This is a genomic window from Flavobacterium sp. (assembly GCF_044339515.1).
In the GTDB taxonomy this organism is placed as follows: domain Bacteria; phylum Bacteroidota; class Bacteroidia; order Flavobacteriales; family Flavobacteriaceae; genus Flavobacterium.
Window position 1 is genome coordinate 1 of sequence record NZ_JBIIVK010000018.1, and the last position, 57671, is coordinate 57671.

General features: G+C 33.5%; 56 protein-coding genes. 47 read left to right on the top strand and 9 right to left on the bottom strand.

What is annotated here, in order from left to right; translation table 11 throughout:
* The first annotated feature begins 490 nt into the window (after positions 1-490).
* The gene (locus ACIQ0M_RS06660; protein WP_396150990.1) at positions 491-1000 is read left to right on the top strand and encodes a helix-turn-helix domain-containing protein; all 510 of its coding nucleotides are present in this window, start codon (positions 491-493) and stop codon (positions 998-1000) included.
* 132 nt (positions 1001-1132) lie between these two features.
* A complete protein-coding gene (locus tag ACIQ0M_RS06665; RefSeq protein WP_026711064.1) occupies positions 1133-1540 on the top strand; it encodes a hypothetical protein in 408 nt (135 codons plus the stop codon).
* Positions 1541-1582: 42 nt separating this feature from the next.
* Here the strand turns inward: ACIQ0M_RS06665 and ACIQ0M_RS06670 are convergent, their stop codons facing one another.
* Positions 1583-2821 carry an NAD(P)/FAD-dependent oxidoreductase gene (locus tag ACIQ0M_RS06670; RefSeq protein WP_396150992.1) on the bottom strand — a complete coding sequence of 413 codons (1239 nt, stop codon included), beginning with the start codon at positions 2819-2821 and terminating at the stop codon, positions 1583-1585.
* A 112-nt stretch (positions 2822-2933) separates the two neighbouring features.
* Between ACIQ0M_RS06670 and hutH the strand changes: the two genes are divergently transcribed.
* The 33 genes from hutH to ACIQ0M_RS06835 all read left to right on the top strand — a co-directional run bounded on the left by hutH (position 2934) and on the right by ACIQ0M_RS06835 (position 34944).
* On the top strand, positions 2934-4454 hold the full coding sequence (gene hutH, locus ACIQ0M_RS06675) for a histidine ammonia-lyase (protein WP_396150994.1): 1521 nt from the start codon (positions 2934-2936) through the stop codon (positions 4452-4454).
* A 28-nt stretch (positions 4455-4482) separates the two neighbouring features.
* Positions 4483-5592 (top strand): WG repeat-containing protein, encoded by a 1110-nt coding sequence (locus ACIQ0M_RS06680; RefSeq protein WP_396150996.1) that lies wholly within the window; start codon positions 4483-4485, stop codon positions 5590-5592.
* A 27-nt stretch (positions 5593-5619) separates the two neighbouring features.
* Entirely contained in the window at positions 5620-6351 is a 732-nt protein-coding gene (gene fabG / locus ACIQ0M_RS06685; protein WP_396150998.1) for a 3-oxoacyl-ACP reductase FabG, read from the top strand.
* Between the two features lie 15 nt (positions 6352-6366).
* Positions 6367-7587 (top strand): beta-ketoacyl-[acyl-carrier-protein] synthase family protein, encoded by a 1221-nt coding sequence (locus tag ACIQ0M_RS06690; RefSeq protein ID WP_396151000.1) that lies wholly within the window; start codon positions 6367-6369, stop codon positions 7585-7587.
* A gap of 9 nt (positions 7588-7596) precedes the next feature.
* Entirely contained in the window at positions 7597-7854 is a 258-nt protein-coding gene (locus ACIQ0M_RS06695) for an acyl carrier protein (protein ID WP_396151002.1), read from the top strand.
* 5 nt (positions 7855-7859) lie between these two features.
* The gene (locus ACIQ0M_RS06700; protein WP_396151004.1) at positions 7860-8744 is read left to right on the top strand and encodes a lipid A biosynthesis acyltransferase; all 885 of its coding nucleotides are present in this window, start codon (positions 7860-7862) and stop codon (positions 8742-8744) included.
* A gap of 48 nt (positions 8745-8792) precedes the next feature.
* Positions 8793-10442, top strand: a complete 1650-nt coding sequence (locus ACIQ0M_RS06705; RefSeq protein WP_396151006.1) for a phytoene desaturase family protein — start codon at positions 8793-8795, stop codon at positions 10440-10442.
* A 58-nt stretch (positions 10443-10500) separates the two neighbouring features.
* A complete protein-coding gene (locus ACIQ0M_RS06710; RefSeq protein ID WP_396151008.1) occupies positions 10501-11403 on the top strand; it encodes a dialkylrecorsinol condensing enzyme DarA in 903 nt (300 codons plus the stop codon).
* Positions 11404-11421: 18 nt separating this feature from the next.
* The gene (locus tag ACIQ0M_RS06715) at positions 11422-12555 is read left to right on the top strand and encodes a beta-ketoacyl-ACP synthase III (RefSeq protein ID WP_396151010.1); all 1134 of its coding nucleotides are present in this window, start codon (positions 11422-11424) and stop codon (positions 12553-12555) included.
* Positions 12556-12993, top strand: a complete 438-nt coding sequence (locus ACIQ0M_RS06720; protein WP_396151012.1) for a hypothetical protein — start codon at positions 12556-12558, stop codon at positions 12991-12993.
* A gap of 3 nt (positions 12994-12996) precedes the next feature.
* A complete protein-coding gene (locus ACIQ0M_RS06725; protein ID WP_396151014.1) occupies positions 12997-13458 on the top strand; it encodes an ABC transporter permease in 462 nt (153 codons plus the stop codon).
* On the top strand, positions 13458-13862 hold the full coding sequence (locus ACIQ0M_RS06730; protein WP_396151016.1) for a hypothetical protein: 405 nt from the start codon (positions 13458-13460) through the stop codon (positions 13860-13862). The genes ACIQ0M_RS06725 and ACIQ0M_RS06730 overlap by 1 nt, the downstream gene beginning before the upstream one ends.
* Positions 13862-14857, top strand: coding sequence for a BtrH N-terminal domain-containing protein (locus ACIQ0M_RS06735; protein WP_396151018.1), 996 nt, complete (start codon positions 13862-13864; stop codon positions 14855-14857). Before ACIQ0M_RS06730 ends, ACIQ0M_RS06735 begins: the two co-directional genes overlap by 1 nt.
* A 6-nt stretch (positions 14858-14863) precedes the next feature.
* Positions 14864-15619, top strand: a complete 756-nt coding sequence (locus tag ACIQ0M_RS06740) for an ABC transporter ATP-binding protein (protein ID WP_396151020.1) — start codon at positions 14864-14866, stop codon at positions 15617-15619.
* Positions 15609-16895, top strand: coding sequence for an ABC transporter permease (locus ACIQ0M_RS06745; protein ID WP_396151022.1), 1287 nt, complete (start codon positions 15609-15611; stop codon positions 16893-16895). The genes ACIQ0M_RS06740 and ACIQ0M_RS06745 overlap by 11 nt, the downstream gene beginning before the upstream one ends.
* Positions 16870-17319, top strand: coding sequence for an acyl-CoA thioesterase (locus tag ACIQ0M_RS06750; protein WP_396151024.1), 450 nt, complete (start codon positions 16870-16872; stop codon positions 17317-17319). Before ACIQ0M_RS06745 ends, ACIQ0M_RS06750 begins: the two co-directional genes overlap by 26 nt.
* Before the next feature lie 9 nt (positions 17320-17328).
* Positions 17329-18480, top strand: a complete 1152-nt coding sequence (locus tag ACIQ0M_RS06755; protein WP_396151092.1) for a beta-ketoacyl synthase N-terminal-like domain-containing protein — start codon at positions 17329-17331, stop codon at positions 18478-18480.
* Position 18481: 1 nt separating this feature from the next.
* Entirely contained in the window at positions 18482-19042 is a 561-nt protein-coding gene (locus ACIQ0M_RS06760) for a 3-oxoacyl-ACP synthase (RefSeq protein ID WP_396151026.1), read from the top strand.
* Between the two features lie 22 nt (positions 19043-19064).
* Entirely contained in the window at positions 19065-19322 is a 258-nt protein-coding gene (locus ACIQ0M_RS06765) for a phosphopantetheine-binding protein (RefSeq protein ID WP_396151028.1), read from the top strand.
* 10 nt (positions 19323-19332) lie between these two features.
* The gene (locus ACIQ0M_RS06770) at positions 19333-20532 is read left to right on the top strand and encodes a beta-ketoacyl-[acyl-carrier-protein] synthase family protein (protein WP_396151030.1); all 1200 of its coding nucleotides are present in this window, start codon (positions 19333-19335) and stop codon (positions 20530-20532) included.
* Positions 20529-21590: a beta-ketoacyl synthase N-terminal-like domain-containing protein gene (locus tag ACIQ0M_RS06775; protein WP_396151032.1), complete on the top strand. Its 1062-nt coding sequence runs from the start codon at positions 20529-20531 to the stop codon at positions 21588-21590. Before ACIQ0M_RS06770 ends, ACIQ0M_RS06775 begins: the two co-directional genes overlap by 4 nt.
* A complete protein-coding gene (locus tag ACIQ0M_RS06780; protein ID WP_396151033.1) occupies positions 21584-22360 on the top strand; it encodes a polysaccharide deacetylase family protein in 777 nt (258 codons plus the stop codon). Before ACIQ0M_RS06775 ends, ACIQ0M_RS06780 begins: the two co-directional genes overlap by 7 nt.
* A complete protein-coding gene (locus ACIQ0M_RS06785) occupies positions 22350-22976 on the top strand; it encodes an outer membrane lipoprotein carrier protein LolA (protein WP_396151035.1) in 627 nt (208 codons plus the stop codon). The genes ACIQ0M_RS06780 and ACIQ0M_RS06785 overlap by 11 nt, the downstream gene beginning before the upstream one ends.
* On the top strand, positions 22942-23574 hold the full coding sequence (locus ACIQ0M_RS06790; protein ID WP_396151037.1) for a hypothetical protein: 633 nt from the start codon (positions 22942-22944) through the stop codon (positions 23572-23574). The genes ACIQ0M_RS06785 and ACIQ0M_RS06790 overlap by 35 nt, the downstream gene beginning before the upstream one ends.
* Before the next feature lie 8 nt (positions 23575-23582).
* On the top strand, positions 23583-24182 hold the full coding sequence (locus ACIQ0M_RS06795; protein WP_396151040.1) for an outer membrane beta-barrel protein: 600 nt from the start codon (positions 23583-23585) through the stop codon (positions 24180-24182).
* Between the two features lie 31 nt (positions 24183-24213).
* Positions 24214-24585 carry a 3-hydroxyacyl-ACP dehydratase gene (locus tag ACIQ0M_RS06800; protein ID WP_396151042.1) on the top strand — a complete coding sequence of 124 codons (372 nt, stop codon included), beginning with the start codon at positions 24214-24216 and terminating at the stop codon, positions 24583-24585.
* 1 nt (position 24586) lies between these two features.
* Positions 24587-25072 carry a hypothetical protein gene (locus tag ACIQ0M_RS06805; protein WP_396151044.1) on the top strand — a complete coding sequence of 162 codons (486 nt, stop codon included), beginning with the start codon at positions 24587-24589 and terminating at the stop codon, positions 25070-25072.
* Between the two features lie 10 nt (positions 25073-25082).
* Complete coding sequence (locus tag ACIQ0M_RS06810; RefSeq protein WP_396151046.1) at positions 25083-26255, top strand: DUF2062 domain-containing protein; 1173 nt, start codon at positions 25083-25085, stop codon at positions 26253-26255.
* Positions 26256-26262: 7 nt separating this feature from the next.
* Positions 26263-29934: a 1-acyl-sn-glycerol-3-phosphate acyltransferase gene (locus tag ACIQ0M_RS06815; RefSeq protein WP_396151047.1), complete on the top strand. Its 3672-nt coding sequence runs from the start codon at positions 26263-26265 to the stop codon at positions 29932-29934.
* Positions 29935-29936: 2 nt separating this feature from the next.
* Entirely contained in the window at positions 29937-31463 is a 1527-nt protein-coding gene (locus tag ACIQ0M_RS06820; RefSeq protein ID WP_396151095.1) for a phytoene desaturase family protein, read from the top strand.
* Positions 31460-33124 carry a C45 family autoproteolytic acyltransferase/hydolase gene (locus ACIQ0M_RS06825; RefSeq protein ID WP_396151049.1) on the top strand — a complete coding sequence of 555 codons (1665 nt, stop codon included), beginning with the start codon at positions 31460-31462 and terminating at the stop codon, positions 33122-33124. The genes ACIQ0M_RS06820 and ACIQ0M_RS06825 overlap by 4 nt, the downstream gene beginning before the upstream one ends.
* A complete protein-coding gene (locus ACIQ0M_RS06830) occupies positions 33121-34407 on the top strand; it encodes a phenylacetate--CoA ligase family protein (protein WP_396151051.1) in 1287 nt (428 codons plus the stop codon). Before ACIQ0M_RS06825 ends, ACIQ0M_RS06830 begins: the two co-directional genes overlap by 4 nt.
* Before the next feature lie 117 nt (positions 34408-34524).
* Complete coding sequence (locus ACIQ0M_RS06835) at positions 34525-34944, top strand: CBS domain-containing protein (protein ID WP_396151053.1); 420 nt, start codon at positions 34525-34527, stop codon at positions 34942-34944.
* Here the strand turns inward: ACIQ0M_RS06835 and rpe are convergent.
* The 6 genes from rpe to ACIQ0M_RS06865 all read right to left on the bottom strand — a co-directional run bounded on the left by rpe (position 34941) and on the right by ACIQ0M_RS06865 (position 42507).
* A complete protein-coding gene (gene rpe, locus ACIQ0M_RS06840) occupies positions 34941-35603 on the bottom strand; it encodes a ribulose-phosphate 3-epimerase (RefSeq protein WP_396151055.1) in 663 nt (220 codons plus the stop codon). The two genes, ACIQ0M_RS06835 and rpe, sit on opposite strands and share 4 nt — an antisense overlap.
* A gap of 284 nt (positions 35604-35887) precedes the next feature.
* Positions 35888-36751 (bottom strand): RNA polymerase sigma factor RpoD/SigA, encoded by an 864-nt coding sequence (locus ACIQ0M_RS06845; RefSeq protein ID WP_026711939.1) that lies wholly within the window; start codon positions 36749-36751, stop codon positions 35888-35890.
* A gap of 77 nt (positions 36752-36828) precedes the next feature.
* Entirely contained in the window at positions 36829-39246 is a 2418-nt protein-coding gene (locus ACIQ0M_RS06850) for a TonB-dependent receptor domain-containing protein (protein ID WP_396151057.1), read from the bottom strand.
* A gap of 138 nt (positions 39247-39384) precedes the next feature.
* Positions 39385-41547, bottom strand: a complete 2163-nt coding sequence (locus tag ACIQ0M_RS06855) for a polyribonucleotide nucleotidyltransferase (RefSeq protein ID WP_396151059.1) — start codon at positions 41545-41547, stop codon at positions 39385-39387.
* 142 nt (positions 41548-41689) lie between these two features.
* Positions 41690-41959 carry a 30S ribosomal protein S15 gene (gene rpsO / locus ACIQ0M_RS06860; RefSeq protein WP_026711936.1) on the bottom strand — a complete coding sequence of 90 codons (270 nt, stop codon included), beginning with the start codon at positions 41957-41959 and terminating at the stop codon, positions 41690-41692.
* Positions 41960-42051: 92 nt separating this feature from the next.
* Positions 42052-42507: a GAF domain-containing protein gene (locus ACIQ0M_RS06865; protein WP_396151061.1), complete on the bottom strand. Its 456-nt coding sequence runs from the start codon at positions 42505-42507 to the stop codon at positions 42052-42054.
* Between the two features lie 71 nt (positions 42508-42578).
* Between ACIQ0M_RS06865 and xrtF the strand changes: the two genes are divergently transcribed.
* From xrtF to ACIQ0M_RS06925, 12 genes are all read left to right on the top strand, one after another.
* Positions 42579-43133: an exosortase family protein XrtF gene (gene xrtF, locus ACIQ0M_RS06870; RefSeq protein ID WP_396151063.1), complete on the top strand. Its 555-nt coding sequence runs from the start codon at positions 42579-42581 to the stop codon at positions 43131-43133.
* The gene (locus ACIQ0M_RS06875; protein WP_396151066.1) at positions 43111-43554 is read left to right on the top strand and encodes an exosortase F system-associated membrane protein; all 444 of its coding nucleotides are present in this window, start codon (positions 43111-43113) and stop codon (positions 43552-43554) included. The genes xrtF and ACIQ0M_RS06875 overlap by 23 nt, the downstream gene beginning before the upstream one ends.
* Before the next feature lie 39 nt (positions 43555-43593).
* On the top strand, positions 43594-44427 hold the full coding sequence (locus tag ACIQ0M_RS06880) for a restriction endonuclease (RefSeq protein WP_396151068.1): 834 nt from the start codon (positions 43594-43596) through the stop codon (positions 44425-44427).
* Between the two features lie 4 nt (positions 44428-44431).
* Positions 44432-45787, top strand: a complete 1356-nt coding sequence (locus tag ACIQ0M_RS06885) for an MBL fold metallo-hydrolase RNA specificity domain-containing protein (protein ID WP_396151070.1) — start codon at positions 44432-44434, stop codon at positions 45785-45787.
* A 54-nt stretch (positions 45788-45841) separates the two neighbouring features.
* Entirely contained in the window at positions 45842-46258 is a 417-nt protein-coding gene (locus tag ACIQ0M_RS06890; RefSeq protein WP_396151072.1) for an HYC_CC_PP family protein, read from the top strand.
* Positions 46259-46321: 63 nt separating this feature from the next.
* Positions 46322-48556 carry a TonB-dependent receptor domain-containing protein gene (locus tag ACIQ0M_RS06895; RefSeq protein ID WP_396151074.1) on the top strand — a complete coding sequence of 745 codons (2235 nt, stop codon included), beginning with the start codon at positions 46322-46324 and terminating at the stop codon, positions 48554-48556.
* Positions 48557-48592: 36 nt separating this feature from the next.
* On the top strand, positions 48593-48937 hold the full coding sequence (locus tag ACIQ0M_RS06900) for a heavy-metal-associated domain-containing protein (RefSeq protein WP_396151076.1): 345 nt from the start codon (positions 48593-48595) through the stop codon (positions 48935-48937).
* 95 nt (positions 48938-49032) lie between these two features.
* Positions 49033-49416: a hypothetical protein gene (locus tag ACIQ0M_RS06905; protein ID WP_396151078.1), complete on the top strand. Its 384-nt coding sequence runs from the start codon at positions 49033-49035 to the stop codon at positions 49414-49416.
* 76 nt (positions 49417-49492) lie between these two features.
* Positions 49493-51985: a YbcC family protein gene (locus ACIQ0M_RS06910; RefSeq protein ID WP_396151080.1), complete on the top strand. Its 2493-nt coding sequence runs from the start codon at positions 49493-49495 to the stop codon at positions 51983-51985.
* 4 nt (positions 51986-51989) lie between these two features.
* Positions 51990-53858, top strand: a complete 1869-nt coding sequence (locus tag ACIQ0M_RS06915; RefSeq protein WP_396151082.1) for a proton-conducting transporter membrane subunit — start codon at positions 51990-51992, stop codon at positions 53856-53858.
* A gap of 13 nt (positions 53859-53871) precedes the next feature.
* Positions 53872-55494, top strand: a complete 1623-nt coding sequence (locus tag ACIQ0M_RS06920) for a SulP family inorganic anion transporter (RefSeq protein ID WP_396151084.1) — start codon at positions 53872-53874, stop codon at positions 55492-55494.
* Positions 55478-56242, top strand: coding sequence for a DUF2490 domain-containing protein (locus tag ACIQ0M_RS06925; RefSeq protein WP_396151086.1), 765 nt, complete (start codon positions 55478-55480; stop codon positions 56240-56242). Before ACIQ0M_RS06920 ends, ACIQ0M_RS06925 begins: the two co-directional genes overlap by 17 nt.
* A 56-nt stretch (positions 56243-56298) precedes the next feature.
* Here ACIQ0M_RS06925 and ACIQ0M_RS06930 read toward each other — a convergent pair whose 3' ends face one another.
* Both ACIQ0M_RS06930 and ACIQ0M_RS06935 read right to left on the bottom strand, forming a co-directional pair.
* Positions 56299-56583: a hypothetical protein gene (locus ACIQ0M_RS06930; RefSeq protein WP_396151088.1), complete on the bottom strand. Its 285-nt coding sequence runs from the start codon at positions 56581-56583 to the stop codon at positions 56299-56301.
* Positions 56580-57500, bottom strand: coding sequence for a hypothetical protein (locus tag ACIQ0M_RS06935; RefSeq protein ID WP_396151090.1), 921 nt, complete (start codon positions 57498-57500; stop codon positions 56580-56582). Before ACIQ0M_RS06935 ends, ACIQ0M_RS06930 begins: the two co-directional genes overlap by 4 nt.
* Between the last annotated feature and the right edge of the window lie 171 nt (positions 57501-57671).

Here is a 57671-nt window from a genome sequence, read left to right on the forward strand (position 1 = left end):
CGAAAGTGAGTATAATGCGTGATACCGAAGTATTTTCTTTTTGTAAATTTTCTTACGAATTTTAATAATGTTGCAATTTTAAAATAAAAAACGACATCAAACAATACCCATTTATAGTGATTTTTTTGTCCTCACTAGATTTGGTGATATTTTGTTGAGGGTTTTTAGATTTTTGGTAAACATTTGTATTATGCATGGAGTTGTTTTGATAAAAATTTGCAATAATAAATGATGAAAACTATTTTAGCTATACAAATGTTATAAACAGTATGTATAAAGTTATAAGCGGTATTATTCGTTTATTTAGTTTTAAATATTATTTTAATTTAGTATATTCATAATCTAAAACTAACTCGACAAGCGTAGCAAAAATTTCAATTATAAATAAATGCGTCAACTATTGACGCATTTTTTTCACTCTTAAAAATTTGCTACAAAAAGTGTAGCGTAATGATTTTTTTTGCAAATTTGCTACAAACTTACTTTTAAAATGGAAAGGCAACTAACCATCAGAGAACAACTGGGTTTAAAGCAAGAAGAATTGGCACTATTGCTACAAGTTACCCGGAGTCAACTCTCGTTGTATGAAATTGGTAAACGTAAACTACCCACTCATGCCACTGAAAAATTGGCTACACTCTTATCTTTTGCAAAAAGCGAATCTGAAACAGAAAATCTTGAAGCTAAAAACGAGCCAACAGAGCGAGGTCTTTTGCATCGTCTTTTAGTAAAAAACCAACACCAGCAACTATTGGTTGATAAGAAACTACAAGCCATGCAAAAAAAAGAATATGCTGCTAAGGCGTCTAATAAAATTGTAAACCACTTGAAAGAACAAGCCAAATCAAAAAAAGAAATTAAATTATACGAGTCGCTTGCCTACAAAAAGCAAAATGAAAAAAATGCAGAGGGTTTAGTTCTACTTCAAATTAAAAAAGAAGTGCTGGCTTTTGAAGAAAAATTGCTCAAAAAAAGTTTAGAAATAGCGGTGAAAACGTAATCCATTTTGTGTTTAGTATATTTTTAAAATAAGATTAACGCTACACGTTAATGTTTTTATAAACTTCTGATTTATAATATTTTAAGGTATAATGCTTGCGTTTATGTAAGTATAATTTTAAAACTTTTAATTATGTACTCAGTAAGTAATTTAACAACAGTTGCCGATTGCGATGTGTTGTTGGGCATGGCCCAAAAGGAAAAATCTGATTTAAACTTTAAAAAGTTATCAGAAGAACGACTTGTGACCAACTACAGCAATACCGCTGTAGAGATTGATGCCATCCTGCAAGGTGTAAATGCAGAAATAGCTGCCGTTGACACGGTTCTTGCGATTTTGCCGGAAGGTCCTACCAAAGAGGCCGAAGAAAAACGCAAAGTACGGTTAGAATACCGCAAATTCTTGTTGGAAAACCGCAAAGAAAGTTACGGAGCAGTAGCTCTGCTTGAAAAAGAATTAGACCTTGAACGCGTAAACAAACAACTTGCCGAAGTTGATGTGTTTATTGCGGAAGTTACCGCCCATCGGGATACGTTGTAAAAGTAATTGTAATGTAATGACCGCCTTGATGGGCGGTTTTTTTTATACTTCCTTCTCCATATTAATCATGTGAGCCATATTCTTAATCACATTATCATGTTTTTTAACAAACGGATTGGTATCGTCCCAAACATATCCCGCCAAAACTGCACAAATTTTTCTTTTTACATCCGGGTTTTCCGGTTGGTGAAAGAACAAAGTTTGTAAATTTCCGGTGTACCATTCTTTTACATAAGTGGTAAACACACCAATTCCACTTTTCATATAACCGGTGAATTCAGTTTCCCAATCTACGGTTGCTCCTTTCAATTCTTTGTGAATTAATTTGGCTGCCAGAATTCCAGATTCGGTTGCAAAAGCAACGCCGGAAGAAAAAACCGGATCTAAAAATTCTGAACTGTTGCCGGTTAATGCAAAACCATCTCCGTACATTTTTTTTACCGAACGGGAATAATTTTCCAATTTCACCGGCTCAAAAAGAAAATCGACATTACCAAAACGCTTGATGTAATAATCAGACAATTGAATGGCATTACGCAATGCATCTGCATTACTTTTATCGGAGAGGGAATTGATGAAAGTGGTTGGACCAACTACACCAAGACTCGTATTTCCATTCGAAAACGGAATTACCCACAACCACACTTCGGTTTCTAAAATATCAAAAGAAATCAAAGTGCCTTCTTCACCTTCCGGACGATTTACATCTTTCACATGGGTGAAAATAGAAGAATGAGGATCTAATTTTGATGGAGTATCCAAGTCTAACAATCGAGGCAAAACCCTTCCGTAACCACTGGAATCAATAATGAATTTTGCTTTTATTTCTTTTAAATTTCCGTCTTTATCTTTAATCACGGTAGTTGAATTTTTTCCTTCAAAAGACACAGAAATTACTTCACTTTCAAACTCTAAATCAACCCCTTTTTTGATGACTTCTTGAGCCAATGTGTTGTCAAAATCGGCTCTCGGCACTTGCCATGTCCAATCCCAACCTTCGGAGTACTTATCACTAAAATCAAACACACAAATTTCTTCACCACGAATAAATCGAGCTCCTAATTTCTTCTCAAAATTCATGGCATCGAGTGCAGGAAACAATCCAACTTCAGCAAAATGATCCATCACTCTGGGAATCAAACTCTCTCCGACAACTAATCGCGGAAATTTTGTCTTTTCAACAACTTTTACCGAAACACCATTATTATATAGATAAGATGCTGAAACACATCCCGATGGTCCGGCACCAATCACCAAAACATCTACTGATTCTGTTGTCATTATTTCTTTTTTTTGTATTTTAGAATATAGTATCTTTGCCGTTCAAATGTAATTACATTCCCATTAAATTAAAAATAAATTCTTAAAAAATTTATAAATTAAAATAACTATAATGAGCGTTATTGGAGAATATTTAGACTTGGAACAATTTGTGTCCATCGTTTTTAAAAATGATAAAGCGGAGATAAGTGAAAAAGTTTTAGAAAGAGTAAAAGAAAGTTATAGTTTTTTAAAAGAGTTTGCCCAAAACAAAGTAATTTATGGCGTTAATACCGGATTTGGTCCAATGGCTCAATACCGAATTAAAAAAGAAGACCAAATTCAGTTGCAATACAATTTGATTAGAAGTCATTCTTCGGGAACCGGTAAGCCATTAAATCCTTATTTTGTAAAATCAGCCATTTTAGCAAGATTAAATACGCTTTCATTAGGAAATTCAGGGGTACATCCTTCTGTTATTCATTTAATGAAAGAATTCATCAACCGCGATATTACACCTTTAATTTTTGAACATGGCGGAGTAGGTGCCAGCGGAGATTTAGTTCAATTAGCTCATTTAGCATTGGTTTTAATTGGAGAAGGAGAAGTGTTTTATAAGGGCGAACGAAGGTCAACCCAAGAGGTTTTTAAAATAGAAAATCTTCAACCCATTCAAGTTGAAATTCGTGAAGGTTTAGCCTTGATGAACGGTACTTCGGTGATGACAGGAATTGGCGTTGTAAATGTTTTTCACGCTCAAAAATTAATCGATTGGGCTGTGAAATGTTCCTGTGCCATTAATGAAATTGTTTCTGCATATGACGACCATTTGTCTGCTGAATTAAATGAAACAAAACTTCATTTTGGACAACAGGAAATCGCTAAAATAATGCGAACAAATTTAAATGACAGTCAACTCATTCGAAAAAGAGAAGATCATCTGTATTCCGGCGAAAATACGGAGGATGTTTTTAAAGAAAAAGTGCAAGAATATTATTCGTTACGCTGTGTGCCACAAATTTTAGGTCCGGTGTTAGATACAGTGAAATCGGTTGCTTCTGTGTTGGAAAAAGAAATAAATTCAGCCAACGACAATCCGATTGTTGATGTAAAAAACAAACACGTTTATCATGGTGGGAATTTCCATGGCGATTATATTTCACTTGAAATGGACAAGCTAAAGTTAGTAATCACAAAATTAACGATGCTGTCTGAAAGACAATTAAATTATCTTTTAAATTCAAAATTGAACGAAATCTTGCCTCCTTTTGTTAATTTAGGTACTTTAGGGTTTAATTTTGGTATGCAAGGAGTTCAATTTACAGCCACATCAACAACGGCTGAAAACCAGATGTTGTCTAATCCAATGTATGTGCACAGTATTCCAAACAATAATGATAATCAAGATATTGTGAGTATGGGAACCAATGCGGCGGTAATTACCGGTAAAGTAATTGAAAATGCTTTTGAAGTGTTGGCGATTGAAACGATAACGATTGTTCAGGCGATAGATGCTTTGGGTTATGATGGAAAAGTTTCATCGGTTACCAAAAAATTATATGACGATGTGCGTGCAATCGTTCCAAAATTTAAGGAAGATCAAGTGATGTATCCCTATGTTCAAAAGGTGAAAGAACACTTGATGTCAATATAAATTAGTACTAACCATAACAATTATAAACATGAAAAAGCTTACTCTTTTAATGGTGTTGTTTGTACAGTTCATTTCAGCACAAGAGCTTGCACTTGTAAAGCAAGGTGACAAATTCGGCTACATTACCAAAGCCGGAGAATATGCAATTTTGCCCAAATTTAAAGATGCCAAAAATTTTTCAGAAGGTATGGCGGCCGCTTTAGATAATGGAAACTGGGGGTTTATTAATTCAAAAGGAGACTGGGCTATTCCGGCTACTTTTACTAAAGTGAAATATTTTAACAGTGGCATTTGTTTGGTTGAAAAAGAAAAAAGATGGTTTTATATCGACAAAACAGGGAAAGAACTTCAAATGCCTGCTTCCGAAAAATTGTATGATTTTGAAAATGGAGTGGCTTTCATTCGTCAAGGGGACAAAGTTGGTTTGATTAATCCAAAAGGCGAAGTAGTTTTACAACCAAAATACCAAGTTATTAAAGGATTTGAAGGTAATTATGCCCGGGTAAAAAACAACGACAAATGGGGAATTATTGATAAGTCCGGAAAAGAAGTGGTCAATACTGAATATGATGAAATAGGTAATTATTATAAAAGTACCACTTGGGCCAGAAAAGGAGAAGCATTTGGTTTAGTAAAAGCAAATGTTTTTAAACAAGTGGAAGGTGCCGATAAAATATGGGATTTTCATTCAGAAGATTTGACTTATGCCCGGAAAAATAAAAAAATTGGTTTTATCGATATGAATGGCAATTGGGTTATCGAACCAAAGTTTGATAAAGTAAGGGCTTTTTCAAAATCATTGGCCCCGGCTTTTGATGGAAAAAAATGGGGTTTTATCAACACAAAAGGCGAGTATGTTGTTCAGCCCATGTATGATGATGTAGAGATTTTTTCTGCAGATGGATTGGCTCCTGTGAAATCAAATGATTGGGGATTTATCGATGTAAACGGGAAATTAGTCATTCCTACAAATTATCAAATCACTGCCGTTGGATTCGGTGTTTTTAGAGACGAAGACAAAGGATTTGTAAATGGTTTAGCCAGAGTAAAAGCTAATAAAAAATGGTGTTTTCTAAAACCGGATGGAACAATCCTTGGTAATCAATATTTTGATAACGCCGAACTTTTTCAAAAATAAAATAAGAATAAAATTTATAACGATACTATGAAGTGTGCATTAGTAACCGGTGGTTCAAGAGGAATTGGAAGTGCTATTTGTCAAAAATTAGCAGAAGAAAGTAGTTACCACATCCTCATCAATTACCAAAGCAATAAAGAAGCTGCCGAAAAAACGCTTCAAGAAGTTATTAGTAAAGGAGCAACAGGAGAAATTATTCAATTTAATGTTTCCAATGCAGAGGAAGTAACAATTGCTTTGTCAGCTTGGCAAGAAAAAAACCCGGAGGCTGTTGTTGAAGTTATCGTAAACAATGCCGGCATCACCAAAGATGGTCTTTTTATGTGGATGACACACGACGATTGGAGCAATGTGGTAAACACCAGTTTGAATGGGTTTTTTAACGTCACCAATTTTTTCATACAAAAAATGCTTCGCAATAAATATGGTCGGATTGTAAATATGGCTTCGGTTTCCGGTGTAAAAGGAACAGCCGGACAAACCAATTATTCTGCGGCAAAAGGTGCAATTGTGGCTGCCACCAAAGCATTGGCTCAAGAAGTAGCCAAGCGAAACATTACCGTGAATGCTGTGGCTCCGGGATTTATTCGTACTGATATGACCAGTTCACTTGATGAAAGTGAATTAGTAAAACTAGTTCCGGCAAACCGATTTGGTGAAGCCGAAGAGGTGGCGGATTTGGTAAGTTTTTTGGTTTCAAAAAAGGCAGGATATATTACAGGAGAAGTGATTAATATTAACGGAGGAATATATTCTTAAAAAATAGGAATACGCATGGATAAAAGAGTAGTTATTACCGGAATGGGAATTTATTCCTGCATTGGAACTTCATTAGACGAAGTGAAACAATCACTCTACGAAGGTAAATCAGGAATAGTTTATGACCAAGAAAGGAAAGATTTCGGATTTCGTTCTGCCTTAACCGGAAAAGTGCCAAGACCCGATTTGAAAGCATTACTCAGCCGCAGACAGCGAATCAGTATTGGCGAAGAAACGGAATATGCCTACATGGCTACCATCGAAGCCTTGCGAAATGCTAACATTGATGACAGCTTTTTTGACACAAACGAAGTTGGAATTCTTTATGGAAACGATAGTGTTTCAATGGCAATCATTGAGGCCACCGATATTATTCGTGAAAAGAAAGATACTACATTAATAGGCTCAGGTGCTATTTTTAAGTCGATGAATTCTACCGTAACCATGAATTTATCTACTATTTTCAGATTGCGAGGAATTAATTTAACGGTTAGTGCTGCTTGTGCAAGTGGTTCACATTCAATTGGTTTAGGGTATCATCTGATAAAAAGTGGTTTGCAAGACATCATTATTTGTGGTGGTGCACAGGAAATTAATAAATATGCCATGTCTAGTTTTGACGGATTAGGTGTTTTTTCTCTTGATGAAGCAAATCCGAGCAAAGCTTCACGACCATTTGATGCTAAACGAGATGGTTTAGTGCCTAGCGGTGGTGGTGCAACGTTAATATTGGAAAGTTATGAATCTGCAGTAAAAAGAGGAGCACCAATAATAGCCGAAGTAATTGGTTATGGATTTTCATCCAACGGAGGTCATATTTCCACACCAAACGTAGATGGCCCTTCCACAGCTATGAAGCGTGCGATGGCTCAGGCAAATGTTACTCCAGATCAAATTGATTATATCAATGCACACGCTACTTCAACACCCGTTGGTGATGGTAATGAAGCCAAAGCAATTTATGAAATTTTTGGAGAAAATAATACGCCTGTAAGCTCTACTAAATCAATGACTGGACACGAATGCTGGATGGCTGGAGCCAGTGAAGTAATTTATTCTATCCTCATGATGCAACATTCTTTTATTGCTCCAAATATCAATTTTGAAAATCCCGATGAAGATTCTGCTAAATTAAATATTGTTAAAAGTACAATAAATACAAAAATTAATATATTTTTGTCTAATTCCTTTGGTTTCGGAGGAACAAATTCAGCACTTGTAGTTAAAAAAGTATAATTTTAAAAAATGAATAAAGCAGATATTATTGAAACTATTAATGGTTTCTTAGTAGAGGAGTTTGAGGTGGATGGAGATACAATTTCTCCCGAAGCTAATTTAAAAGACACACTTGGATTAGATAGTTTGGATTATGTTGATTTGGTTGTAACAATAGAAGCTAACTTTGGTGTGAAACTAGGGGAAGCAGATTTTGTTGGGATTGCCACTTTTCAAAACTTTTATGATTTAATTGAAAATAAGATTAAAGTAAAAGAAAACGCTTAACCGCCATGAGCAAGTGGGACGGAAAATCAAGAGGAACACTACTGGGTTATAAAATTTTTGTTTTTTGTATAAAGAAGTTAGGAATTAAAGCATCCTATTTTGTGCTTTATTTCGTAGCTTCTTACTATTTTTTATTTCTAAAGAAAAGCAATCAGGCCATTGGCTATTACTTTAAAAGCAGATTAGGTTATTCAAATCTTAAAACAAGAGCAGCTGTTTTTAAAAGTTATTTCACCTTCGGGCAAACCATTATTGATAAAACAGCCATTTCTTTCGGACTTAGAAATCGATTTACGTATGAATTTGATGGTATAGATGTACTCAAGAACCTTTTAGCTCAAAAAAAAGGCGGTGTGCTTATTAGTGCTCACATTGGAAATTTTGAAATTGCAGAACATTTTTTTGCGGATATCGACTTGGAGTGTCAAATTAACTTAGTTACCACTGACTTAGAACATACCGTTATCAAAGATTATTTAGAGAGTATAGCCCAAAAATCTTCTATAAAATTTATTTTTGTTAAAGAGGATATGTCGCATATCTTTGATATTAATAATGCATTAGCCAACAATGAGTTGATTTGTTTCACAGGAGATCGTTATTTTCAGGGGACCAAATGCTTGACAGAAGAAATTCTGGGGAAAGAGGCAAATTTTCCGGCAGGACCATTTTTAATTGCATCCAGATTGAAAGTGCCGGTAGTTTTTGTTTATGTCATGAAAGAAAATAACCTGCATTATCACCTTTATGCCAGAGAAGCACACACAAAATACCGTGATGAAAAAGGGCTGTTAAAGGCCTATATAGAAAGTGTAGAATCAATGCTAAAAAAATACCCATTGCAATGGTTCAATTATTTTGATTTTTGGGACGATATAAAAACTAACTAAATAATGATAGCTAATCAAATTCTAGTTAGCTAACCAACAAAATAAACTATGGAGGAATTTGACTCAATCATTATAGGATCAGGGGCAGGCGGTTTAACCACAGCACTTTGTTTGGCAAGAGCCGGACAAAAGGTTTTGGTTTTAGAACAACATGATGTTCCGGGTGGATGGTGCCATAGTTTTACCTTAAATGGACAGCGTTTTAGTCCAGGAGTTCATTACATCGGATTGCTAGCAGAAGATCAATCTACTAATCAGCTCTATAAAAGTTTAGGCATTGCCAATGATCTGATTTTTTTTAGGATGAACAAAAATGGGTATGATCATTGTCAAATAGGCGATTATCAATTTGATTATCCGGCCGGAATTGAAAATTTAAAAAACAAACTGGCTACTGAATTTCCGCACGAAGCTAAAAACATCAGAGAATATCTTTCTTTAATTGAAAAAGTAAATTACGAACTTCAATTAATCCCAAAATTAAAAGGACTTTGGCAAAAAATCACAGTTCCTTTTCGCACGAAACATTTTGGAAAATTTGCTTTATTTTCTTTAAAACGAGTGATTGGTTGGCACATCAAAGATCCTCTTGTCAAAGCAATTTTAAATGCTCAATGTGGTGATCACGGACTTCCACCCAATCGAGCAAGTTTTCCGGTTCATTGTTCTGTAATGAATCATTATTTTGAAGGAGGCTATTACCCAATGGGCGGCGGCGGTGGAATAGTTAAAGCAATGACCACCAAAATTAAAAGTTTTGGAGGCGTGGTCAGAACACAACAAAAAGTGAATAAAATTTTACTGTCAGATAAAAAAGCAATTGGCGTTCAAATGCATGACGGAAAACAACTATTTGCAAAAAACATCATTTCAAATGCAGATCCATCTACAACGTTTCTAAAGCTTATCGGCGGAGAGAATTGCAGTAAAAAATTACTCAAAAGACTCGATAAAACGAGGTATTCCGTTACTTCTTTAATTTTATTTTTAACGGTTGATTTGGATGTAACTCAATTCGGTATTGATTCCGGAAATATTTGGAAATTCAAAGATGATAATATAGACGGACATTTTGATGAGCTTACAAAAGGCAATATTACAGAGGGTAATGAGTTTCCGGCTCTGTTCATGAGTTGCACCACACTCAAAGATCCGGTAAGTTTTAATGGAAGATATCATAATTTTGAAATTGTGACGTATGTTGATTTTGATAGTTTCAAGCAATTTAATCAGGATGAATATCATACACCGGAATACGAATTATTTAAGAACAAAATCATAGAAAAATTACTGAATACGGTTGAAAAATTAATTCCAACTGTTAGAGAACATATTGTGCAAGCTGAATTGGGAACACCCAAAACAAACCAATTTTACATCAACAGCACCAGAGGTAATGTATACGGAACTGAAAAAACACTTCGACAAATTGGTCCTTTTGCCTATAAAAACCAAACAGAGTTTGATAGTCTTTATTTATGTGGGGCTAGCACACTATCACACGGCGTAACAGGAGCCAGTTATTCCGGCTTGGAAGCGGCTGCCAAAATATTAAATTGCAAATCAACCGATTTTCTCATAGAAGATGAATCGCAAAAAATAACGATTTTTGATGCCGATGATTCTTCTACTTGGAATGAGTATGTTTTGGCAAAACGCGAAGATAAAATCAGAACTTTTAAAGAAGTAAAAATTTAATTTTATTGATTTAATTTTTTTAATATCTTTAAAAACCAACGAAAGGAACTATGAAGTAATGAAAAATGTTATTGTAATCTATTACACACAATCCGGACAATTAGAAAAAATTGCTCAAAATATAGCCAAACCACTCTTGAATGACGAAGAGATTTCGGTTACTTTTTATAACATTGAAATGGAAAAACCTTTTCCTTTTCCTTGGACTAAAGCTGACTTTTTTGATGCTTTTCCGGAATCATTTTTGCAAATTCCGGCACCTATTCATAACCCTTCACAAGACATTTTAAATAAAAAATATGATTTGGTTATTTTGGCCTACCAAGTTTGGTATTTAACGCCTTCTATTCCAATTAATTCATTTTTAAAAAGCGACTTGGGTCAGCAAATTATTAAAAATACACCTGTTGTAACCGTGATTGGAGCAAGGAACATGTGGATAATGGCTCAGGAAAAAATGAAAAATTCTCTAGTAGCAGCTAATGCTAAATTAGTTGGAAACATTGCTTTAGTTGACAGACATATCAATCATATCAGCGTGATTACAATCGTGCACTGGATGTTTACCGGAAAACAAACCAACTATTTAGGATTTTTTCCAAAGCCGGGAGTTGCCGATGAAGAGATTTTAAATTCATCTAAATTTGGAGAAATTATCTTAAAACATTTAAAAACAAATCAATTCGATTCTCTTCAAAAAGAACTTGTAGCCAAAGATGCAGTTGAAATTAGATCGTTTTTAATTGAAATGGATAAAAAAGCCAACAAAATGTTTGCTAAATGGGCTAATTTTATCATTAAAAAATCAAATTCTAGACCAACTTGGTTAAAATTCTTTAACCTATATTTGTTCGTAGCAATATGGATTATTTCCCCAATTGTCTATATATTGCACCTTTTTTCAATTCCTTTTAAAACTAACCAAATTAAGAAAGAAAAAACTTACTTTAAAGGAGTTTGATCTGACAACTGAATACATATGTTTGACGTTTACATAACAAAATCCGGAAAATTTTTACCTAACAAAGCTGTTTCCAATGACGAAATGGAATCTTTTTTGGGTTTAATTAATAATTCCGCTTCAAAAGCAAGAAAAATAATTCTTCGTAAAAACGGTATTGTTTCCAGATATTATGCTTTAGATGAGAATAGTATTCCTACCCATACCAATGCAGAGTTAACGAATTTAGCCATTGAAACCTTATATGATGAATCATTTAAGTCAACAGATGTTGAAGTGCTTTCTTGTGGTACATCTACTCCGGATAACTTGTTGCCATCCCATGCGGCAATGGTACACGGTTTGATGAAAAATAAATCGTTAGAATTAAATTCATCTTCAGGTGTTTGCAATGCCGGAATGAATTCATTAAAATTTGGTTACCTATCTGTTAAATCAGGAAATTCTAAAAATGCAATTTGCACAGGTTCGGAAAGAGTTTCAACTTGGTTGCTTGCAGATAAATATGAAGCAGAAATTGTGCATGAACATAGCATTGAAGAGCATCCTATTTTAGCTTTCAAAAAAGATTTTCTTCGTTGGATGTTGTCCGACGGTGCCGCAGCATTTTTATTAGAAAACAAACCAAAAGGAGAAAATCCATTAAAAATTGAATGGATGGAAGCCTTTTCTTATGCTCATGAACTAGAAGCTTGTATGTACGCCGGTGGCGATAAATTAGAAAATGGCGAAATCAGACCTTGGAGCGACTTTCATTCCAACGAATGGTTAGAACAATCGATTTTTGCCATCAAACAGGATGTGAAATTATTAGACAAGTATATTTTAGAAAAAGGAGCAGAGAGTATGAAAGCTGCTTTGGACAAAAATAATATTAATCCAAATGATATAACCTATTTTCTCCCACATGTTTCTTCGCATTATTTTGTAGATAAATTGGCAAAATCATTAGCTGAAAGAGGAATTGTAATTCCGATGGAAAAATGGTTTATGAATTTAAAAGATGTTGGAAATGTTGGTTCTGCATCCATCTATCTTATGGTAGAAGAAATTATGAATTCCGGAAAATTGAAAAAAGGAGATAAATTATTGCTTTCAGTACCAGAAAGTGGTCGTTTTTCGTATGCTTATGCTTATTTAACAGTTTGCTAAATGGAAAATGTGCTCTTACCTATTTTAGATAAAAACTTTGTGGAAAATTTAATTCCGCAAAAATTTCCTTTCGTAATGGTAGATAAACTGATTGATTTTAAAGAAAATGAAATTGTGGTGGGTTTGACTGTCCCTGAAAACAACATCTTCGTGAAAGATTCAGTTTTTCAAGAAGCTGGATTAATTGAACATATGGCTCAATCAGTAGCTTTATACACAGGTTATCAATTTTATTTGAAACAACAGCCTGCTCCGGTGGGTTATATTGGTTCTATAAAAAGCATTGAAATCAATCAATTACCACAATTAAATGACGAAATCGAAACAATGGTATCGGTTCTTCATGAATTTATGGGGGTTACTTTGGTTGATATTTCGTCCAAATTAAATGGTGTTGAAATTGCCAAAGGACAAATGAAAACAGTTTTAGCAAATTAAATCATGCAACCGCAGGAAAATTTAATCGAAATACAAAATTATTTGCCTCATCGTCAACCAATGTTGATGGTAGATCATATAGTGGAGTTCGATGAAAATGAAGTTGTTACTGTATTTACTATTGAAAAAAATAACTTGTTTGTTGAAAATTCATTTTTTTCAGAAATCGGATTAATTGAAAATGCCGCTCAAACTTGTTCTTCAATAGTTGCCAAGTCTTATTTTATTGATGACGAACACAATGAAAAGGAAGGTGTAAAAGTAGTTGGATTTATTAGCGGCATAAAAAAATTACAAGTTCATTCGCTACCAAAACAAGGAGATACAATCCAAACAAAAGCGGCCTTAATTTCCAGATTTGATGCCGATGAATACAAAATATGTAGTATGAAATGCACTACGTATTTTGAAAGTGAATTACTTTTTGAAGCCGAGTTGAACCTTTTTATCCAGAAAACGAATTAATGAAAAAGGAAGAAGTACCTCAGGATAAGGGCAATTTGTCCAAAAATAACATCAAAGAGTTGTGTTATGCAACCGATGAAAATGGCAACTATACTACAGCATTAAGTACGGGTTGGGAACCAAAAACCATCGCTTTGCAAAATTCTATTGAAGATATTAATGAACGAATTGAAAACGCAAGTGCTGATGTAAAGAACGGTAAAGTAAGTCCAATTGTTTACTTCATGGAAGTACATAAAATGGATTGGGTTGTCTTATCCTCTTATGTTGGAATGTGGATTTGGCGAGTAAAAAGGCACCGAAAACCATCTGTTTTTAAACGATTAAGCAATAAAGTCTTATCTAAATATGCTGAAGCTTTTGAGATTTCAATCGAAGAGCTAAAAAATTTTAAGGGAGAATAATGGAAACAAATTTTATCCATCATCAATCCGCTCACTGCGAAAATGGTGTTGCTTCCAATCTCTTGAAGCATCGTGGAATCAACATTAGCGAACCAATGGTTTTTGGTATTGGTTCAGGAATCTTGTTTTTCTACCTTCCACTTTTAAAAGTGAATCATGCTCCGGCAATCAGTTACCGACCGATGCCCGGTTTTATTTTTAACAGAGCCGCAAAAAGACTCGGAATAAAAGTAAAACGTATCAAATTTTCAAATGAAAAAAGTGCTCAAATTGCATTAGAAGAAAACTTGAAAAATAATATTCCTACCGGACTTCAAGTTGGGGTTTACCATTTAACTTATTTTCCGGACGAATATCGTTTTCATTTTAATGCTCATAATTTAGTGGTTTACGGCAAAAAAGACAATCACTTTTTAATTAGTGATCCTGTCATGGAGACCGTAACCACATTAACAGAAGCAGAACTCGAGAAAGTACGTTTTGCAAAAGGTGCGTTAGCTCCAAAAGGGCAAATGTATTTCCCGATTCATATACCTACCGACATTGATTGGGAAGGAGCCATCAAAAAAGGAATCAAAAACACATGTCGTGAGATGCTCGCACCGGTTCCAATTGTGGGCGTAAAGGGAATTAGAACAGTAGCTAAAAATATTCCGAAATGGGCAAATAAAAAAGGAAATAAAATTGCTAACCATTACCTTGCACAAATGGTTCGGATGCAAGAAGAAATTGGTACTGGTGGAGGAGGTTTCCGTTTTATATATGCTGCTTTTTTACAAGAAGCGGCTCCAATTCTGAAGAATGAACAATTATATGAACTCTCCAAAGAAATGACCCGAATTGGCGATTTATGGAGAGATTTTGCCGTTAACGCTTCCCGAGTTTATAAAAACAGAAGTAGCCAGACTGATGTTTACAACAGTCTTTCGAAAGAACTACTGCATATTGCCGATTTAGAAGAGAATTTCTTTAAAATGCTAAAAAAAGCAATATAAGTTGTCATGAAAAAGCCCATAATTCATATCGAACAACTTTTTAAAAAGTATAAAGATGCAGATGATTTTTCGATAAATGATCTAAGTTTGATTATCGAAGAAAAGGAAATCTTTGGATTATTGGGACCAAATGGAGCCGGAAAAACAACGTTACTTTCCATACTTTGCGGATTAATTAAACCCACTTCGGGTAAATTTTCTATCAATGAATTATCCTATCAAAATAATGCAACCGAAATTAAAAAATTGATGGGCGTTGTTCCGCAGGAATATGCGTTGTATCCCACCTTAACAGCAAGAGAAAATTTGTTGTATTTTGGAAGTATGTATGGTTTGAAGGGAAAAGAATTAAAATTAAAAGTTGAACAGTCGCTGGAACATTTAGGTTTATTGAAGTTTGCCGACAAAAAAGTAGAAACTTTCTCCGGCGGAATGAAAAGACGTGTCAACTTGATTGCCGGAATTTTACACAATCCGTTGATATTATTTTTAGATGAACCAACCGTTGGAGTAGATGTTCAATCGAAAAATGTAATTATTGATTATTTGAAAGAACTCAATTCCAAAGGAACAACCATCATTTATACTTCTCATCATTTGGTGGAAGCTCAGGATTTTTGTACGCAAATTGCCATTATTGATAGAGGTAAAATTTTTGCTCAAGGAACGCCAAAGCAATTGATTGCTGAAACAGAAAATGCATCGAATTTAGAAGATGTTTTTATTTCATTAACAGGAAAAGAACTTCGCGATGTTATATAAGTTTTTCATGTCGGTTTATAAAGAAACGTTACTGCTCAAAAGAGATTTTGGTGGTTTGGTAATACTTTTTGTAATGCCGTTGATACTTATAATTACCATCACACTCATTCAAGATGGCACCTATAAATCGATGTCAGATGTAAAAATTCCGATTTTGTTAGTGGACAACGATAATGATACAATTTCAAAAACCGTTCGAAAGAATTTGAATGAAAGTGGTTCATTTGAAGTGCTTACGCAATTAAATGGAAAAAATATTACTGAAGAAGTAGCTCAAGAAGCTGTTTTTAAAGGTAAATATCAGTTAGCAATTATCATCCCGGAAAAATTAAGTTCCGATTTGCAATTGAAAGTAAATCAAAATGTCGATCGAATCGTAAGTTCATTCGGTTTAACGGACTCTCTTTCTACGGAAGTTCAAAATCAGAAATTAGAACCCAAAGAAATTAAACTATATTTTGACCCAGCGACCCAGTTATCATTTAAAAATGGAGTTAAAAATGCAATTGATCGAATGATTTCGCAAATTGAAACGAGTTCTATTTATACCACTTTTCAAGAACAATTAGGTGAAGGTGATGAACCCGTTTTTGAGCAGGAAAGTTTTATTTCCTTCAAAGAAATTGTGCCAACTATCGATAACAAAGAAATTTTACCCAACTCAGTTCAGCATAATGTGCCGGCTTGGACACTATTTGCGATTTTTTTCATTGTAGTGCCACTTTCCATCAATATTGTAAAAGAAAAAAGCCAAGGAACCCTCGTTCGATTAATCACGAATCCTGTTCCTTACGCTGTAGTTATAGCCGGAAAAACAGCGACTTATTTGATAATTTGTATGATTCAATTCTATTTGATGGTAGCCGTTGGAATTTATCTTTTTCCACACATAGGTTTACCCGCTTTAGACGTGAGCGGAAAATTATTTTTGATGAGTATCGTAGCCATTTTTGCCGGATTGGCAGCGGTTGGTTTCGGAATTTTGTTGGGAACATTAGCCAAAACCCAAGAACAATCGGCACCGTTTGGAGCAACTTCGGTGGTGATTTTAGCAGCGATGGGCGGCGTTTGGATTCCGGTTTTTGCCATGCCAAAAGTGATGCAATTCATCGCACACATTTCACCAATGAACTGGGGATTGAATGCTTTTTATGATGTTTTGCTTCGAAATGGCGGGATTTTAGAAATTTTGCCTGAAATAAGTTTATTACTTTTGTTTTTTATAATCACAGTAACTATTGCAATCGTATATGATAAAAAGAAAAGAGCAGTATGATGAAGTTTCGCAGCTAACAATTTCCAAAGATATCAGGGTTCGATTTAATGAAACCGATCCACTTGGAATTGTTTGGCATGGCTATTACATCACTTATTTTGAAGACGGTCGTGAGGCATTTGGTCGTGAACATGGAATTTCCTATCTCGATGTACATAAATATGGTTTTACAACTCCGATTGTAAAATCGGTTTGCGAACATAAATTGTCGTTACGTTACGGAGATGTAGCCCGTATTGAAACTACTATTGTTGACACTCCTGCCGCAAAAATGATTTTTCGATATAAAATTTTTGACGCTAATGATGAAGTTGCCTGCACAGGTGAAACAGTTCAGGTATTTGTAGATGTAAACGGAAATTTATCCCTCAATAACCCACCATTTTATGAAGAATGGAAACGAAAAGTGGGACTTTTAAAATAAATTTTAATGATCAATAAAAGTGTCTATATCACCCAAACCAATTGCATCACTCCGTTAGGTTTTGATGTCAATTCCAATTGGGATGCACTTCAACAAGGTAAAAGCGGAATTCAATTGCACAAAAATGTTGGAAATTTAGAGCAGTTTTATGCTTCTATTGTTTCTACTGCTCAGTTGGATGAGGTTTTTAATAAAACTGTTTTTCCTTTTTCTGTTTCGGATAGAAAGTTTACTAAATTAGAAAAGATGTTGCTTTTGGCTTTGCTGCCTTTGGTAGAAAAAAATAATATTTCAAACCGAACAGCTTTTGTTTTTTCTACTACCAAAGGAAATATAAGCTCCTTAGAATTAGAGTCTAACCCGGTAAAAGAAGCTGAATTGGCTTTCTTAGCCAAAAAAATAAGCTCATTATTTGGTTTTACGACAGAACCAATCGTGCTTTCAAATGCTTGCGTTTCGGGCGTTTTGGCAATTGCTGTGGCTAAACGGATGATTCAAGTTGGTGTTTATGACGATGCTTTTATTTTAGCCGGAGATGAAGTTACTGAATTTGTGTTGTCTGGATTTAATTCATTCCAAGCCATGAGTGAAATGCCATGCAAACCGTATGATTCAGACAGAAATGGAGTGACTTTAGGCGAAGCAACTGCGGCGGTTTATCTAACTTCCGATAAAAATAAAGTTGAAGCAAACGCCATAAAAATTTGTGGTGACGGTGCGATTAACGATGCCAATCACATTTCCGGCCCATCCAGAACTGGAGAAGGATTGTTCAGAAGTATAGAAAGTGCTTTAATGGAAGCGAATATTACGGTCAAAGAAATCGACTATATTTCAGCTCACGGAACAGCAACTTTATACAATGATGAGATGGAAGCAATTGCATTCAATAGATTACATTTGCAAAACGTTCCTGTCAACAGCCTCAAAGGATTTTACGGTCACACGTTAGGAGCTTCCGGTTTGTTGGAAACAGTTATTGCGATAGAAAGTGCTAAACGAAACCAATTGATTTTATCAAAAGGATTTCAGAATGATGGAACAACCCAATCTATTGCTGTGATTAAAGAAAATATAACGGCTGAAATCAACTATTTTTTAAAAACGGCTTCCGGTTTTGGCGGATGCAATACAGCAGTAATTTTTGAAAAAATAAACTAATTTGAAAAGTCAATTTACTATAACAAATTCGTGTAGAATTGAGTCAAATGTAATTTTTGTCAATGATGAAAAAAAATTTGAATCAAATTTAGATTCATTTGCAGAATTTGCCAAGTCTGCCTATAAAAAATTCGGAATTAATTATCCAAAATTTTTTAAAATGGACAATTTGAGTAAATTAGCGTTTTTAGCATCTGAAGTTTTGCTGAGTGAACAAATAATTGCCGATGCCGAAAACAATGTTGCATTGGTTTTTGCCAACCGTTCATCTAGTTTAGATACAGACGTAAAGTTTCAGCAGTCTATTGATAACAAAGAAAATTATTATCCGAGTCCAGCTGTTTTTGTTTATACTTTACCAAACATTTGTGTAGGAGAAATAAGTATTAAACATCAATTAAAATCGGAGAATGCATTTTTTGTGTTTGAAGAAAATAATGAAGTATTTTTGACCCAATATGCAACGTCGCTTTTGCAAAATAAAAAAGCAGTAAAAGTACTCTGTGGATGGGTAGAATATTTTGACGAAAGCTATTTAGCGAAGCTATTCATAGTAGAATAATAAATAAAGAACAAATAATTATATGGAAGCATTAAAGCAAGAATTAAAAACAAAAATTATAGCAGCATTAAATTTAGAACACATTTCTGTAGAAGAATTTGATGATAACGAAACATTGTTTGGAGACGGAATTGGTTTAGATTCAATCGATGCTCTGGAATTAATTGTTTTGTTAGACAAAGATTACGGCATTAAATTAACCGACCCGAAAGAAGGAAAAACCATTTTTCAATCGGTGGAAACAATGGCCAATTACATCGCTGCAAATCGCACAAAATAAATAACTGTTAATGAATAAAAGAGTTGCAATAACCGGGATGGGAATCATTTCTTCAATAGGAAACTCTGTTGAACAAAACTTCCAGTCGTTAATAAACGGTAAAACCGGAATTTCTACTATCGAAAATTTAGAAACAATTCATAAAGAGGTAATTAAAGTGGGTGAGATTAAATTATCCAACCAACAATTAGCTCAACAACTCAATTTATCTGAAGACAATAATTTTTCAAGAACAACTTTATTAGGAGCGATTGCTGTTAGTGAAGCTCTTGAAAATGCCAATATTAACAACATAAACGACTGTCGAAGTGGATTTATTTCTGCCACAAGTGTTGGTGGCATGGATTTAAATGAAAAGTATTTTTACGACTATTATAAAGATGAATCGCTTCACAAATACATCGACAGTCACGATGCAGGCGATTCTTCTCATCAAATTGCCGATTATATTGGTCTAAAAGGAATGGTGACAACCGTAAGCACTGCTTGTTCGTCAGCAGCCAATGCCATTATGTTGGGATGCAGGTTGATTCAATCCGGACAATTAGACCGCGTAATTGTAGGCGGAACAGATGCGTTGGCAAAATTCACCATCAACGGATTTAAAACGTTAATGATTTTATCAGATACCTATAACACACCTTTTGATAACGACAGAAAAGGTTTAAATCTTGGAGAAGCAGCCGCTTTTTTAGTGTTGGAATCAGATGAAATTGTTCAAAAAAAAAATAAAAAAATATTGGCTTATGTAAGCGGTTTTGGCAATGCCAATGATGCTTTTCATCAAACGGCTTCCTCAGAAAATGGTGAAGGAGCGTTTTTAGCCATGCAAAAAGCATTCAAATTGGCCAATCTTCAACCCAATGACATTGACTATATCAATGCACACGGGACTGCAACACCCAACAACGATTTATCGGAAGGTAGAGCTATTTTAAGAATATTTAATGATAATGTGCCCGATTTTAGTTCCACAAAAGCATTTACAGGTCACACGTTAGCAGCCGCAGCAGCCATTGAGGCAGTGTATAGCGTTTTGGCTCTGCAACACAACTTGGTTTTCCCAAATATGAATTTTAAAAAACCAATGGAAGAATTTAATTTGATTCCGCAAACCGCATTGAAAGAGAAGAATATTAATCATGTGTTGTCGAATTCGTTTGGTTTTGGTGGTAATTGTTCAACGGTTATATTTTCTAAAAGCGAATGAAAAAGAGTTACATCAATGGGATAGGTTGCATTTCAGTTCAAAAAACAGTAGATTCAGAATTTTTAGCTGAGGTTGAACTTACTACAAATGAAACTGTCGTATACGCAAAGCAACCTTCCTATGCAGAGGTTATTTCGCCATCATTCATCAGAAGAATGGCGAAAGGAGTTAAGATGGGAATTTTTACTTCCACGCAAGCTTTAAAAGAGGCCAATCTTGTTGTTCCCGATGCCATTATTACCGGAACAGGTTTGGGTTGTTTGGAAGATTCTGAAAAATTTCTCAAAGCCATTTTAGATAATAATGAACAGTTTTTAACGCCAACTTCATTTATACAATCTACACATAACACCGTTGCAGGACAAATCGCTCTTGGATTACAATGCAAAGGCTATAATTTCACGTATGTAAATGGTGCTATTTCTTTTGAAACAGCCTTGTTAGATGCCAAACTTCAAATTCAAACAGAGGAAGCCAATTCCGTTTTAGTAGGTGGAATAGATGAAACCGCTCAGCATTACATCGATGTGCAACGTATGGTTGGAAATATCAAAAAGGAAGAAGATTTGCCATGTTCAATTTTAGAACCTACCTCAAAAGGAATGATTTTGGGAGAAGGTGCCAGTTTTTTTGTATTGGAAAATGAAAAAAAGGAAAGTTCGTATGCAACATTGGAAGCTATTTCAATACGAAATTCATTAGTAGTTGATGAAGTTCAGGATTATGTAAAAACTTTTTTGAACAACAATAAAATCAGTCTAAACGATATAGATTTAGTTGTGCTTGGTAATAATGGTGATGTAGAATTTGATGTTTATTTTAATCAAGTTAGTAATTTATTAAAAGAGACACCTCAAGCTTATTTTAAACACTTGAGTGGTGAATTTTATACAGCCAATGGATTCGGACTTTGGATGGCGTTGAATATTTTGAGAGAACAAACTGTTCCTACTTGCGTAAAAATGAATTCCATCGATAAAGAAAAGTATCAGACGGTTTTACTTTACAATCAATACCGAGGGAAAGACCATAGTTTAACTTTACTCAAAAAATGCTAAAACATAAAAAAATAGTTCTTTTTTGTGTTGCTGTTGTATTGGTTTTGTTTATTCTCACCTTTTTTACAGCAGTTCATTGGACATTTTTTTTACTTCTTTTTATAATCTGGTTGGGATTAACCACTTGGGGTTCGTTTGATATTCGATTAAACTATTTTACTAAAGCGTACTCATTAAAGCCAAATTCTACTTCAAAGGAAATTGCTTTGACCTTTGATGATGGTCCGCACGAAATGACTGAAAAAGTGCTGGATTTACTAAAACAATTTAATGTGAAAGCCACTTTTTTTTGCATCGGAAAACAAATCGAAAATAATCCCGAACTTTTTAAAAGAATTATTTCTGAAGGTCATTTAGTGGGAAATCACAGTTATTCTCATTCGGAAAATTTTGGTTTTTTTTCTTCTCAAAAAGTATTAGATGAAATTACAGAAACAAATAAATTAGCTCAGCAATTATCAGGACTTGAAATGAATTTTTTCCGTCCGCCGTTTGGAGTTACAAATCCGATGATTGCCAAAGCAGTTTCTAAAACAAAGCATCATGTTATTGGTTGGAATATTCGTTCTTTAGATACCGTTTATGAAAACGAAAATATTATTTTTGAACGCGTAAAAAATAAAATTAAACCGGGCGGAATTATACTTTTGCACGATACTTCTCAAAAATCAGTCAACGTATTGGAACGGTTATTGCTATTTTTGAAAACGGAAAATTATTCCATTGTTTCTGTGGATAAACTTTTAAATCTTTCGGCGTATGAAAATTAGGATGTTGTTTTTTGTTTTGTTTATGAATTTCACTGTTTTTGCCCAAGAACAGAAAATGTCGGCAACTGAAATTTCTTTATTCAAAACTTCTGTTGAAAAAGAAACGAAAACTATAAAATCATTAAAAACTGATTTTATTCAATATAAACACTTGAGTTTTTTGTCAAAAGACATTGAAACTTCCGGTAAAATGTATTTGAAATCACCTAATTTATTGAATTGGCAATATACTAATCCGTATCAGTACAGTATAATTTTTAAAAACAATAAAGTTTACATTAACGATCAAGGGAAAAAAAGCAGTATAAATGCCGGAAACAGTAAAATGTTTGAAAAAATTAATAAGTTAATTGTTGGAAGTGTAAGTGGTAATCTCTTTGATGATGAAGAATTTTCCATCGAGTATTTCAAAAATAAAGAATTTTATATCACTAAGTTAACTCCGAAAACAGCGACTATAAAAAAGTATATCAAATTAGTAGAATTGTATTTTCCAATTGGCGAGTCAACAGTTTCTCAAGTAAGATTAATTGAACCATCAAACGATTTTACCAAAATTGTTTTTAAAAACAAACAACTAAATGCAAAATTTGATGATGCGGTTTTTAATCAGTAGTGGTTTATTTTTACTTTTTATTTCTTGTAAAACGTATGAAATTCCTAACGTAGCCAAGATTGAAAATGAGCAAAGAATCATTCAAAATTTTTATTTTTCCGATTCTGAAAAAGATTATGTTTACAAAGCTAGCATTGAAGTTTACGGAAAACAATTAGGGGGAATTTTTGTAGCCAAGAAAATAAATGATACACTTCATCGAGCCGTTTTAACTACCGATTTTGGAAATACATTACTCGATTTTGAAGTTTCAGAAAATAGCTTTAAAGTAAATTATTGTGTGGAAGAATTGAATAAAAAAATTGTACTGAATACGTTAAAAAAAGATTTTAGATTAGTCTTTAGAGAAAAATATAGAGCCGAAGAAGTTTTTGAAAATCAAATACATACAATTTATAAAACAAAGGACGGGAATAGTTTTAATTATTTATTCGAAAATAAATCGGATAAAAGGTTGACGAAACTCAAACACACAACAAAATCAAAAGAAAAAGTTCTGATTCAGTTTGAAGGAAAAAACACTACTTTTGCCGAAAAAATAATTATTGAACATAAAAATATCAAGTTAAAAATTGAATTAAATCAAATTAGTAATTAATAAATAGTATGAAAAGAATTCTTATTGCATTTTTGTTTTTCTTCGGACTAACACAAGTAAACGCTCAAGTAACTTTTAAGCCCGGACTCAGAGCAGGTTTAAATTTATCTAAAATCACTCAATCAGATGCTTCTACTCGAACCGATTTTTACATAGCCGGTTTTGGAGAATTGAAACTTACAAAATACTATACTTTACAACCTGAGATTAGTTACTCTAAACAAGGTGGAAATGATGTGTTGGTCGAAATTTTCAATAATCAAACAGGTAGTTATGATTTTTCTAAAGAAGACATTTCAGTAGATTACATCTCTCTTGCAATTGTAAATAAATTTACATTTAATAATAAATTTAATATCCATATCGGTCCTACAATTGATTTTCAAGCCGGACAAAACAGATTTACTCAATCGGATGTTGATTTAGCGTTCTTGTTAGGATTAGGGTTTAATGTTACTAAAGATTTATCAATTGAAGCCAGACTTAAAAAAGGAATCATCGATATTTATGAAACAGATTATTTTAGCAATAATTCGTATGATGTTGGAGATTATAACACCAACTTTTTGTTTCAATTAGGTGTTTCTTATACTTTTGATTTAAAATAAAAAATGTATATTTCATATAAAAAATTAACCAATGTTACTAAAGGATTTCTACACAGTTGAAAATATCGAGAAAATTTCAGATGAAAAATATAACGCCACTGTTTTTTTAAATAAAGAACATGCTATTTTCAAAGGTCATTTTCCTGGAAATCCGGTAACACCAGGGGTTTGCATGATGCAAATAATCAAAGAACTTTCACAAGAAATCTTGGGAAGTTCTTTGATTTTAAAAAGTTCATCCAATGTTAAATTTATGGCATTAATCAATCCGGAAATCAATCCAAAATTGAAGCTCGAATTAGATTTTTCTGGCGATGTTGAAACTGAAGTTAAAGTAAAAAACACTACTTTTTTTGACGAGACGGTTGCTATAAAATTATTTAACACCTACAAAAAAGCATAGCTTGAAATTTTTTCTTTCTATAGTATTTCTATTTTTTTTCTCCGGCAATCAGGATATTTCAACCGTAAGAGAAAATTATATCCTAGCTTCTCTATCCAAAGAAAAGGCTAATGAATTCAACGAGCTAATGGTAAACTATACAGGAGAAAACAAAACCATGTTAGCTTATAAAGGTGCTTCTATCGCTCTAAAAGCAAAATTTGCCACTGAAAGAAAAACAAAAAAAGAACTTTTTACAAAAGGGATTACAATTCTCGAACAAGCCGTTAAAGCCGATTCAAACAATGCCGAAATTAGATTAATTCGTTTAAGTATTCAAGAAAACACACCCAAAATCCTTAATTATAAAGCTAATATTCAAGAGGATAAAAAGCTTATTTTGACTACCTTTGACAAACAAAACAAAGCTTTGAAAGAGCATTTAAAGTCGTTCATCATGCAGTCAAAATCATTTACCGCACAAGAAAAGGAGTTAATTGCAAACTAACCCTAATTTTATGAATGAAACCATCATCAACAATAAAATTAGGGAGGAAATATGCGTAATCATACCAACCTATAACAACCAAAAAACGCTTCAACGGGTTGTGGATGGTGTGCTGAATCACACAGAAAACATCATTATCGTCAACGATGGTTCTACTGATGAAACATTTGAGCTATTAAAAAACTATCCTCAACTAGCACAAATTCATTTTCCTGAAAACAAAGGAAAAGGAATTGCTTTGCGTAAAGGTTTCAAAAAAGCAAAACAATTGGGATTCAAGTATGCAATTACCATTGATTCTGATGGTCAGCATTTCCCAAATGATATTCCGATTTTTTTGGAAGCTTTGCAAGAAGAAAATAGAGATGTCTTATTCATCGGAAGTCGAAATATGAACCAAGATGGAGTGCCCAAAAAAAGCAGTTTTGGCAATAAGTTTTCCAATTTTTGGTTTTGGTTTGAAACGGGCATTAAATTGGATGATACTCAATCGGGTTATCGGTTGTATCCGTTAAATTCTATCCCAAAGAAATTTTTTACCCGAAAATTTGAGTTTGAAATCGAAGTAATTGTTAGAACGGCGTGGAAAGGTGTTCCGGTTAAAAATATACCCATCAACATTCTTTATGATCCTAATGAAAGGGTTTCACATTTTCGTCCGTTTCAAGATTTCAGCCGAATTAGCGTGTTGAATACGATTTTGGTTATTATCACACTTTTTTATATCAAACCAAGAGACTTTTTTCGAAAACTTTTAAAAAAAAAGTTTAAAGATTTCGTACGTGAAGATATTTTAGCCAGTTCAGATTCAAACTTCAATAAATCTTCGTCCATCGCTTTAGGTGTATTCATTGGAATTGCACCTTTTTGGGGTTTTCAAACCATTTTATCCATTTCATTGGCTGTATTATTCAAACTCAATAAGGCATTGGCTTTTGTTTTTTCAAATATTAGCTTTCCTCCAATGATTCCCGTCATTATTTTCGGATCTTTAAAAATAGGATCTTTTTTTGTGGGAAACACGAAACCGCTTCGATTTGACCATTCCATCACCATAGATATTGTAAAATCTAATATAACACAATATCTTGTCGGAAGTTTTATCTTAGCAACAGTTTCGGCTATTGCTTTTGGAGTTGGAAGTTATTTATTACTTTCGCTATCCAAAAAATCAAAAAAATAAAAGTAAAATGCATTCTTTTTTTATTGCAATGTATCGCTTTGTGGAGCGGAAAAAACGCTTGGCTATTGCAATAGCCGTAGCATTATTGTGTTTTTTTGGATTTTTTGCCACTCAAATTCAGTTTGAAGAAGACATCACCAGGATTATTCCCAAAAGCGAAAAATCGGATGTCACGGCAAAAGTACTTCAGCAGATTAATTTTTCAGATAAAATCACCGTAATTATCGAAAAAGATAAAAATGGTTCAGACGACGATTTAGTTGCAACAGCAACAGCATTTATAGAAAAAACGACACCACTTCATCACTATATTCAGGAGATTCAAGGTAAAGTAGATGATGAAAATATTCAGCAAACCGTTGAATTTGTTCACGATAATTTACCACTTTTTTTGGATGAATCTGATTATGCATTAATTGAAAAAAAACTAAACAACGATAGTATTGCTCTTCAGGTTGAAAAAAATTATAAAACGCTAATTTCTCCAACCGGAATTATAGCAAAAGAGTTTATTTTAAGTGATCCGCTTGGAATTTCTTTTATGGGTTTAAAAAAACTACAAGAACTCAATAGTGGAGACGATTTTCAATTGAAAGATGGGTTCTTAGTTACCAAAGACAATTCCAAATTATTACTATTCATCAATCCGAAATTAGCTGGAACCGAAACAGAAAAAAGTCAATTATTTGTTGAAAAGTTAGAGGAAATTCAGCAACAACTTAATCAGGAATTTAAAGGAAAAACCGATTTGACTTATTTCGGATCTTCTTTTATCGCAGTGGCTAATGCCAAGCAAATAAAGCAAGACATAATGACCACGGTTTTTATCTCGTTGAGCCTTTTGGTTTTGGTTTTGGTATTTTTTTACCGTAATATTTTGGTGCCAATTATAATCTTTATTCCTACACTTTTTGGAGTAGTAATGGCGATGGCGTTTTTATACTTTTTAAAAGACAGCATTTCGGCTATTTCATTAAGCGTTGGTGCGGTATTGCTTGGAATCACTATCGATTATTCTTTGCATATTCTTACACATTACAAACATAACAGTAATGTAGAAACGTTATATAAAGATATTGTCAAACCGTTGCTCATGAGCAGCAGTACGACCGCAATAGCTTTTTTATGTTTGCTTTTCGTTCACTCCGAAGCCTTGAAAGATTTAGGAATTTTTGCGGCAATTTGCGTCATGATATCGGCTATTTTTTCTTTGTTGATTATTCCGCATTTATACAAACCAAAAAGGGTAACGGAAGACAAACCAAAAACAGTTTTGGATAACATTGCGTACTTTTCTTTTCATAAAAATAAATTTTTAATTTTTTCCTGTCTGATTGTTATTGTGGTGAGCATTTTCACGTTTAAAAATGTAACCTTCAATAATAATTTATCGGAACTCAATTATGTTCCTGATGAGATTAAATTAGCGGAAAGCAAATTAGAAAAGGCAACCAATTTAACTTCAAAATCGATTTATTTAACTTCGTATGGTAATTCGATTGATGAAGCTTTGGCTCATGCCAATTCTGTTTATAAAGATCTTTCTGAAAGAAAAGAGAAAAATGAGATTTTGACTTTTAGTTCCATTGGTGGATTGGTTTTGTCTGAAAAAGATCAAAGGCAAAAAATTGAAAAATGGAAGACATTTTGGACACCGGAAAAGATTGATTTTCTCCAAAATAGTTTAATTGTAAACGGAGAATTGGTAGGGTTTAAAAAAGAAACTCATCAGCAATTTTATAACTTGTTAGACAAGGATTTTTCAACAATTCAATTTCAAGATTACGAACAAGTAAATGCCTTCTTTTTAAAAGAATTTGTTTCTCAAAAAAATAGTTTTTATACTATTTCTTCATTGTTAAAATTAAATTTGAATGAACGGGAGAAATTTATTGACACTATTTCACAAAATGAAAATTTGGTTGTCATTGACCGTCAACACATGAATGAAACCTTTCTCGGACAATTAAGAGACGATTTTACAAGCCTGATAAATTATTCGTTGATTGCGGTTTTACTTATTCTTTTCCTCTTTTTCAAACGAATCGAATTAGTTATTTTAAGTGGCATTCCAATCATAATTACTGGAATAGTAACCGGCGGACTAATGAATTTGTTTGGTCTGCAACTCAATATATTCAGCACCATTGTTTGTACTATGATTTTTGGCTTAGGAGTAGATTTCAGCATCTTTATGACCAGTGCTTTGCAGAAAGAATATACCTACGGAAAAAATGTATTGCCCACGTATAGGGCTTCCATTTTGATGGCAGCAATAACCACAATTTTAGCTATTGGAGCTTTAATTTTTGCCAAACACCCTGCTCTGAAATCCATTTCAGCCGTTTCTTTAATCGGAATTTTTTCGGCTCTGATTATCACTTTTGTTTTTTACCCAATTCTATTCAACATTTGCATTGTAAATCGACCTAAAAAAGGGAAATCTCCTATTTCACTTCGTTTGTTAGTACATTCTACTTTGTCGTTCATATATTATGGAATGGGAGGTTTTGTTTTTTCCTTTTTTGGAAGGATAATTTTATTTCTTTTGCCTGTTAATGCCAAAACCAGAACCAGCTGGTTTAGGAAAATTATCTCCAAGTTCATGAAATCTGTGTTGTACTCCAATCCGTTTGTGAAAAAAGAAATCGTTAATCTACACAATGAAAAATTTGATAAACCGGCAATCGTAATTGCTAACCATACTTCTTTTTTAGACACCTTAGCTACCGGTATGGTAACACATCGAGTGATTTATTTGGTTAATGATTGGGTGTATAAATCACCTGTTTTTGGTGGAGTTGTAAGATTAGCAGGATATTATCCTGTTTCGCAAGGTTTAGAGGGCGGTGTTGAACATTTGAGAGAACGAGTAGAACATGGTTATTTGTTAATGGTTTTTCCAGAAGGTACTCGTTCAGAAGATAACGAGATTAAACGCTTCCATAAAGGTGCATTCTATTTGGCAGAGCAGTTTAATTTGGATATTCTACCAATTTATATTCACGGAAATTCTGAATCACTTCCCAAAGGCGATCACATTATTTATGATGAAAATATTACTTTAGTCATTGGAAAACGAATAGAAGCATTAGATAGTTCTTTTGGAAATTCTTACGCCGAAAGAACCAAATCAATTAATAAGCTTTTCAGACAAGAATTTGCAAAAATCAGGATAGAAAGAGAAGACGAAAATTACTTTAAAAACAAACTTCTTTTGAGCTTTTTATACAAAGAAACGGAGGTTATTGAGGCTGTAAAAACAGATTTTGAAACGAATAAGACAATTTATTTCAACGTAAATGAAGATATAACTCCTTCTGCAAAAGTACTTCATTTTGGAGATGATTTTGGACAGTTAGATGTTTTACTTACCTTGCAACAGGCCAGAAGAAAAATACAAAGTTATTGTATTGATGAGGAAAAAAGAAGTGTTGCAAAAACCAATTATTTAGTTAGAAAACGTGATATTTGTTATCGTGATGAATTGACAGAGATTGATAATTTTGATATTTTGCTAATTTCAGCCAAAATAGAGGAATCAGGTATAATAGATTATATTTCAAAGGCTAGTAAAATCATTTTGCTGAATCATTTTGAATTGAAAGAAGTCATTCTAAATGCCGGTTTCAGTATTGTAAAAGAAGAACCAACTAAAATCGTTTTGATAAAACCGTGAATCTGAAAAAAAAATATGATGTTGTAATCGTCGGTAGCGGACTTGGTGGTTTGGTCTCAGCCATTATTTTGGCTAAAGAAGGAAAAAGTGTCTGCGTTTTAGAAAAAAACAACCAATTTGGCGGAAATCTGCAAACGTTTGTTCGAGACAAAACCATTTTTGATACCGGTATTCATTATATCGGAGGATTATCTGAGGGTCAAAATTTACATAGTTATTTCTCATACATTGGTATCATTGATCATCTACGATTAAAGAAAATGGATGAAGATGCTTATGATGTTATCACTTTTGAAGGGGATCCGAATCAATATCCGCACGCACAGGGCTATGAAAATTTTGTTCAACAATTAGTAAAATATTTCCCCGACGAAGAAAAAGTAATCAGAGAATATTGTAATAAATTAATTTATGCCTGCGATTCGTTTCCGCTTTATAACCTTAAAAATGATGGAGGGTATCAAAATGAAGTGCTTTCCATAAATGCAAAAGCTTTATTGGATGAATTGACACCAAACGAAAAATTAAAAGCAGTTTTGGCGGGTTCCAATTTCCTATATGCCGGAGACGATTACAGAACACCATTTTATGTGCACGCACTTTCGGTGAATTCCTACATTCAAAGTTCTTGGCGATGTTTAAACGGCGGAAGTCAAATTACCAAAGAACTTATTAAACAATTAAAAAAGTTTGGAGGAGAAACGTATAAGCACAGTGAAGTAATCGATTTTACCTATGAAAACGGGAAATTACTTTCGGCCAAAACAAAAAATGGGAATGAATATTTTGGAGATATCTTTATTTCCAACATCGAGCCTAAAACTACTTTAAATTTAATCGGCAAAGATAAATTCAGAAAGCCGTATTATGACAGAATACAAAGTTTAGAGGTTATTATTGCTCCGTTTAGTATTTATATTGTGTTAAAATCGGAAAGTTTACCCTATCGAAATTATAATAATTACCATGTGAAAGATGCTTCGCGAGTATGGAAAGCTGCCGAATATACTCAAGAATCTTGGCCGGAATGTTATATGATTTCAATGAATGTTTCAGAGGAAAATCAAGTGTGGGCAGAAAGTATTACAGCAATTACTTACATGCGTTTTGATGAAGTTCAACAGTGGGAAAACACTAAAAACACGGTTGCCAATAAAGAAGAAAGAGGAGAAGAATACGAAAAGTTCAAAAATGATAAAATTGAAATTTTTCTTCAAGAAATTGAAAAGAAAATCCCGAATATTCGCGAATGTATCAAATCGGTTCATGCTTCTACACCATTGTCATACAGGGATTACATCGGTGGGCACAACGGGAATTTATATGGTTATGTGAAAGATTCGAATAATCCGATGAAAACCTTTATTTCGCCTAAAACAAAAATCGAGAATTTGTTTTTAACCGGACAAAGTATCAGTATGCATGGGGTTTTGGGTGTAACCATTGGAGCAGTTGTCACTTGTTCGGAAATTGTAGGCAAAGAATATTTGGTCAATAAAATCAACAGTGAACTCAAAGTGAAGGAATGAAAGTTGTATTCAAAATAATTCTTTATCTTTTAATTGGGGTCACATTTTTTTCTTGTGGAATTTCTAAGTCGCTACAAGATAAGCCACAAATCACTTCGATTAATTTTGAGAAACCATTCATCGAAAAACGAAATGATTCACTTTTTGTATCCGGTGAAAATTTTATAATCAAAAACAAACAACAACTTTGGGAGCTTCATGTATCCGGAAATGAATGGCAAAGAGGCTTATTAATAGGTGGATTATCCGAAGATTTATTTTTAAAACAAGAACGTATTTTTTTTTCAAAAATACAGGAAATGGTTCCGTCGAAATTCAAACAAAAAGTATTACGACAATTTTTAAAATGGTATAATCGAAAACTATATCTACATATTCCGGAAGAATTTAAAACAGAAATCTACGGTATTTCAGAATATGCATCCGATGATTTTAATTCCATTGCACCCAAATACCTCAGAAGTCTTTACCTTCACGGAGCACACGATATTGGTCACGCCTTGCAGGATTTGGCATTAGTCGGTTGCTCATCCATGGCGGTTTGGGGCGATAAATCGGAAGATGGTTCGCTGCTAATCGGAAGAAATTTCGATTTTTATGCCGGAGACGATTTTGCCAAAGATAAAATCATTTTATTTGTTAAACCGAATAAAGGAATTCCGTATATGAGTGTAACTTGGGGCGGAATGATTGGCGTACTGTCGGGAATGAATACGGAAGGCTTAACTGTCACAATTAATGCCGGAAAATCCGATATTCCACTCGTAGCCAAAACACCAATTTCGATTGTTACGAGGGAAATTTTGCAATATGCATCCACAATAGAGGAAGCCATTGCAATTGCAAAAAAAAGAGAAGTTTTTGTTTCTGAGTCAATTATGGTAGGAAGTTCCAAAGACAAAAAAGCAGTTTTGATAGAAATTGCTCCTGATAATTTTGATGTGTACGAAGTTCAAAATTCCTCTCAATTGGTTTGCTCCAATCATTTTCAAAGTGAAGCTTATCAATCTGACGAGCGAAATGTTAATCATATTAAAGAAAGTCATTCGCAATACCGTTTTGATAGAATGAATGAGTTGTTGGAAGAAAAGGATAAAATGAATCCGAAAAAAATGGCAGAAATTTTGAGAAATAAAGAAGGTCATTCCGAGCAAAACATTGGTTTTGGTAATGAAAAATCGCTCAATCAACTGAGAGCTCATCATGCCGTGATTTTTAAACCGGAACAATTGATGGTTTGGGTTTCTTCCAATCCATATCAATTGGGCGAATTTGTAGCGTATGATTTGAAAGAAGTTTTTACTAAAACGAAAGGAGATTTTACCATTTCAGCTAAAGTTTCAGAGAATATTGCCAAGGATAAATTTTTGGAAACGAAAGAATATGTCGATTATGAAAAGTTCAGAATTTTAGACCGAAAATTAGAAAAGGTTTTAAAAGAAAAGTTAACTTTGGAAACAGGCTTTGCTAGAGAATACCAAAGTCTTAACGCTGATTTTTGGTTGGTTTATGCAAGAATTGGTGAATATTATTATCAAAGAGGATGGTTCAAAGCAGCTGAGGTTGAATTTAAAAAAGCTCTCGAAAAAGAAATTACAACCGTTCCTGATAGAGAAAAAATTGAAGATTACTTAAAGAAAATAAATAGAAAATTAGGATGATTCCAGCGATAGAAAAGGCTTCGATTAAGGAAATTTATGCATTTCAGAGTGAAAAGCTCAAGGAATTATTGGCCTATTTGAATCAAAATTCACCGTTTTATAAACGATTGTTTTCGCATCATTCAATTGATATCAATTCGATTAAAACCTTGGAAGATTTACAACAAATTCCGGTTACAACTAAAACACATTTACAGGAATTCAATGACGATTTCTTTTGTGTTACCCGTGATAAAATTATTGACTATGTTACCACCTCCGGGACATTAGGAAGTCCGGTAACCATCGGTTTAACCGACAATGATTTAGAAAGATTAGCCTATAATGAAGCCATTTCTTTTCAATGTGCCGGAATTCAAAAAGGTGATGTGGTGCAATTGATGACTACGATGGATCGCCGATTTATGGCCGGATTGGCTTATTTTTTAGGTCTGCGAAAACTAGGAGCAGGCGTTATTCGTGTTGGTTCCGGAATACCGGAATTGCAATGGGATTCAATTTTAAAATATAAACCGACTTATTTAATTTCCGTGCCGTCTTTTTTGTTGAAATTAATAGAATACGCCGAAAGTCATCAAATCGACTATAAATCATCAAGTGTAAAAGGGGTGATTTGTATCGGGGAAGCACTCCGTGATCAGCATTTCAATTCAATATTACTTTCCGATAAAATAACGCAAAAATGGCCTATTCAGTTGTTTTCTTCGTATGCTTCTACAGAAATGAGTACCGCTTTCACTGAATGCGAAAATTTTCAAGGCGGTCATCACCATCCGGAATTAATTATCGTGGAAGTATTGGACAATGAAAATAAACCCGTAAATCAAGGAGAAGTAGGGGAATTGGCCATTACTACATTGGGAATTGAAGCGATGCCGCTGTTGCGATTCAAAACAGGAGATATTGTTCAATTACATACTGATGCTTGCCCGTGCGGAAGAAATTCGTTGCGTTTAGGTCCGGTGGTTGGTAGAAAGCAACACATGATTAAATACAAAGGAACCACATTATATCCGCCGGCGATGCACGATTTGTTGTCGTCTTTTGAAGAAATTGAAAATCATGTGATTGAAATCTTTACTAATGACTTGGGAACGGATGAAATTTTAATAAAAGTTGTCACCAAAAACAATTCTGAACCGTTTATTCATGAAGTGAAAAATCATTTTAAGGCAAAACTTAGAGTTACGCCAAAACTCGAAGTAGTGAAAAAAGAAGAGTTATTGTCAATTATTTTTACTCCTGAAAGTAGAAAGCCGATTACCCTAATTGATAGAAGATAGTAAATTTTATTTTGAGTTTGAAAAAAATACGAAAATAGAATCAATCAAACTATGATATTCGTCATTTGATAGCTTTTGAGAAATGCTGAAATTTGTTTTGATTTAAAGCAGAATAAGATGAAAAAGCAGGTTCCGGTTTCGACCATTATGACAAAAAATGTTATCAAACTTAATGTAACAGATGATTTAACTAAAGCTGAAATGCTGTTTAAAAAGCACCATATTCGGCATATTCCGGTGGTAAACAGCAATAAAATTATAGGAATGTTAAGTTACACCGATTTGTTGCGTATTTCTTTTGTTGACGCCGTTGATGAAGAAGATGAAGTCGTAGATGTGACAGTTTACAATATGTTTACCGTTGAACAAGTTATGGCCAAAAAACTCGTCACCGTTTCTCCGGAAACCACCATCAAAGAAGTAGCAGAAATTTTATCTTCCAGAGAGTTTCACGCACTTCCTGTTGTGGAAGGAGATTTGTTGGTTGGTATTGTTACAACTACTGATATTATTAAATATTTGTTGAAACAGTATTAATTATCCAACAACTTTTTTAAATCCGATATCGTTTGTGTCGGATTTTCTGCTCCAAATATATAACTTCCGGCAACCAAAACATTTGCTCCGGCTTCTACCAACTGTTTTGCATTTTTTGAAGTAACTCCGCCATCAATCTCGATTAACGTATCTAAACCTTGCTCGTCTATCATCTTTCTCAGTTTTTTCACTTTTTGATAGGTAATGTCTTCAAATTTTTGACCGCCGAATCCGGGATTGATTGACATGATTAAAACCATGTAGCATTCCGGTAAAATATCTTCTAATACAGAAACAGGCGTGGTTAAATTAAGCACAACTCCAGCCTTACAACCGGTTGCTTTAATTTGTCTTAAAGTTCTATGTAAGTGAACGGTAGACTCGTAATGAACCGTTATTATATCTGCTCCAACTTCCGCAAAAGTTTCTATATATCGCTCCGGCTTCTCAATCATTAAATGAACATCCAAAGGTTTTGTAGCATGTTTTTTTATGGCTTGGATAACCGGCATTCCATACGAAATATTGGGAACAAAATGACCATCCATGACATCAATATGAAACCAATCGGCTTCGCTGGCATTTATCATTTCAATATCGCGTTGTAGGTTAGCAAAATCCGCAGCTAAGACAGATGGAGCAATTAAGGTTTTTTTCATTGTGTTGTTGTTTGTGCAAAGATAGATTTTAGTTTAAAAGTTTAAAAGTTTAAAAGTTTAAAAGTTTAAAAGTTTAAAAGTTTAAAAGTTTAAAAGTTTAAAAGTTTCGTTAACAATATAAAAAAGCAAAACTCCGGTAATCAGCCGGAGTTTCAATCATCAATCAAAAAACGAACAGTTTTAACTGTTTGTAATTTTACTATTTTTAGTGTTTGCGTATCAATTTTAGACTCGCAAAATACGAATTACTTTTAAAAATCAAAGGTAATTACTATAGAAAAAAATTATCCTAAATAAGTTTTTAATATTTTACTTCTTGAGGTATGTTTTAGTCTTCGGATGGCTTTTTCTTTAATTTGACGAACACGTTCGCGAGTTAAATCAAAGGTTTCTCCGATTTCTTCTAAGGTCATTGGGTGCTGATCGCCTAAACCAAAGTACAATCGCACTACGTCTGCTTCTCTTGGCGTTAAGGTTTCTAACGAACGTTCGATTTCTGTACGAAGTGATTCGTGAATTAATTCTCTATCTGGATTTGGTGACTCACCAGAACGTAATACGTCATATAGGTTTGAATCTTCACCTTCTACTAAAGGAGCATCCATGGACAAGTGACGACCGGAATTTTTCATGCTTTCCTTAACGTCATTCACCGTCATGTCTAACTCTTTAGCAATTTCTTCTGCAGAAGGAGCACGCTCATTAGATTGCTCTAACAACGCATACATTTTGTTGATTTTGTTAATTGAACCAATTTTGTTCAACGGTAAACGAACAATACGCGATTGTTCTGCTAACGCTTGAAGAATCGATTGACGAATCCACCAAACGGCATACGAAATGAATTTGAATCCACGGGTTTCATCAAAACGTTGTGCGGCTTTTATAAGTCCTAAATTTCCTTCGTTAATTAAATCGGGAAGTGTAAGTCCTTGGTTTTGATATTGTTTAGCAACAGATACCACGAAACGCAAATTGGCTTTGGTTAACTTTTCCAATGCACGTTGGTCGCCGGCTTTGATGCGTTGAGCTAATTCTACCTCTTCATCGGCTGTAATTAAATCAACCTTTCCAATCTCTTGTAGGTATTTGTCTAAGGAAGCAGTTTCACGATTAGTAACCTGCTTGGTGATTTTAAGCTGTCTCATTTATTTCTACTTGAATAATAGTTTCAAGTAGTTATACGTAAAGAGATAATTAAAAGTTACAAAATTTTAAAAAAAAATTATTTTAAACGTTCTTGAACTTCTTCATTTCCTGATTCGCGTTGATTAGCCGTTAGTTTTTTATTTCCGAATTTATATGTAACTCCTACTAAAATTTTTCTTTCATCATAGTAGTTATTGTTGAGCTGACTTACATTGTTTACAACACTTGTAAAATCAGCCTGGTAGCTTCTAAAAACATCCGATGCTAATAAAATGAAGTTAAGTCCCTTATCTTTAATAGAATAACGAAGACCAAGATCGAGTTTATTGTATTGAGTTGCAGAATAATAAAATTCTCTCCTTGCACTGTGAAATTCAAAATTTACCTCCGCTTTTAGCGATTTACTTTTATTCAAAGTAAATGAATTATAGGTGAAAAAATGATATTGAAAACCGTTTCGTGCCTCTGTGGGAACATCTTTAATGAATGTAGTTACATTATTGTAGCCATTAATTGTGTTGGAACTCTCCCACCAAGAAAATTTATCAAAATAGTAGCTAATAGTACCACCAAATTGGCTTCTATCAACATAATTATCTCTAAAATAGCGTAAAATAGTCTCGTCACCATTTGTTTGAACAATGGGAAGTTGAGTACTACCATCTATTGTATTTGAATAATATATTTTGAAGCTTAAATTTTCCTTTAAGTTGTAATTTATTTCGTAATTATCAGTAAAAGAAGGCTGTAGAAATGGATTTCCTTCTGCAAAGGTAAATGAATTGATATATACTTTGAACGGATTTAAATGCCAAAAAATTGGTCTTCCAATTCGCTTACTGTAATTGACGGAAAAATTATGATTTTCGTTGTGCGTGTATGTCAGATATATCGTTGGAAAAATTTGGTCATAGCTAAAATTATTGGTTTGATTTTGCGTTACATCCAGCGAGGTAGTTGTTCCCTCCACAATTGTATTTTCATAACGTAACCCAATTTGTGTTTGCCATTTTTTTCCGAGTGATTTTTTAAAATTAGCATAAACGGATTGTGTGTTTTCAGCATAATCAAAATCATTGGTTTGATTGATGTCTAAAACGGGTGTTCCGCTTGAAAGATTAAAAAAAGCAATATTGCTCTTGTTTTCTACAAAGCTTAATTTTCCACCAAAACCATAAGTTGCCCATTTGGAGGGTAATTCAACATCAATTTTTCCACTGTAGTTTAAAATATCCTGCAAACTGGTATTATTAGCAATAAAACTTTGGCCAATTTGAACATTTTCTGGCGAAAATTCACTGGTATTAAAAGTTCTGTTTTGATCATCAATATACTTAAAATAATCAAAATCAACGGCTATTTTTTTGCCTAATGTATCGAGTTGTTGGATATAGTAAACATTTAGAGTATGGTTTGAACTATCATTTTTATTAGAACCATTTGTTAAAAATATTGAAGTAACAGCATTGCTGGCATTGTCTCGAACAGTTGTATTATTTCTGTCTTTTGTATCAGGGTTATCAAGTAACCCTATATACTTAGTTCCAATGCTTGCTTTTTCTGAGATTTTATAATCTAAAGAAAAAGCTAAGCGATTAATGTCGCGTGTGTCTTTACGATTTGTTCTACCTTCCCAATTTTCTGTTTCAAATCCATTGGAAAGATTTTCCCAGTATTTATCATGACCTGTCTGTCGAATGTAATCGGTAAAAAGACTTAATTTATTTTTGTTAAACGTAAAACTAACTCCACCCAAATAGGAAGGATAGGAAGTTTGCATATAATAGTTACGAAGATTGATAGCCCAAGAATCTTCGGGAGCTTTTTTTAACTTGATATTGATTAAACCACTGTTTCCTTGTGCGTCATATTTTGCGGGAGGAGTTGTAATCACTTCAATGTTTTTAATGTTTTCTGAACTAATACCGCGTAAATAGTTGATTAATTCATTTCCGGATAAATTCACAATTTTATCATCAATCATTACATTAACCGAACTTTTTCCAACAATACCAATTTGATTTCCGGATACAAAAACTCCGGGCGTCGCTTTTAAAAGCTCAAAACCATCAGTGCCGGTGGAGCGAATACTGTTTTCAACATTAAAAACGGTTCTGTCAACTTGATTTTCAATGACTCTTTTTTTCGATGTAACTTCTACTTCACGCAGTTGGGTGGAGTTGTCAAATGATTCAAGTGTGCCTAAATGGATATCTTTGTCGAGGTTAAAATCAGTTTGGTAAATAACGGTTCCTACAAAATAAAAACGAAGTGAATAAACACCGGGCTTATTTTTCATCGAAAATTTTCCCTCTATATCTGTTATCGCTGAATTAACAATATTTCCTTCACTCAATAAAACAATTTCTGTTCCTTCGATTCCTTGCTTATTTTCGTCAATGATTTTTCCGGTAATAGAAAACTCTTGCCCTAAAACAGTTGTTAAACATAATATAGGAAGAAGGTGTATTATTCTTTTTATTAAGGATATCATAAATATTTTTGCGGCTTATTAATGCAAATATATAATAATTGTTAATATATTCATAAATGTAGTAGTTAAATTACAAAAATAAGCATAAAAAAACCCGATTCATTTTTTGAATCGGGTTGATGTATAAGTTGATTAAAATTAATCTTTCTTCGGAGTAATTTTATTTTCCTCTGATCTTGGAGGTCTTGGTAAAAGAGCTTTTCTGGATACTTTCTCTTTTCTGGTTTTCGGATCTATACCCAAGTATTTTACTTGAAAAACATCGCCCATTTTAACCACATCCGAAACATTTTCGGTTCTTTCCCAAGCTAATTCAGAAACGTGTAACAACACTTCATTTCCGGGAGCTTGCGTATACTCTACTACTGCACCAAAATCAAGCATTTTAATTACTTTTACTTCGTAAGCTTCACCCATTTCAGGTTTAAAAATAATCGAATCAATTTTAGCTAAAACAGCTGCAATTCCATCAGGGTCTGTTCCTAAAATTTCTACAACACCTTGTTCATCTACTTCATTAATTACAATTGTTGTTCCGGTAGCTTTTTGTAATTCTTGAATTACTTTTCCGCCAGGACCAATCAAAGCACCTATGAAAGCACCTGGAATGGTTCGCATGATGATTTTTGGAGCGTGTTTTTTAACGTCTGGTCTTGGAGTAGAAATGGTTTCTGTTAATTTGCTCAAAATGTGTAGACGACCTTCTCTCGCTTGATCTAAGGCTTGTTCCATAATATCATAGCGTAAACCGTCAATTTTGATATCCATTTGACAAGCGGTGATTCCGTCAGCTGTTCCGGTAACTTTAAAGTCCATATCGCCTAAATGATCTTCGTCACCTAAAATGTCTGAAAGAACTGCAAATTTTTGACCGTCTGTAATCAATCCCATCGCAATCCCTGAAACAGGTTTTACCATTTGAACTCCGGCATCCATTAACGCCATTGTTCCGGCACAAACGGTTGCCATAGAAGAAGAACCGTTAGATTCTAAAACTTCGGAAACAACTCTAATTGTGTAAGGACAATCAGCAGGAATCATATTTTTTAAAGCACGTTGAGCCAAGTTTCCGTGACCCACTTCTCTTCTTGAAGTTCCTCTTAATGGTTTTGCTTCACCTGTTGAGAAAGGAGGGAAGTTATAGTGTAAGTAGAATTTTTCTTCTCCTTGCTCTGATGGAGAATCAATTTGATTTGCTTCTCTTGATGTTCCTAACGTTACTGTAGCCAATGCTTGTGTTTCACCACGCGTAAATAAAGATGAACCGTGAACGGATGGCAAATAATCGATTTCACACCAAATAGGTCTGATTTCGGTTGTTTTTCTTCCGTCTAATCGAATTCCTTTTTCAAGGATTACATTACGAACAGCTTCTTTATTGGTTTTGTAGAAATATTTTCCAACTAAACCGGTTAAATCTGCATTTTCAGCGTATTCTTCTTCGGTATATAATGCTTTACATTCTTCTTTAACAGCGGCAAATTTTTCACCTCTTTCGCTTTTTCCTGAAGCTTCTTGAGCAATGGCATAACATTTGTCATACGCTGCTGCTTTTATTTTGGCATAAACTGCTTCATCTTCCACTTCGCCTTCGTAAGTTCTAATTTCTTTTTTGCCAAATGCTTCTTGCAAACGCAATTGAGCTTGAATTTGAACTTTAATGGCTTCGTGAGCAAATTTAATGGCTTCTACCATCTCTTTTTCTGAAATTTCTTTCATTTCACCTTCCACCATCGCAACAGAATCCATTGAAGCACCAATCATCATATCGATGTCTGATTGTTCCAGTTGAGTTCTGCTAGGGTTGATGACAAATTTTCCATCCACTCGAGCCACTCGAACTTCAGAAATTAAATTATAAAAAGGAATATCGGAAACCGCTAACGCAGCAGAAGCAGCCAAACCGGCAAGAGCATCAGGCATTACATTTTCGTCATGACTCATTAATTGAATCATCACTTGTGTTTCTGCGTGATAATCATCCGGAAATAATGGACGTAATACACGGTCAACTAATCGCATGGTTAATACTTCACTGTCGCTTGGACGAGCCTCTCTTTTGAAAAAACCACCTGGAAATCTTCCCGCAGCGGCAAATTTTTCGCGATAATCAACGGTTAATGGTAAAAAATCAACTCCTGGATTAGAAGTTCTGGCAGAAACGGCAGTTGCTAACAACATACAATCTCCTAAGCGAACTACCACAGAACCGTCTGCTTGTTTCGCTAATTTTCCGGTTTCGATTGAAATGGTACGTCCATCTCCTAAATCGATAACCTCTCTTGTTACATTTGGAATCATAAATAAATCCTTAATTTGGTATTAATATTAGGTTTCGTTGTGTTGTTGTGTGTAGTTGTTGTGTAACCCAATGAAAAACCAAACTTTTTTCTTCAAAATATATAAAACAAAAAGAGGCACTTTCGCACCTCTTTCCTATTGATTATTTTCTAATATTCAATTCTTTGATAATCTCACGATATCTGTTGATATCTTTTTTCTTTAAGTAGTCAAGAAGACTTCTTCTTTTACCTACCAATAACACTAACGAACGTTCGGTGTTGTAATCATGACGATTTTTTTTCAAGTGCTCCGTTAAGTGAGAAATTCTGAAAGTGAACAATGCAATTTGTCCCTCAGCAGAACCTGTGTTTTCAGCTTTTCCTCCGTGTTTAGCGAAGATTTCAGCTTTTGTTTCTTTAGTTAAATACATTCCAATATTATTTAAATGATTATTATGTATGAAATAGGTGTTTCCTAATTCGGTTGCAAAGGTAATTTTATTTTTTTAATGGACAAGTTTTTCTAAAACAACTTTGCAACTTCTTCGTTTACAAATTCCAGAAATTTTTCATCTTTTTTGGTAAATGGATCCAGCACATGACTGTCGATATCGATTTGACCAATGTTTTTCCCATTTACAAAAAGCGGCACCACAATTTCGGACTTTACGGTAAAACTACAGGCAATATAATTGTCCTGAGCAGAAACATCGGGCACTACAAAGTTTTTGTTAGAAACTGCTACTTGTCCGCAAATTCCTTTTCCAAACGGAATGACCGTATGATCGGTTTCTGCACCAACATAAGGTCCTAAATGAAGGGTTTGTGCATCGTGGTTGGCAAAATAATATCCAACCCAATTGTAGTAATCTACATTATCATGTAAAAGTTGGCAAAGTAGCTGTAACTTTTCATCTCGAGAAATATCAAATCGAATTAATACTTCTACGACTTTTGGTTTTAGGGCATCAAAATTCATAGCATTAATTTTTTACAAAGGTAAAACATCAACACTGCCTAAAAATACATATTTTTGTTAAAAATACAGTTTTGAAAAAATACCTTAATCAATACAAACCTTTTCTTTCATTTTTACTGAAATTTTTTTTGAGTTATATTGTTTTAACCTTGCTGTATCAATTTTACTTAAATTCATTTGATTCAGCTTCCTTAGAAATAGATTCAATTACCGAAATTGTAAGTGCTCAAACACAAAAAACGATTGAACTTTTTAACTACAACTCGCATTTAGAGCCTCATCCCAAACAAAATTCGAACATGCTTTTTGTAGAAGGCAAAAAAGTTGCCAGAGTAGTAGAAGGTTGCAACGCGATTAGTGTAATTATTCTTTTTATTTCTTTTGTCATTGCTTTTAAAGGAAATTGGAAAAAAACAGTGTTATTCATTTTGGTTGGTAGCCTATTAATTTATGTTTTGAATGTAATTCGAATTGCTTTAATTGCGATTGCTTTATATCATTATCCTGAACAAGAACATTTATTACACGGAGTTGTTTTTCCACTGTTTATTTATGGGGTTGTGTTTTTATTATGGGTGATTTGGGTAAATAAATTTTCTGTTTATGCAACACAAAACAAAGGCTAAAATTATTGATTTTATTTTCATTGCAATTTGTGTGCTAGCTTTAGCATTCATTCGTTTTTTTGAAGAAAAATTGTTTTATGATCCCTTTTTGAGCTATTTTAAAAACGACTACCTTAATTTGCCTTTTCCTGATTTTAAAGGAATCGGACTTTTTTTTAGTCTATTGTTTCGGTATGTTTTGAATTCTTCTCTGTCTCTTGCGGTTATTTACTTTTTGTTCAAAGATGTGTCGATAACCAAATTTGCTTTTTTACTTTATTTGCTTCTGTTTTTTATACTCATAGGGATGTTTTTTGGAATCGTTTTGTTATTAGATGAAAAGAGTAATTTCATACTTTTTTATGTTCGAAGATTTATCATTCAACCTTTATTTTTAGTGCTTTTTATCCCGGCTTTTTATTTTCAAAAAAAGCATTCTTAAATCCTTTTTTCGTAACTTTATAGTATAAATTTAAGCGTTATGAAAGTAACCAAATTTTCAGGCGAATTGGTTTTATTCGATAAAGAAAAACTTCAACATTCTTTGCGAAAATCAGGTGCGGATGAAAATGCTGTTTTACAAGTGATGCATGAAATTGACAAGCAATTATACGAAGGAATTCCAACCAAAAAAATTTACAAACTCGCTTTTCAATTACTTAAAAATTTTTCTAATGCACATGCGGCACGATATAATTTGAGATCGGCTGTTCAGGCTCTTGGTCCGGCAGGTTTCTATTTTGAAAAGTTCATAGCAAAATTATTTGAATTGGAAGGATATCAAACACAAACCAATTTGATTTTAGACGGAAAATGCATTTCACATGAAGTGGATGTTTTGCTCAAAATGGAAAATATGGTTTCAATGATTGAATGCAAATTTCATGGAAACCAAGACACCAAATCCGATGTGAAAGTTCCGCTCTACATTTTATCCCGATTTAATGATTTAAAAGGAAAAGATTTTTCTGTCTTCAATGCCAATTATCAAATAAGTCAATGCTGGATTGTAACCAATAATAGATTTACGGACGATGCCATAAAATTTGCAACTTGTTCAAATTTGTCTTTGTTAAGCTGGGATTATCCGAAAGGGAATAGTTTACGAAACAAAATAGACGCTGCCCAAATTTATCCTGTGACTTGTTTGACAACATTAACACAACTTGAAAAAGATAAATTGTTGATGCAAGAACTGATCACTGTAAAAGATTTGATTAAACGATCGGAATGGCTTTCAAAAATCGGATTGAGTAAAAACCGAATTAAAAATTGTCTAAATGAAGCATATCAATTGTGTAATGTAATATATTAAAGTTATGAAAATTCATTTTTTAGGAGGAACAGGAACAGTGACAGGTTCAAAAACAGTTGTCGAATTGAATGAAAACCGCATTTTAATCGATTGTGGTTTATTTCAAGGAATCAAATCATTACGGGAGTTAAACCGGCAACCGTTGTCAATCGAACCTTCTACCATTGATTTTGTGTTGCTCACGCATGGCCATCTCGATCATTGTGGTTGGTTGCCGTTATTAGTAAAAAATGGGTTTAAGGGAAAAATATTTTGCACTGCTCCAACCAAGCAAATTTCAAAACTTATTCTCGCCGATAGTGCAAAAATTCAAGAAGAAGAAGCGTCAAAAGCGAATCAAGAGCATTTTTCCAAACATAATCCTGCCGAACCACTTTATACCGTGGCCGATGCAGAACGGGTAACGCACTTTTTTAGAGTGATTGAACCTAACTTAGAGGTTAAATTAACAGATGACTGTTATTTTAAATTTTTTCCTTCAGCACATATTCTTGGTGCTTGTTCCATTGAGTTAAATGCCGAAGAGAAAACACTTATTTTCTCAGGTGATGTGGGTCAAGATGATGATGTACTCATGCATCCACCTCAAAAACCGAAGTCGGGCGATTATATCTTTTTAGAATCTACTTACGGAAATCGTCTTCATCCTCAAAATGATGTGTTGTTTGAAGTAGAAAAAATTATCAATACAACGATTAGTCGTGGAGGAAATGTTATCATACCCAGTTTTGCAGTAGAGCGAGTGCAAACTGTGATGTATTTGATTTGGCAGTTGCGTCTACAAAATCGCATTCCAAACGTGTCCTACATAATTGATACACCTATGGGAATTAGAGTTTTGGATGTTTTTAACGATAATCCGAAATGGCATAAATTGAATCCGCATGAATGTGAAGAAATGTGTAGCATGTTTACCATGATTTCCGATTATGAAGATACCATTAATGCCATTTATGACAAAAGACCCAAAGTGGTGATTGCAGCTAGTGGAATGATTACCGGTGGAAGAGTTTTGTCGTACTTGGAACGCTATATTGACAAACCGGAAAACACAGTAATGTTAGTGGGTTATCAAGCCGAAGGAACTCGCGGAAGAAAATTACTAGAAGGGGCCAAAGAAGTTAAACTCTACGGAAAATATTATCCCGTTGAAGCAGAAATCGTTTTAGTTGAAGGACTTTCCGCACACGGTGACCAAAAAGATTTATTAAATTGGTTGAGCGAATTGAAACAAAAACCTAAAAAAATATTTTTAGTACACGGTGAAAATGAAGCAGCCGACACCTTGCGAACAAAGATTTTTGATACGTATGGATTTGATGCAACCGTTCCGCTTTTGGGTCAAGTGGTTGAGATTTAATTCAATTAACAGATTTTTTTGAAGTTAGTATTCAAAAAAAAGTAACTTTGCAGCATGAATTTCAAAAAGTGCACAAGTATAATCATGGCTTTTTATCTGCTGATTTCTTCCAGCGGATTGGCTTTTAATGTGCATTATTGTGGTGATACGATTGCTTCTGTTTCCTCCGTTTTTAACACGGAAGAACCTTGTGTAATGGATGTTCATCCAGAAGAAAAATCGTGTTGTTCAGCTTCTTCAGAAAGCCACGACGGTTGTTGTTCCGATGAAACCATTCAAGCGGATTTTGATGATGTAGTGATAAAACAAGTACACTTTGATTTCGATTATGTTTCGGTGTTGCCAACTGTTGAATTTTCTTTTTATACCAATAGAGTAGAACAAATCAACGAGCAATTGTTTGATTATTATTGTGATGCGAATGCTCCGCCACTCTATCAATTGTATTCCCAATTTGTTTTTTACGCTTGATTTTAGATTAAACTGCATTTCACTTTTGTGAAAAAAATGACGTTTAATTTAAAATCATTTTGAATGAAAAAACAACTTATAATTTTATTATTTTTATTGTTTTCCGCTTTACTTTTTTCGCAAGAAAAGGTAATAGGGAAAATTACTTTCGACAATAATCAGCCTCTTCCCGGAGCAAATATTTACTGGCAAAACACACAAATTGGTGCTGTTTCCGATGATAAAGGAAACTTTTCGATTCCTTTTACAGCCGAAAATACGGTTTTAGTGATTAGTTATGTAGGTTTTAAGACCGTTACCTTAACAATTACTGAACCAAAATCAATTACTCAAAATTTAGAATTTGACAATACGTTGGATGAAGTTACGCTGACCAAAGTTAGAAAATCACTTCAAAAGAATTATTTGGCAGCAGCCAACGTTCAAACGATGACAAGTAAGGAATTGCTCAAAGCTGCTTGTTGTAATTTATCCGAAAGTTTTGAAACCAATCCATCCATTGATGTTAATTTTTCAGATGCGGTTTCAGGAAGTCGTCAAATCAGAATGTTGGGATTAACAAGTCCATACATTTTAATGACAGAAGAAAATATTCCCGCTATTCGTGGTGCTTCGCAGGCGTACGGACTTTCCTTTGTGCCCGGAACTTGGGTGGAAAGTATTCAAATTACCAAAGGAGCAGGTTCTGTGGTTAATGGATTTGAAAGTATTTCGGGTCAAATCAATTATGAAATGATCAAACCACATGATGATATTCCATTCTTTTTGAATGCGTATGGTTCTACCGATTCGCGATTTGAATTAAATACACATTTCAATAAAAAATTAAATGATAAATGGGCAACCAGTTTGTTCCTTCATGGAAATGCCAGAGTTTCAAAAAACGATATGAACGACGATGGTTTTTTGGATAATCCAATCGGTCAACAAATTAATATGATAAACCGTTGGCAATATACCGATGCCGAAAAGGGTTGGGTGAGTTTTATCAACTTTCGATATATGAACGATGATAAACAAACCGGACAAGTTGATTTTGATCCGGATAGAGATAGGGGAACAACCAATTTTTGGGGTTCCGAAATCAATACAGAAAAGTTAGATATATCCTCAAAAATAGGTCTGGTTTCGACGGAAGTTCCGTGGCGAAGTTTTGGTTTTCAAAATGCGTTTAATTACCATAAACAAAACTCGTATTTTGGTTTAAATCAATATGACATTACGCAACGAAGTTTTTATTCTAATTTGATTTATAATTCGATTTTAAGTAACACCTCACATAAATTTACTACCGGACTAAATTTTACATATGATTCTTTTAGTGAAAATGTAAACACATTAGACTTTAGTAGAATCGATAATTCTATTGGAACTTTTTTCGAGTATACCTATTGCAATGGAGATGATTTAAATTATGTTTTAGGCGGTCGAATTGACTACCACAATCGTTTAGGCGTTTTTGTAACGCCAAGAGCACATTTACGATATAAACCTTTTGAAAAAACCACTTTCAGAATTTCTGCCGGAAGAGGAAAAAGAAGTGCCAATATTTTTGCCGAAAACCAACAACTTTTTGCTTCTTCACGTCAATTTCAAATTTTGGATTCAGGTGGAGAAATTTATGGTTTGGATGCTGAAATTGCATGGAATTACGGTTTTAGTTTTTTACAAGGATTTAAAGTTTTTGGAAAAGAAGCCGAATTTTCAGTTGATTTTTACCGAACCGATTTTCAAAATCAAGCCATTGTTGATGTAGATAATAGTCCGCAACAAGTTTTGTTTTACAATCTTGACGGAAAATCATTTGCCAATAGTTTACAAGTGGATTTGAGTTATGAAATTTCACATCATTTTAATGTGAGAACAGCTTACAAATATTATGATGTTCAAACAGAATATACGATTGGTTTGGTTGAAAGACCTTTGCAAGCCAAACACCGATTTTTTACCAACATTGCTTATGAAACTCACGTGATGGAAAAAGGTCAACAATGGAAATTAGATTTCACTTATAATTGGTTAGGAAAACAACGTTTGCCAAGAACACAGTCGAATCCTGAAGAATATCGTTTGCAGGAGTATACCAATCCGTTTTCGGTGATGAATGCTCAAGTAACTAAAACTTTTTCTAAAACATTTGAGATTTATTTAGGTGCAGAAAACTTAGGTAATTATCAACAGGACAATGCGATTTTAGGAAGTAATGATCCTTTTGGTGCGTATTTTGATAGTTCAATGGTCTATGCTCCGGTTTTTGGAGCAATGTTTTATACGGGATTGCGTTTTAAAATTCAGTAACAAAAATCAATAACAATTTCAATAACAATTTCAAAAATGAAAAAATTAATTTTTATACTAATGATTTCCTTAATTGGAATTTCAGTTCAAGCACAAGAAAAGAAAAACAAAAATGCAAAATATGACATCGAAGTGAATGGTAATTGTGATATGTGCAAAAAGCGTATTGAAAAAGCTGCCTTGTCTGTAAAAGGAGTAAAATCAGCCGTTTGGCATATTGATCATCAAGATTTGCATTTAATTTTAGATGAAAATAAATGTACGATTGATCAAGTTCACGAAGCAGTGGCAAAAGTGGGTCATGATACGGAGAAAGTTAAAGCATCAGATGAAGCTTACAATGATTTGCACGGATGTTGTAAGTTTGAAAGAAAGCAATAAATTTAATAGTTCCGATATCGTTATCGGAACTTTTTTTATAAAATTGGTTTTGATTCAAAATTTAATTTAATTTTACATCGTTTTAGGTAAATAATGTGAAAACAATAAAGTCAGTTTTAGAGAAGCAAATAGGATTTTTTTCTTTCCTGTTAGCATTTATTGTTTTTTATTCAGGATCAGTCAGAGGATTATTGGCTTCAGATTTATCTTCTCCTGAAGTTGTTCACCTTACACAATCTTCTAAAGATCAGTCCGACCTTCATCAGCAACAAGCAACAATTTTCAATGCGATTAGCGAGGTTGAAACAGTAGAATCTGAAATTGATGAAGTTCAATTCGATTATATCTTTTCAAAGTCGGTAGTATTTACTTTTTTTTCTACTGATAATCCATCTTTCAAGCAATTTTTAGAGGGAGTACAAGGAAGAAAATTACACCTTTACGATTTATACTGCAATTGGAAAATCCATTTGTCTTAATACATTATTAGTTTTTAAGATTTCAATTTTTTATTGAAAATCAATAACTTATGTATTAATTCAAACTCATTAATTTGTGAAAACAACTAGCAATGGCTTTGATGAACATGCTGTTCTTCATCGTCTAACACATTATTTACCGGCACAAAATCCATTGAAAGACTTTGTGCATCACAATACTTTACACGCTTTTCAACATAAAAAATTTCATGATGCGTTAGCCAAAGCAACCACTCTTTTTGGTTACAAAACGTATTTGCCTTTGGAAGATTTCAGAAATCGTTTAAAAAAGAATGAAATAAATCAATCTGTACTCGATTGGGTCATTGAAAAGGAAAAAGGAAAAGAAAATTTCTCGGTTTGGAAAGATAAATTACTTCATCAAAACTATGATGAATCGGTAAAACCCAGAATTGGAAATTTACGTGCCAATTGGAAGAAAGAATATGCTATAAATTTAGAAAAATCTACACATAGTTTACTTTTTCGTTTACTGTGCAGTTATTTAGACCAAGGCATCGCACTTTGGACTTTTCCTGAAAAGGCAACTGGTTTTTTAGCTGCAATTAAAGCTTTGGAACAAAATACTTCTCAAAGTTTGTTTTCTTCAACAAGAGTAAAGGAATTGCTTTTTAATAATGCATCCATTTCAGAATTACTCGAAATTGTAGTTGGAAAAGTTGAGCTTTATGAATACTATTTATTTGATCAACAATTTTCTCACCCAGGTTGGAGTGGGATGATAGCTACGTTGGAAGCTAATCCGACCTCGCTTTTGGATGCGAAACCAATATCGTTTGAAGAATTGGTTAAATTTGAATTATTGCTAGAAATAGATGTTCTTGACAAAAAATTCAATGGCAATTGGTCACCTCTTGGTAGTAGAGTGAGAACGCATGAATACAAGCTTTTTGAATCGGTTAAAGAGAGCGAACTATTCCAAGTTTTGTCACTTTGGCAACAAGCGTTTGAGTGGAGTTTTTATGATCAGGTTCTCGGAAGTGTTCATCAGACAGAAACCATTTCATCTACTTCTATTCCAAGTTTTCAGGGCTTATTTTGTATGGATGACCGAGAATGTTCTTTCAGAAGACACATTGAACATCAAGATTCGAAAGCAGAAACGTTTGGCACAGCTGCTTTTTTTAATTTTGAGTTTTATTACCAACCGGTCAACGGTAAATTTCATACCAAATTATGTCCGGCTCCTGTTACACCTAAGTACTTGATAAAAGAAGAACACCGCAAGAAAAAACACGTTAAAGATTTACATTACCACAAACACTCACATTCATTGCTTTTTGGTTGGATTATCAGTCAAACACTTGGGTTCACTTCCGCATTTAAATTATTTTTAAATATTTTCAAACCATCAATGTCTCCGGCTACTACGGCTTCTTTTAAACACTTACATAAAAAGGCCAAACTTCATATCGAAAACAAAAATCTTACAGATACAGAAAATGGTTTACAAGTTGGATTTACCATTGAAGAAATGGCCAATAGGGTAGAGGGATTACTCAAAAGTATTGGTTTGGTTAAAAACTTTTCGTCGCTTGTTTATGTTGTTGGACACGGTGCAACCAGTGTAAACAATACACATTATGCCGGATATGATTGCGGAGCCTGTTGTGGTAGACCAAGTTCTGTGAATGCAAAAGTTGCTTGTTTTGCAGCCAATCATCCAAAAGTAAGATTGCTTCTCAAAGAAAGAGGACTTACTATTCCTGATACGACTCAATTTTTACCCGCTTTGCACGATACTACACGGGATGAAATTCAATTCTATGATGAAGAAAGTTTAAGTGAGTTGAATCAAAGAATACATATTCAAAATCAGGAGATCTTTGCAACAGCTCTTCGGAACAATGCAAAAGAGCGTTCCAGAAGATTTGATACCATTAATTCTTCCGATTCGCTTGAAAAGGTTCATAAAAATGTAAAGAAACGTTCACTTTCCTTATTCGAACCAAGGCCGGAATTAAATCATGCAACCAATGCCATGAGCGTAATTGGAAGAAGAAGTTTGTCTAAACAATTGTTTTTGGACAGACGCTCATTTTTGAATTCTTATGATTATCAAGTAGACCCGTCCGGTGACTTTTTGGCGTTGATTTTAGGACAAGTAGCTCCGGTTGCCGGTGGAATTAATTTGGAATACTATTTTTCCAGAGTAGATAATCAGAAGTTAGGAGCTGGTTCAAAATTACCACATAATGTAATGGGTTTAATTGGTGTGGCAAACGGTATAGATGGTGATTTACGTCCCGGATTACCCAGTCAGATGATAGAAGTTCACGATCCGATCCGATTGTTAGTTGTGGCGGAACATTTTCCTGAAGTTGTTCAAAAAGCAATTGCCAAAAATCCTTCTACATATGAATGGTTTAAAAATGAATGGGTAAAATTAGCCGTTGTTCATCCAGAAACAAAACAAATTTTTGTGTTTGAAAAACAAGAGTTTATCATTTATAATCCCATTCAAAAAACAAATTACGTTCAAAACGAGTTGGAAGTTGATGTTAAAACAAAGGAGAATTTGCCTATTTCAATTCTAAAAACAGCTTAAGATTATGGAAAATATACTCCAGTTTTTTTTATTGTTTCCGATTTTAGGTTTCTTAATCAGTGTATTTCTACCTGAGAAGAATGAAAAACTAGTTTCAGGAATTGCATTCGCAACTGTTTTCATCCAATTTTTAGGAATAGTTATATTTTGTGTAATTTGGGTTTTGAACGACTCACCTGATTTAAACCTGAAGGAAATAACGATATTCAGTACTTCACATTACGAGTTTTTTATCGATTTTTATTTTGATCGAATTACGGCTGTTTATCTGTTTGTTGGAGCTTTACTTACTTCAATGATTACCACTTATAGTCGCTATTACCTTCATCGTGAGAAAGGATATAAACGTTTTTTTACAACCGTTTTATTTTTCTTTTTTGGTTATAATTTAGCGATTCTGTCCGGTAATTTTGAAACCTTATTCATCGGTTGGGAGATTATTGGAATCTCATCTTTTCTGTTAATTGCTTTCTATCGAGAACGTTATTTGCCCGTAAAGAATGCCTTTAAGGTGTTTTCCATTTACAGAATTGGCGATGTCGGTTTACTCTTAACCATGTGGGCAAGTCACCATTTATTTCATGAAAACATCACTTTTATGAAGCTGAATAATTATGAATTGGTGAACGAACACCTGCAAAATCATTCCTTAATTGGTGTTTTTATTGCTTTATGCCTGGCTTGTGCGGCTGCGGCCAAATCGGCTCAAATTCCTTTCTCGTCTTGGTTACCCCGAGCAATGGAAGGGCCAACACCCTCCAGTGCAATTTTTTATGGTTCGCTATCCGTGCATTTGGGTGTGTTTTTAATGTTGCGAACTTTTCCTTTTTGGGAACATCAAACTTCGATGCGATTTGCTATTGGGTTGATGGGATTAACCACTAGTATCATGAGTTCATTGATGGCGAGAGTTCAATCTTCTATAAAAAGTCAGGTAGCCTATAGTTCTATTTCACAGATCGGAATTATATTTATTGAAATCGCTCTTGGTTTAGAAGTATTGGCACTTTTTCATTTTGCCGGAAATGCTTTTCTACGAACATATCAATTGTTGGTTTCGCCTTCAGTAGTGAGTTATTTAATTAGAGAACAGTTTTACACTTTTCAACCTAAATCTGAAAAGGATAATTTTTTCTTTCCAAGAGTGATTAAAAACACACTCTATGTTCTTGCGTTGAAGGAATTTAAATTAGAAGCCTTTTTAAACATAGTGCTTTGGCGACCTTTGAAAATAATCGGTAAATCATTAGACTTTTTGAATTTAAAAAGAGTTTATTTCTTTTTTATACCGCTTTTTGCTTTTGGCACAATTGCTTATCAATTCAAAGAAAAAGTACCAAGCGAATTAACATCACTTCTTCCTGAAATTTTTGCCGGAATTGGTTTAGTGTTTGTTTTTAAATCGTTTTCTGAGCGGAAAAGTCCATTTCTAGCATGGATTTTAATAGTAATGAATCACTTTTGGATTGCTTTGGCCATTGTCTTTAATGAACATGTAACGGTAAGTGAAATCACATTTTACCTTGCAGGAATTATTGTTTCCGGCTCAATCGGTTATTTGGCATTACTAAAATTAAAGAAATTGGAAAAACGGATTTTAATTAGCCAATACTTAGGACATGTATATGAACATCCAAAGTTTGCTTTTTTCTTTTTATTAGCCACACTGGGCATTACAGGTTTTCCTATAACCAGCACTTTTATTGGGGAGGATTTACTATTTAGCCATATCAGCAGTAACCAAGTTGTACTTGCCTTTTTTGTAGCATCTAGTTTTGTGGTTTCGGGAATTGCCGGAATTAGAATTTATGCTCGTTTATTCTTGGGACCTCATGTAAAAACGTATCATGAGTTACCCTATCAATCATCTTAATAGTTAAAAAAATATGAAAACAAAAAAATATATCCCTGCTGATGGTTTAGCAGGACTAAAAGAGAATTTTAAAACAGATGCTATTTCCGGTTTTATAGTTTTTTTATTGGCATTACCCTTGAGTTTGGGAATTGCTAAAGCTTCAGATTTTCCTCCAATTATGGGGTTAATCACGGCAATTATTGGTGGAATACTCGTTAGTTTTTTCATGGGTTCGCGTTTAACCATAAAAGGTCCTGCTGCCGGTTTAATTGTAATTGTTGCCGGTGCTGTGGCCGAATTTGGTCATGGCGACCCAATTTTAGGTTGGAAATTAGCTTTAGGAGCAATGGTTATTGCCGGATTGATACAAATACTTTTTGGAATTTTTAAATTAGGAAAGTTAGCCGATTTTTTTCCACTCTCAACCATTCACGGAATGTTGGCTGCGATAGGAATTATCATTATCGCTAAGCAAATTCCGGTTTTATTGAATGATAATCCACTTTTAGCCAAAGGGATGAATCCGGTAGAATTGTTGTTGAATATTCCAAAGTTTGTAATTAATTTGGACCCCAAGGCAACGTTTATTGGCGTGATCAGTTTGGCAATACTATTAGGTTGGCCATTCATTAAAAATAAAAATATTAAAATGATTCCCGCTCCGTTAGTGGTTTTGCTCTTTGCTATTCCGGCCGAACTTGTAATGGATTTTGCTCACACAGAACCTCCATACGCATTGGTAAAAATTGGAAGTTTAACCGATAACCTTCAATGGAATGTAGATTTTTCCGGAATAAATCAAACCGGAATTTTTATTAAATATGTTGTTATGTTCGCCTTGGTAGGTTCATTGGAATCTTTATTAACCGTTAAAGCAATTGATTTGGCCGACCCATTCAAAAGAAAATCGAACGCAAACAAAGATTTAATTGCTGTAGGAATTGGTAATACGTTAGCTGCATTTCTAGGAGGTTTACCTATGATATCCGAAGTAGCCAGAAGTTCATCCAACGTTAATAATGGTGCCAAAACACGATGGGCAAATTTTTTTCACGGCGTTTTTATATTGCTTTTTGTATTGTTAGCGGCTCCGTTATTAGAAATGATTCCCAATGCAGCTTTGGCTGCTATGTTAATTACTGTAGGAATTAAATTGGCACATCCAAGAGAATTTATTCACATGCTTCACATCGGAAAAGAACAGTTGCTTATTTTTACAGGCACAGTTATTGTGACACTTTTTGAGGATTTATTAGTGGGAATTGCATTCGGAATGCTTTTAAAAATGATTATTCATGTGGTTAACGGAACCCCGATTTCTTCTTTTTTTAAAGCCCAAACAATTGTTTCTTTTGAAGGGAATAACTATTATGTTGAAATCGATAAATCGGCCATTTTTTCAAATTATTTAGGCATTAAAAGAAAGTTGGAAGAAATTCCTCCAGGCTATCAAGTAATTATTGATTTAAAAAAGACTAAATTAGTAGATCATTCAGTGATGGAAAATTTAGAGCATTTTAAACTCGATTATGAAGCTCATGATGATGGGGGAACAGTAACAATTAATGGTTTGGACAACCATAAACCTTTGTCTAATCATCCGAAGGCATCAAGAAAAAAGAACTTAAAAATTAAATATGAAGAAGTTAATTAAACTGATTATATTCGCTGTGATAATAATAATTTTTCTAGAAAATCACACGATTTATGCCCAAGCAAAATCATCAAATGAAAACATTTGGTTTCATTATTTCGGTAAGAATATGATTTCCGATAAGCTATCATTTTCTTTTGAAGCAACGATGCGTTATGCTAATGGGTTTTCAGAGAAGCAACAATATTTTGTGCGTCCTTCTGTTGATTATCAGTTTACTAAACAATTTATGGCAACCATTGGATACAGTCACTACAACACATATTCGTATGGAGATCCGGCCATGAATCGAACAAATATTCCAGAAGATCATATTTGGATTCAAGGAACTTTTGTACACAATAAGAATGATTTAAGAATTACCCACCGTTTGCGTGATGAGTTCCGATTTGTAGGCATCGCAAATCAAAATAACGAAGGAAGTTTTAGTATTGATGATTACGATTACAGGAATAGATTACGGTATATGATTTTATTTAATTATCCATTGAAAAAAAAAGAAGAATCTACAAAATTGTTTGCGGTTTTTGGCAACGAAATTTTTTTGAATATAGGTTCTAATGCGGGTAAAACCTTTTTAAACCAAAACCGAATTATTGGAGGAGTAGGTTATAATTTTGATAAAAATCATCAAATTCAATTAAATTATATTCATCAGCATATTTGGAATTTTTCCAATACATTGCTCGAAAGTAATCCAACGCTACGACTATCTTATATCACCTCTTTTGATTGGACTAAATCGTAAATAAAGCAAAAATCCGTCAAGAATTTCTTCGAGACGGATTTTTATGTTATAATTTATTATGCAAATTGAATTTCAGTAGAAATTCCTTCATTTACTGAAAACATAAAAATGGTCGATGCATTTTCGATGAAGATTTTTTCTAAAAATACTTTTGAAGTTAATTCTTTATACAATTTCCCAAAAATTAATCTTGAAGATTTTGTGGAAATAGTAACGTTTTTAGCATCTATTTTAATCGAATCACCTTGATTAATAAGATTTTTTATATGATTATATATTTCACTACTTTTTTCATCAGTAGCAATAACATTACCAAAACTAGAGAGAATTAAATTTTTCATATATATGTTTTTTCTTTTGATAATATTTCAGTAAAGAATTTATTAATTTCTATAACTTCAGTTATAGGTAATTTTATGTAAACTATAGTTCCTTTCCAATAACTAGATGCAAATGTACTAATATTTCCTTGAATATTTCTATAAATATAGCCTTCGGTATGTATAATTAACTTTCCTTTAAGCCTAGTAACGATTTCATTAACAAGCCATAAGCCAGTTCCGCAATGGCCATTCTCAATTTTTGACGTTATCTTTCTTTGAAACGCTAAATTTAATAAATTAGTATCTGATTTGTTGTATTTTTCTTTCATTGTGGTTATAATACCTTCAGAAGTGTCTACTGAAATTATTTCAACTTTCGTTTTGTTGCCTTCTGCCATTAATATCGATTTTTCATCATTTTCAGCATGATATAAAAAGTTAGATGATATTTCAACTAGGCAAGTCTTAATATATTCAACAATTTCAAAATTTTTATCTTTATAATAATTGTTTATAATTTCATAATATTTGTTACTTAAATCATCTTTACTTTTTACAACTTCTCTATTTATTGGATGTGGAGCGACAAAGAAATCATTTCTTTGTAGAGGTTTAATATTTGAAAAAATCCTATCTACATCTTTTTTATCATAATATGCTTTAATTAATTCGTGTAAATGAAATTTTGAAAATAAATCTGTTATTTCATCTATATTGGCTGATGGATTGTCTAAGCATTTATTATCTAAACTATATGCTAAAATTTTATAAATGATGAGAGATGTAATAGAGGTAAATTCTGTATGTTTTATTTTTACTTGAAAATCGTAATTTTTAATTTCTTTGTTTTCAAGTTTAAAAACAAAATTTAATTTTAGAATTAGACTACTTATGTTATTTTCGTTATACTTACCATTTATTTGTATTTGTTTCATTATTTTTTAAATTCTTTTTTAAATTTTTTAAGTAGTTCGTCTTCATAACTTAACTCTCTACTTTTCGTATTCTGCGAAACTTCCAACAAATAATCTGAATAATCGTGGCAAATCTTTATTATTTCATCAGGTAAATATAAATAATTTTTTTTTGTTAATTTTTTTTTGATT

Excerpts from the sequence above, each read along its gene's own strand:
- ACIQ0M_RS06660 (WP_396150990.1), top strand. The coding sequence starts at position 491 with ATGGAAAGGCAACTAACCATCAGAGAACAACTGGGTTTAAAGCAAGAA.
- ACIQ0M_RS06665 (WP_026711064.1), top strand. The coding sequence starts at position 1,133 with ATGTACTCAGTAAGTAATTTAACAACAGTTGCCGATTGCGATGTGTTG.
- ACIQ0M_RS06670 (WP_396150992.1), bottom strand. The coding sequence starts at position 2,821 with ATGACAACAGAATCAGTAGATGTTTTGGTGATTGGTGCCGGACCATCG.
- hutH (WP_396150994.1), top strand. The coding sequence starts at position 2,934 with ATGAGCGTTATTGGAGAATATTTAGACTTGGAACAATTTGTGTCCATC.
- ACIQ0M_RS06680 (WP_396150996.1), top strand. The coding sequence starts at position 4,483 with ATGAAAAAGCTTACTCTTTTAATGGTGTTGTTTGTACAGTTCATTTCA.
- fabG (WP_396150998.1), top strand. The coding sequence starts at position 5,620 with ATGAAGTGTGCATTAGTAACCGGTGGTTCAAGAGGAATTGGAAGTGCT.
- ACIQ0M_RS06690 (WP_396151000.1), top strand. The coding sequence starts at position 6,367 with ATGGATAAAAGAGTAGTTATTACCGGAATGGGAATTTATTCCTGCATT.
- ACIQ0M_RS06695 (WP_396151002.1), top strand. The coding sequence starts at position 7,597 with ATGAATAAAGCAGATATTATTGAAACTATTAATGGTTTCTTAGTAGAG.
- ACIQ0M_RS06700 (WP_396151004.1), top strand. The coding sequence starts at position 7,860 with ATGAGCAAGTGGGACGGAAAATCAAGAGGAACACTACTGGGTTATAAA.
- ACIQ0M_RS06705 (WP_396151006.1), top strand. The coding sequence starts at position 8,793 with ATGGAGGAATTTGACTCAATCATTATAGGATCAGGGGCAGGCGGTTTA.
- ACIQ0M_RS06710 (WP_396151008.1), top strand. The coding sequence starts at position 10,501 with ATGAAAAATGTTATTGTAATCTATTACACACAATCCGGACAATTAGAA.
- ACIQ0M_RS06715 (WP_396151010.1), top strand. The coding sequence starts at position 11,422 with ATGTTTGACGTTTACATAACAAAATCCGGAAAATTTTTACCTAACAAA.
- ACIQ0M_RS06720 (WP_396151012.1), top strand. The coding sequence starts at position 12,556 with ATGGAAAATGTGCTCTTACCTATTTTAGATAAAAACTTTGTGGAAAAT.
- ACIQ0M_RS06725 (WP_396151014.1), top strand. The coding sequence starts at position 12,997 with ATGCAACCGCAGGAAAATTTAATCGAAATACAAAATTATTTGCCTCAT.
- ACIQ0M_RS06730 (WP_396151016.1), top strand. The coding sequence starts at position 13,458 with ATGAAAAAGGAAGAAGTACCTCAGGATAAGGGCAATTTGTCCAAAAAT.
- ACIQ0M_RS06735 (WP_396151018.1), top strand. The coding sequence starts at position 13,862 with ATGGAAACAAATTTTATCCATCATCAATCCGCTCACTGCGAAAATGGT.
- ACIQ0M_RS06740 (WP_396151020.1), top strand. The coding sequence starts at position 14,864 with ATGAAAAAGCCCATAATTCATATCGAACAACTTTTTAAAAAGTATAAA.
- ACIQ0M_RS06745 (WP_396151022.1), top strand. The coding sequence starts at position 15,609 with ATGTTATATAAGTTTTTCATGTCGGTTTATAAAGAAACGTTACTGCTC.
- ACIQ0M_RS06750 (WP_396151024.1), top strand. The coding sequence starts at position 16,870 with ATGATAAAAAGAAAAGAGCAGTATGATGAAGTTTCGCAGCTAACAATT.
- ACIQ0M_RS06765 (WP_396151028.1), top strand. The coding sequence starts at position 19,065 with ATGGAAGCATTAAAGCAAGAATTAAAAACAAAAATTATAGCAGCATTA.
- ACIQ0M_RS06770 (WP_396151030.1), top strand. The coding sequence starts at position 19,333 with ATGAATAAAAGAGTTGCAATAACCGGGATGGGAATCATTTCTTCAATA.
- ACIQ0M_RS06775 (WP_396151032.1), top strand. The coding sequence starts at position 20,529 with ATGAAAAAGAGTTACATCAATGGGATAGGTTGCATTTCAGTTCAAAAA.
- ACIQ0M_RS06780 (WP_396151033.1), top strand. The coding sequence starts at position 21,584 with ATGCTAAAACATAAAAAAATAGTTCTTTTTTGTGTTGCTGTTGTATTG.
- ACIQ0M_RS06785 (WP_396151035.1), top strand. The coding sequence starts at position 22,350 with ATGAAAATTAGGATGTTGTTTTTTGTTTTGTTTATGAATTTCACTGTT.
- ACIQ0M_RS06790 (WP_396151037.1), top strand. The coding sequence starts at position 22,942 with ATGCAAAATTTGATGATGCGGTTTTTAATCAGTAGTGGTTTATTTTTA.
- ACIQ0M_RS06795 (WP_396151040.1), top strand. The coding sequence starts at position 23,583 with ATGAAAAGAATTCTTATTGCATTTTTGTTTTTCTTCGGACTAACACAA.
- ACIQ0M_RS06800 (WP_396151042.1), top strand. The coding sequence starts at position 24,214 with ATGTTACTAAAGGATTTCTACACAGTTGAAAATATCGAGAAAATTTCA.
- ACIQ0M_RS06810 (WP_396151046.1), top strand. The coding sequence starts at position 25,083 with ATGAATGAAACCATCATCAACAATAAAATTAGGGAGGAAATATGCGTA.
- ACIQ0M_RS06815 (WP_396151047.1), top strand. The coding sequence starts at position 26,263 with ATGCATTCTTTTTTTATTGCAATGTATCGCTTTGTGGAGCGGAAAAAA.
- ACIQ0M_RS06825 (WP_396151049.1), top strand. The coding sequence starts at position 31,460 with ATGAAAGTTGTATTCAAAATAATTCTTTATCTTTTAATTGGGGTCACA.
- ACIQ0M_RS06830 (WP_396151051.1), top strand. The coding sequence starts at position 33,121 with ATGATTCCAGCGATAGAAAAGGCTTCGATTAAGGAAATTTATGCATTT.
- ACIQ0M_RS06835 (WP_396151053.1), top strand. The coding sequence starts at position 34,525 with ATGAAAAAGCAGGTTCCGGTTTCGACCATTATGACAAAAAATGTTATC.
- rpe (WP_396151055.1), bottom strand. The coding sequence starts at position 35,603 with ATGAAAAAAACCTTAATTGCTCCATCTGTCTTAGCTGCGGATTTTGCT.
- ACIQ0M_RS06845 (WP_026711939.1), bottom strand. The coding sequence starts at position 36,751 with ATGAGACAGCTTAAAATCACCAAGCAGGTTACTAATCGTGAAACTGCT.
- ACIQ0M_RS06850 (WP_396151057.1), bottom strand. The coding sequence starts at position 39,246 with ATGATATCCTTAATAAAAAGAATAATACACCTTCTTCCTATATTATGT.
- ACIQ0M_RS06855 (WP_396151059.1), bottom strand. The coding sequence starts at position 41,547 with ATGATTCCAAATGTAACAAGAGAGGTTATCGATTTAGGAGATGGACGT.
- rpsO (WP_026711936.1), bottom strand. The coding sequence starts at position 41,959 with ATGTATTTAACTAAAGAAACAAAAGCTGAAATCTTCGCTAAACACGGA.
- ACIQ0M_RS06865 (WP_396151061.1), bottom strand. The coding sequence starts at position 42,507 with ATGAATTTTGATGCCCTAAAACCAAAAGTCGTAGAAGTATTAATTCGA.
- ACIQ0M_RS06875 (WP_396151066.1), top strand. The coding sequence starts at position 43,111 with ATGCAACACAAAACAAAGGCTAAAATTATTGATTTTATTTTCATTGCA.
- ACIQ0M_RS06880 (WP_396151068.1), top strand. The coding sequence starts at position 43,594 with ATGAAAGTAACCAAATTTTCAGGCGAATTGGTTTTATTCGATAAAGAA.
- ACIQ0M_RS06885 (WP_396151070.1), top strand. The coding sequence starts at position 44,432 with ATGAAAATTCATTTTTTAGGAGGAACAGGAACAGTGACAGGTTCAAAA.
- ACIQ0M_RS06890 (WP_396151072.1), top strand. The coding sequence starts at position 45,842 with ATGAATTTCAAAAAGTGCACAAGTATAATCATGGCTTTTTATCTGCTG.
- ACIQ0M_RS06895 (WP_396151074.1), top strand. The coding sequence starts at position 46,322 with ATGAAAAAACAACTTATAATTTTATTATTTTTATTGTTTTCCGCTTTA.
- ACIQ0M_RS06900 (WP_396151076.1), top strand. The coding sequence starts at position 48,593 with ATGAAAAAATTAATTTTTATACTAATGATTTCCTTAATTGGAATTTCA.
- ACIQ0M_RS06915 (WP_396151082.1), top strand. The coding sequence starts at position 51,990 with ATGGAAAATATACTCCAGTTTTTTTTATTGTTTCCGATTTTAGGTTTC.
- ACIQ0M_RS06920 (WP_396151084.1), top strand. The coding sequence starts at position 53,872 with ATGAAAACAAAAAAATATATCCCTGCTGATGGTTTAGCAGGACTAAAA.
- ACIQ0M_RS06925 (WP_396151086.1), top strand. The coding sequence starts at position 55,478 with ATGAAGAAGTTAATTAAACTGATTATATTCGCTGTGATAATAATAATT.
- ACIQ0M_RS06930 (WP_396151088.1), bottom strand. The coding sequence starts at position 56,583 with ATGAAAAATTTAATTCTCTCTAGTTTTGGTAATGTTATTGCTACTGAT.
- ACIQ0M_RS06935 (WP_396151090.1), bottom strand. The coding sequence starts at position 57,500 with ATGAAACAAATACAAATAAATGGTAAGTATAACGAAAATAACATAAGT.